This window comes from Psychrobacter sp. 1U2 (genome assembly GCF_051847575.1).
The window spans coordinates 1-52,749 of sequence record NZ_JBPYDC010000022.1 but is presented as its reverse complement, the minus strand read 5'-3'; the positions used below and the strand labels follow the sequence as shown (position 1 = coordinate 52,749).

43 protein-coding genes, 1 tRNA gene and 1 pseudogene are annotated in these 52,749 nt (G+C 44.8%); 26 read left to right on the top strand and 19 right to left on the bottom strand.

The genetic code is table 11. The features are described from left to right. Window positions 1-565 precede the first annotated feature (565 nt). Entirely contained in the window at window positions 566-1,276 is a 711-nt protein-coding gene (locus tag ACS8FD_RS10705) for a hypothetical protein (protein WP_439275832.1), read from the top strand. Window positions 1,277-2,649: 1,373 nt separating this feature from the next. Beyond that, entirely contained in the window at window positions 2,650-3,360 is a 711-nt protein-coding gene (locus tag ACS8FD_RS10700) for a hypothetical protein (protein WP_439275831.1), read from the top strand. A 50-nt stretch (window positions 3,361-3,410) separates the two neighbouring features. Here the strand turns inward: ACS8FD_RS10700 and ACS8FD_RS10695 are convergent. From ACS8FD_RS10695 to ACS8FD_RS10680, 4 genes and pseudogenes are all read right to left on the bottom strand, one after another. Continuing rightward, window positions 3,411-3,654, bottom strand: a pseudogene (locus tag ACS8FD_RS10695) (transposase); the annotation flags it as partial. A gap of 62 nt (window positions 3,655-3,716) precedes the next feature. After that, entirely contained in the window at window positions 3,717-3,842 is a 126-nt protein-coding gene (locus ACS8FD_RS10690; protein WP_439275830.1) for a hypothetical protein, read from the bottom strand. Window positions 3,843-3,995: 153 nt separating this feature from the next. Further along, a tRNA-Leu gene (locus tag ACS8FD_RS10685) sits at window positions 3,996-4,082 on the bottom strand. A gap of 120 nt (window positions 4,083-4,202) precedes the next feature. Then, complete coding sequence (locus tag ACS8FD_RS10680; protein WP_439275829.1) at window positions 4,203-4,976, bottom strand: ferredoxin--NADP reductase; 774 nt, start codon at window positions 4,974-4,976, stop codon at window positions 4,203-4,205. Between the two features lie 218 nt (window positions 4,977-5,194). Here ACS8FD_RS10680 and tsaA point away from each other — a divergent pair, with 218 nt between their 5' ends. Continuing rightward, window positions 5,195-6,019: a tRNA (N6-threonylcarbamoyladenosine(37)-N6)-methyltransferase TrmO gene (tsaA, locus tag ACS8FD_RS10675; protein WP_439275828.1), complete on the top strand. Its 825-nt coding sequence runs from the start codon at window positions 5,195-5,197 to the stop codon at window positions 6,017-6,019. 35 nt (window positions 6,020-6,054) lie between these two features. Next, window positions 6,055-7,833 (top strand): GspE/PulE family protein, encoded by a 1,779-nt coding sequence (locus ACS8FD_RS10670; RefSeq protein WP_439275827.1) that lies wholly within the window; start codon window positions 6,055-6,057, stop codon window positions 7,831-7,833. Window positions 7,834-7,977: 144 nt separating this feature from the next. Here the strand turns inward: ACS8FD_RS10670 and ACS8FD_RS10665 are convergent, their stop codons facing one another. Beyond that, the gene (locus tag ACS8FD_RS10665) at window positions 7,978-8,658 is read right to left on the bottom strand and encodes an acyltransferase (protein WP_439275826.1); all 681 of its coding nucleotides are present in this window, start codon (window positions 8,656-8,658) and stop codon (window positions 7,978-7,980) included. Window positions 8,659-8,899: 241 nt separating this feature from the next. Between ACS8FD_RS10665 and ACS8FD_RS10660 the strand changes: the two genes are divergently transcribed. The 6 genes from ACS8FD_RS10660 to gspK all read left to right on the top strand — a co-directional run bounded on the left by ACS8FD_RS10660 (window position 8,900) and on the right by gspK (window position 13,833). Next, the gene (locus tag ACS8FD_RS10660) at window positions 8,900-9,688 is read left to right on the top strand and encodes a TatD family hydrolase (RefSeq protein WP_439275825.1); all 789 of its coding nucleotides are present in this window, start codon (window positions 8,900-8,902) and stop codon (window positions 9,686-9,688) included. Window positions 9,689-9,999: 311 nt separating this feature from the next. Then, a complete protein-coding gene (locus ACS8FD_RS10655) occupies window positions 10,000-10,689 on the top strand; it encodes a TetR/AcrR family transcriptional regulator (protein ID WP_439275824.1) in 690 nt (229 codons plus the stop codon). Window positions 10,690-10,759: 70 nt separating this feature from the next. Next, window positions 10,760-11,419 (top strand): prepilin-type N-terminal cleavage/methylation domain-containing protein, encoded by a 660-nt coding sequence (locus ACS8FD_RS10650; protein WP_439275823.1) that lies wholly within the window; start codon window positions 10,760-10,762, stop codon window positions 11,417-11,419. A 66-nt stretch (window positions 11,420-11,485) separates the two neighbouring features. Next, window positions 11,486-11,980 (top strand): type II secretion system minor pseudopilin GspI, encoded by a 495-nt coding sequence (gspI, locus tag ACS8FD_RS10645; RefSeq protein WP_439275822.1) that lies wholly within the window; start codon window positions 11,486-11,488, stop codon window positions 11,978-11,980. Beyond that, the gene (gene gspJ / locus ACS8FD_RS10640; protein WP_439275821.1) at window positions 11,977-12,762 is read left to right on the top strand and encodes a type II secretion system minor pseudopilin GspJ; all 786 of its coding nucleotides are present in this window, start codon (window positions 11,977-11,979) and stop codon (window positions 12,760-12,762) included. Before gspI ends, gspJ begins: the two co-directional genes overlap by 4 nt. Window positions 12,763-12,765: 3 nt before the next feature. Further along, the gene (gspK, locus tag ACS8FD_RS10635) at window positions 12,766-13,833 is read left to right on the top strand and encodes a type II secretion system minor pseudopilin GspK (RefSeq protein ID WP_439275820.1); all 1,068 of its coding nucleotides are present in this window, start codon (window positions 12,766-12,768) and stop codon (window positions 13,831-13,833) included. Window positions 13,834-13,866: 33 nt separating this feature from the next. Here gspK and ACS8FD_RS10630 read toward each other — a convergent pair whose 3' ends face one another. The 3 genes from ACS8FD_RS10630 to ychF form a co-directional block, all read right to left on the bottom strand. Continuing rightward, window positions 13,867-14,547 carry a TetR family transcriptional regulator gene (locus ACS8FD_RS10630; protein WP_439275819.1) on the bottom strand — a complete coding sequence of 227 codons (681 nt, stop codon included), beginning with the start codon at window positions 14,545-14,547 and terminating at the stop codon, window positions 13,867-13,869. Between the two features lie 108 nt (window positions 14,548-14,655). Continuing rightward, complete coding sequence (locus ACS8FD_RS10625; protein WP_439275818.1) at window positions 14,656-16,071, bottom strand: deoxyguanosinetriphosphate triphosphohydrolase; 1,416 nt, start codon at window positions 16,069-16,071, stop codon at window positions 14,656-14,658. A gap of 209 nt (window positions 16,072-16,280) precedes the next feature. Further along, complete coding sequence (gene ychF / locus ACS8FD_RS10620; RefSeq protein ID WP_439275817.1) at window positions 16,281-17,372, bottom strand: redox-regulated ATPase YchF; 1,092 nt, start codon at window positions 17,370-17,372, stop codon at window positions 16,281-16,283. Between the two features lie 182 nt (window positions 17,373-17,554). Here ychF and ACS8FD_RS10615 point away from each other — a divergent pair, with 182 nt between their 5' ends. Then, window positions 17,555-17,926 carry a DUF7079 family protein gene (locus ACS8FD_RS10615; RefSeq protein WP_439275816.1) on the top strand — a complete coding sequence of 124 codons (372 nt, stop codon included), beginning with the start codon at window positions 17,555-17,557 and terminating at the stop codon, window positions 17,924-17,926. 82 nt (window positions 17,927-18,008) lie between these two features. Here the strand turns inward: ACS8FD_RS10615 and ACS8FD_RS10610 are convergent, their stop codons facing one another. The 3 genes from ACS8FD_RS10610 to ACS8FD_RS10600 form a co-directional block, all read right to left on the bottom strand. Then, on the bottom strand, window positions 18,009-18,839 hold the full coding sequence (locus ACS8FD_RS10610) for a phosphodiester glycosidase family protein (protein WP_439275815.1): 831 nt from the start codon (window positions 18,837-18,839) through the stop codon (window positions 18,009-18,011). Window positions 18,840-18,841: 2 nt separating this feature from the next. Beyond that, window positions 18,842-20,599, bottom strand: a complete 1,758-nt coding sequence (locus tag ACS8FD_RS10605; protein WP_439275814.1) for an FMN-binding glutamate synthase family protein — start codon at window positions 20,597-20,599, stop codon at window positions 18,842-18,844. A gap of 150 nt (window positions 20,600-20,749) precedes the next feature. Further along, entirely contained in the window at window positions 20,750-21,358 is a 609-nt protein-coding gene (locus ACS8FD_RS10600) for a hypothetical protein (protein WP_439275813.1), read from the bottom strand. A gap of 236 nt (window positions 21,359-21,594) precedes the next feature. On the opposite strand from ACS8FD_RS10600, the gene ACS8FD_RS10595 reads away from it, so the two are divergent. From ACS8FD_RS10595 to ACS8FD_RS10585, 3 genes are all read left to right on the top strand, one after another. Further along, window positions 21,595-22,797 (top strand): acyl-CoA dehydrogenase, encoded by a 1,203-nt coding sequence (locus tag ACS8FD_RS10595; RefSeq protein ID WP_439275812.1) that lies wholly within the window; start codon window positions 21,595-21,597, stop codon window positions 22,795-22,797. Window positions 22,798-22,944: 147 nt separating this feature from the next. Continuing rightward, on the top strand, window positions 22,945-24,153 hold the full coding sequence (locus ACS8FD_RS10590; RefSeq protein WP_439275811.1) for a CaiB/BaiF CoA transferase family protein: 1,209 nt from the start codon (window positions 22,945-22,947) through the stop codon (window positions 24,151-24,153). 246 nt (window positions 24,154-24,399) lie between these two features. Continuing rightward, entirely contained in the window at window positions 24,400-25,863 is a 1,464-nt protein-coding gene (locus ACS8FD_RS10585) for an NAD-dependent succinate-semialdehyde dehydrogenase (protein WP_439275810.1), read from the top strand. A 157-nt stretch (window positions 25,864-26,020) separates the two neighbouring features. Here ACS8FD_RS10585 and ACS8FD_RS10580 read toward each other — a convergent pair whose 3' ends face one another. The 7 genes from ACS8FD_RS10580 to carA form a co-directional block, all read right to left on the bottom strand. Beyond that, window positions 26,021-27,310 carry a glycosyltransferase gene (locus tag ACS8FD_RS10580; protein WP_439275809.1) on the bottom strand — a complete coding sequence of 430 codons (1,290 nt, stop codon included), beginning with the start codon at window positions 27,308-27,310 and terminating at the stop codon, window positions 26,021-26,023. A 148-nt stretch (window positions 27,311-27,458) separates the two neighbouring features. Next, window positions 27,459-28,331, bottom strand: a complete 873-nt coding sequence (locus ACS8FD_RS10575; RefSeq protein WP_439275808.1) for a TIGR03915 family putative DNA repair protein — start codon at window positions 28,329-28,331, stop codon at window positions 27,459-27,461. Window positions 28,332-28,382: 51 nt separating this feature from the next. Beyond that, complete coding sequence (locus tag ACS8FD_RS10570) at window positions 28,383-29,651, bottom strand: putative DNA modification/repair radical SAM protein (protein ID WP_439275807.1); 1,269 nt, start codon at window positions 29,649-29,651, stop codon at window positions 28,383-28,385. A gap of 179 nt (window positions 29,652-29,830) precedes the next feature. Further along, window positions 29,831-30,688, bottom strand: a complete 858-nt coding sequence (locus ACS8FD_RS10565) for a hypothetical protein (protein WP_439275806.1) — start codon at window positions 30,686-30,688, stop codon at window positions 29,831-29,833. Window positions 30,689-30,914: 226 nt separating this feature from the next. Beyond that, on the bottom strand, window positions 30,915-31,391 hold the full coding sequence (gene greA, locus ACS8FD_RS10560; protein WP_439243898.1) for a transcription elongation factor GreA: 477 nt from the start codon (window positions 31,389-31,391) through the stop codon (window positions 30,915-30,917). A gap of 292 nt (window positions 31,392-31,683) precedes the next feature. Continuing rightward, the gene (carB, locus tag ACS8FD_RS10555) at window positions 31,684-34,938 is read right to left on the bottom strand and encodes a carbamoyl-phosphate synthase large subunit (protein ID WP_439275805.1); all 3,255 of its coding nucleotides are present in this window, start codon (window positions 34,936-34,938) and stop codon (window positions 31,684-31,686) included. Between the two features lie 188 nt (window positions 34,939-35,126). Further along, window positions 35,127-36,362 carry a glutamine-hydrolyzing carbamoyl-phosphate synthase small subunit gene (gene carA / locus ACS8FD_RS10550; protein WP_439275835.1) on the bottom strand — a complete coding sequence of 412 codons (1,236 nt, stop codon included), beginning with the start codon at window positions 36,360-36,362 and terminating at the stop codon, window positions 35,127-35,129. Between the two features lie 668 nt (window positions 36,363-37,030). Here carA and ACS8FD_RS10545 point away from each other — a divergent pair. The 12 genes from ACS8FD_RS10545 (at window position 37,031) to ACS8FD_RS10490 (ending at window position 52,560) form a co-directional block, all read left to right on the top strand. Next, the gene (locus tag ACS8FD_RS10545; protein ID WP_439275804.1) at window positions 37,031-37,567 is read left to right on the top strand and encodes a gamma carbonic anhydrase family protein; all 537 of its coding nucleotides are present in this window, start codon (window positions 37,031-37,033) and stop codon (window positions 37,565-37,567) included. A gap of 99 nt (window positions 37,568-37,666) precedes the next feature. After that, the gene (locus ACS8FD_RS10540; RefSeq protein ID WP_439275803.1) at window positions 37,667-38,374 is read left to right on the top strand and encodes an HAD family hydrolase; all 708 of its coding nucleotides are present in this window, start codon (window positions 37,667-37,669) and stop codon (window positions 38,372-38,374) included. A 76-nt stretch (window positions 38,375-38,450) separates the two neighbouring features. Beyond that, window positions 38,451-39,546, top strand: a protein-coding gene (gene prfB / locus ACS8FD_RS10535) for a peptide chain release factor 2 (protein ID WP_439275802.1) whose coding sequence is annotated in 2 segments (ribosomal slippage) — window positions 38,451-38,522 and window positions 38,524-39,546 — 1,095 coding nt in all. Because the reading frame shifts where the segments join, the coding sequence is not laid out codon by codon here. A gap of 55 nt (window positions 39,547-39,601) precedes the next feature. Continuing rightward, entirely contained in the window at window positions 39,602-39,886 is a 285-nt protein-coding gene (gene ppnP, locus ACS8FD_RS10530) for a pyrimidine/purine nucleoside phosphorylase (protein WP_439275801.1), read from the top strand. A gap of 191 nt (window positions 39,887-40,077) precedes the next feature. Next, window positions 40,078-41,211 carry a DNA topoisomerase IB gene (locus tag ACS8FD_RS10525; RefSeq protein WP_439275800.1) on the top strand — a complete coding sequence of 378 codons (1,134 nt, stop codon included), beginning with the start codon at window positions 40,078-40,080 and terminating at the stop codon, window positions 41,209-41,211. Between the two features lie 139 nt (window positions 41,212-41,350). Then, window positions 41,351-43,024: an AMP-binding protein gene (locus ACS8FD_RS10520; RefSeq protein ID WP_439275799.1), complete on the top strand. Its 1,674-nt coding sequence runs from the start codon at window positions 41,351-41,353 to the stop codon at window positions 43,022-43,024. 57 nt (window positions 43,025-43,081) lie between these two features. Beyond that, on the top strand, window positions 43,082-43,867 hold the full coding sequence (locus tag ACS8FD_RS10515) for an SDR family NAD(P)-dependent oxidoreductase (RefSeq protein WP_439275798.1): 786 nt from the start codon (window positions 43,082-43,084) through the stop codon (window positions 43,865-43,867). Window positions 43,868-43,963: 96 nt separating this feature from the next. Then, the gene (locus ACS8FD_RS10510; protein WP_439275797.1) at window positions 43,964-44,533 is read left to right on the top strand and encodes a L,D-transpeptidase family protein; all 570 of its coding nucleotides are present in this window, start codon (window positions 43,964-43,966) and stop codon (window positions 44,531-44,533) included. 312 nt (window positions 44,534-44,845) lie between these two features. Next, the gene (gene clpB / locus ACS8FD_RS10505) at window positions 44,846-47,443 is read left to right on the top strand and encodes an ATP-dependent chaperone ClpB (RefSeq protein ID WP_439275796.1); all 2,598 of its coding nucleotides are present in this window, start codon (window positions 44,846-44,848) and stop codon (window positions 47,441-47,443) included. Window positions 47,444-47,625: 182 nt separating this feature from the next. Next, window positions 47,626-48,846, top strand: coding sequence for a PQQ-dependent sugar dehydrogenase (locus tag ACS8FD_RS10500; RefSeq protein WP_439275834.1), 1,221 nt, complete (start codon window positions 47,626-47,628; stop codon window positions 48,844-48,846). Window positions 48,847-48,994: 148 nt separating this feature from the next. Continuing rightward, complete coding sequence (locus ACS8FD_RS10495) at window positions 48,995-50,644, top strand: BCCT family transporter (RefSeq protein WP_439275795.1); 1,650 nt, start codon at window positions 48,995-48,997, stop codon at window positions 50,642-50,644. Window positions 50,645-50,898: 254 nt separating this feature from the next. Beyond that, window positions 50,899-52,560, top strand: a complete 1,662-nt coding sequence (locus tag ACS8FD_RS10490) for a BCCT family transporter (RefSeq protein ID WP_439275794.1) — start codon at window positions 50,899-50,901, stop codon at window positions 52,558-52,560. A 101-nt stretch (window positions 52,561-52,661) separates the two neighbouring features. On the opposite strand, the gene ACS8FD_RS10485 is transcribed toward ACS8FD_RS10490, so the two are convergent. After that, window positions 52,662-52,749: IS3 family transposase (locus ACS8FD_RS10485; RefSeq protein ID WP_439275833.1), on the bottom strand; the 88-nt coding region annotated here is incomplete at its 5' end.

Below are 52,749 nucleotides of genomic sequence, written 5' to 3'. Positions count from 1 at the left end.
GTGGTTTGATTATTATCGTCAGGCTGCGTAACTAAAATCTCCCAAGTTTAGTTCTACGGGATTGACAGCAAGGGTCAAGTCGCAGTTGAGCAAGCTCCCATGGAAGATGAGATTAGCTCGGTCAGTATGGCTATCTAGCTTGAGGTGAGATTATGATTTTGCCAAGGTCTTTAGATTGAATAATTGCTTGGTTGTGCCTCACTAACCGATATTAATAGTATGACTTAACTCTCTATAGCTATCTTCTAGGTAACATTTAGAAAATAGCTATAGAGGGTTTTTTGATGAATGAATACCTATCAATAGAGTCGGTTTGCGATATGTTGAACAAACGCATACATGATAATTTATAAGGTTTTTACTAGGTTAAATCTAAAGCATACGCGCCGAATTTCACTTGCTAATTCTACAGTTAGACTTCAACCAAAGTAGAGCATATATCAAAAAAAGCCTAAATAAGCGATAATGCCCGTCATAGATTCTGTGACGCCATAATCAGTGTTACGCGCTAGAATGATAGCCACAGACACCAATACCGCAAATCTCTAGTACAAGGCCACTCTGCATGACTAACAATAATCCCTTTAATCTTATTCCGCTGACACCCACTGGCAGGAACGACGTAGACAACGTCAATCTCTATGCTCCTGATGACATGATTACTATCTATGAGCAGCAGTTTTTAACCGAAGTACCTGACGACAAGCTCACTGAGTTTTTGCCCGCCCTAAAAGCGTTTTATGATATCGATGATAATACCTTAGATATTAGCGCCGTTATTTTTGACGCCATTGGCGATGCCGCTATCATTTATAATCATAAAATCAAAGTAGGCGACTATCAGCTATTAGGCGAGCTGGTCAAAGAGAGCATTCTAGAAGAAACTGAAGAGCAATCAAAAGATCAGGCTAATAATGACAGCGACGATGCTCAAGCCTTTACCATCGACTGTCTGCGCACCTTTTATATCAACGATGTGGAGATACCCTATCACTTTAATCTATTTATCCAAGGCGATGGCTATTCGACTTTGACCGAAAAAAATACCGTACTCGAAAAGCTCTATTGGTTCGTTCACGATGGCTTTGACGAGCACCTACTGGGCAACCCTGACGATGTCATAAGCCTAGAGTCTATCAATGCTGAGCTGGTCCAATTAGGCATTAGAGAGATGGATTTGACTACTATTCATGCTATCGTGAATTATATCGAAGATCATATTATCGATGATGAGATGGCAGACGTGCTCAATGAAAAGATAGATAGATCAGAGTAGGGTTTGGATTCAGAGAAAGTTAGCTTGTAATCATCGAGGGTACGCGGGGCGGCACCCAAAGAGGAGTCTCAACAGAACCATTGCCCATGTATGACGTAACGGGCATTAAGCAAGGGCTACAGCAAAGCATGACAGAGGTGAGCTAGTACAGCTGATACACGCGCACGGCATAGAAAAGAGTTGATCCAGTCAGCTCTTTTTTTATGTGCTAAATAAAAACAGTAGAGTATGAGGCATAGTAAAAAATACAGGACTCGGTAATTATATGAGAGGACGCGCTCTAATTCATTTATAAGGAGCACATTATGGAGAATTGAAATACAACACTACCAGTCATTGAGCAGGGGATGCCTCAATATAACCAAACTTGGGCGTTCTACTAGTGACCGTATTATTTATTCTGAGCGCTCTAAACCTATGGAAAGGATTCAGTCTAAAGAATAAGAGTGCAGAACTAGAAGAGACTACACAAAAAAGAAAATTGAGTAATCGCCTTTGGAAGCCAAAGCGCTAAGATAGGTAAAGCGATTGAAAGATGTCAGCCGTAGTTTTAACATTGAGTTATAAGTATATGAATTACACTCACCTTTAGTATAGCCTATTGCCTCTGCTGTGCTACAAGCTGAACAAGCATTGCTTGCAGTACTATAGCTAACTGTTGAACCAACTTGAGTTTTTACGCAAACCGGCTCATATTGAGCAGTACACATCGTATTTTCATCATCAAAAGAAGGACACTGTTCAAACACTGCATCGCTAGGTATTTGGCTATTGAGAGATGGTGTTTGATTGTCAAAAATGGGGACATCGACTAAGCTGCTACAGCCAGTAAAGGCGATTGTTATTGAAAGTCTGGTTAACATTAACCAAGAGGAAGATAAACCTTTATTAAATATATTAGCGCCTTGGTGATAAATTAGTTCTAATGTCCTATTGTAGCGCTAATCATAAAGTTAGTCTAAAATAAATACCACATTAATCAAATGGTACAAATTTTTCTAGTTTGCTCTGTACTTGCATCATTTTTAGAAATTTTGGTGAATTTGTACTTTCATAAGCTCTATTCAAAGCTTCTTGATACGTAGAGAAGTTAATAGGAAGCCTTAAATCGCTTAACACGTATACTGTGAAATACACTATCATAATATAAATAAATTAGACTTTAGCCCCACTAGTCCAGCCGGATAATCGCAGAAAGAATGGGACTTCGAGATGATTAACCGACTAAAGAAGAATGCTTTACAGTTTAAGAAAAATCCAATTAAAGATTATCTTGATTATTAATTTTTATACTGTGTGTTCTCTAGTGTTATTATCTGAGAACAAAGGTTATTCAGGATGGGAATTTTGCTATAACTTTTAGAGGGATTCTAATGAAAAAGTATATTGGTTTTACGCATAAAGTTTTTAGATTTGCGTTATATGTCTCAAAGCATTTAAAAGTTGATGTGATTAATATTTTGAAATATCAAAAAAACGCTCCTTTTTCATGTGAAAGACTGTTTGTAAAGCCTAGCAATATAAATTTTATGTTAGATCCATCTATAGATTTTGGTAATAATTTGCAGCGTTCAGACACAGGCACTGTAAGAGGGGGTGACTGGGATTTAAGTATAATCCCATTTACAGAGTTAGATAAATATAAGGTTTGTTATGCACATTTTTCTGAAAACAAGTCATGGAAAGATAGTAATGCTTATGACTTAATGTTATATCTTATGGAAAAAGAACCTGGTATCGACGGCTGCTATAATATTGATGATATCGTCATAAGATATAATAAGTTAGATGATATATTTTTATCTACAAAGGATAGTCGAAAGCTCCTAAGTGCTAGCGAAGTTAATAAAAAAGTATTTAGAGAGGAGGGGGGGATATATGTACACATCGGCAGAAATGGTAATCTTATATTCGGTTTAGGCGGTTGTCACCGGTTATCAATCGCTAAGATTCTTGAATTGGAAGAGGTGCCTGTTCAATTAGGTGTAGTACACGAGAGTGCAATATCTAACTGGGGTATAGAGCTTGAAAGAGCAAGAGAACCTTTTTCGTTAAAAGATTACTTTGTTAGACTCATCAATTAAATTTTATACATAGAATTTATTGTGTTGTTTAACTAAAACACCTTAGGAAACTCCCCAACTTTAAGCTGTCGTTTGAGGCGCTTGTTCTCTTCTAAAAACAGCTATAAGCTGTAAATCATACTGCTCAGTCCCTACAAGCTTGCCTTGATTAGCTTTGTTGTTCCAGTTCGATAAGGTTTGCATGAGGATACCAAGCTGTTTTGCAGTCGCTGAAATATTACCGTTGTTGTCTGCTATCTTTTTAACAGCTCCGGCTTTAAATTCGTCACTGTAGGTTCTTAATTTCTTGGTCATGGTAAACTCCTGTGTATACGCTTAGTTTACCAAGTTTAGTTGTACGGTTTTTTCAGCATAGCTCAGGTTGCAGTAGGACGTACCATCAGAAACAGTTTGGGATGGTTTTTGACAGCAACGAAGTATTGCTTATCTTCAGGCTTGTGACTGCTGATGCTTCGGTCTGAACTGATCGCTTTTCTATCCATAGCCTTAATCTCTATAAGTACATTCAAAAATCAGTATACTCAAAGTGCATGGATTAGGATAGATAAAGCAAGACAGTATAGTACAATAGATACAACAAAGCCCCTGATATCAGGGGCTTTGACGGTTCTAAAGATAAGTATAGAACTAGGTATTGGTACCGGTGGTCGGACTCGAACCGACACGCTTTTAAAGGCAACGGATTTTGAATCCGTCATGTCTACCAATTCCATCACACCGGCGTGTTAGGTATAAAGCAATGAGCTTTATTAAATTGGGCTACAGGTTGTACTGTATAGGCTGCGTATTATAACAGCCCAGCTGTCATCGTCAAGAATTATTTATCTTGATTGAGCAAATTTCTAACCTACAAACGCACGCTCAATAACATAATCAGCTTGTACGCCCATACGCGGCGATACGGTGAGACCAAAGCCATCTAATATTCTAGAGATATCGGCGTTGAATGGCATGCTACCGCAAATCAATACGCGGTCATCTTCTTTATTCATTTGTGGTAGTCCGACATCTTCAAACAGCTTGCCTGATTCCATCAAGTCGGTAATACGGCCCATATTTCTAAATTCTTCGCGCGTCGTCGTTGGGTAGTAAACGAACTTTTCTTTATACCAGTCGCCGAAGATCTCATCATTAGGTAGCTCGTTTTCAAACATCTCAAGATAAGCCAAATCTTCGACGTTACGCACACCATGGACCAAGATTATCTTTTCGTATTTTTCATAAACCTCAGGATCACGTGATAACGCTAGGAACGGCGCAAGGCCTGTACCTGTGGCGAGCATGTACAGGTTTTTACCTGGTAGTAAATCGTCTAAGACTAGCGTGCCAGTCGGTTTTTTGCTGACTAGTAGCTCATCGCCGACTTTGATATGCTGCAAGCGTGAGGTCAGTGGCCCATCAGGAACCTTAATCGAAAAGAACTCTAAATGGTCTTCATAATTAGGACTAGCAATCGAGTAAGCTCGCAGTAGCGGTCTGCCATCAACTAAGATACCAATCATCGCAAACTCACCGTTACGAAAACGTAAGCCATCGTCGCGAGTGGTCTTGATACTGAAGAGCGAATCGTTCCAGTGGTGAACGTCTGTGACCGTTTCTGTGCGGAGTTTTGACATAAAGCCCTCTGATTAATCGATAAACGCATCGAATGGCAAGCCGCCAGATGCAAGTTATTCTCAATATATAATGGGGCACATCATAACAAATTTCAAAATAAAAATCCGCCGTGATATGCGTACTTACCATGATAAAATGGAATATCGTTAGTGATTATTTTTGTATGATTTATAGAGTATCTCTGACTACAGTGCATTTTTTGGCTTTGGAATAATTGATGAGTAAGCAAATACAGACCCATGTGGCGCCTATCATTGGCTATCATCGAGCGCCATTATCTCAGAAGTTTGGTGCGCCAAGACAGCCTAATTTAGTCGAGCTGATTAGTGCTATTGAGATGATTGCGCCCTTTGATACGCCAGCGGCTTTTGTCGGCTTAGAAGAGTTTAGCCATCTTTGGCTCAGTTGGCAGTTTCATCATAATAAAGATCTCAATAATCAGCAGACTAGCATTCAGCAAGGCACACAGACCGATAGTGGCTTTCGCGCGCAAGTCAGACCACCACGACTAGGCGGTAATCAAAAGATAGGCGTATTTGCCAGTCGCAGTATGTATCGCCCCGCACAGCTTGGCCTTTCAGTGGTGAAGCTTGAGCGGATCGAAGTGATTGCAGGCCGAGTGATGTTGATTATCAGTGGCGCCGATTTGATCGAGGGTACGCCCATTATCGATATTAAGCCTTACGTCGCTTATAGTGATAGTATTGAGCATGCTGCGAGCGGATTTGCGCCAACAGCGCCGATCCCGTTAGCGGTTACAATGACTGCTAATGCTCAAGAGCAGTTCGCAGCCTTGTCTCATAATGACATAGAGAGCCGCACACCTATAGACAGCAAATCTGTGATTAATAATATACAGCAGCGTTTAGTGGCGGCAGATTTGCCGTTAATAACAGCTTTAATTGCGCAAGATCCTAGGCCAGCTTACCGCCGTGATGAAATAAATACGAGCTTTATCATGCGCTATAAGTCGGTCGATGTCAGCTTTTGCCAAGCGGAGCGGGGCGAATTGCAGATTATGTCAGTAGTCGAAGTGGTTTAATAGTATTAAATTATGAATAATAAAAGAAGATAACTATGTCGGTTCCGGATTATTCTTTAATGGTAGATTTGCGCTGGTGTCTTGATGAGTTGCTAGCAGATAGGGTGATCGATCAGCGCGGTTATAATCTAGTAATGACCAGTCGCCGTGATAAAACTCAGCATCCCCTGATTACGGTTAGCGAGTTTGGCTTGATCAATGGTCACGATAAAGAGGGTGAGAATAAGCTGACACTGACTTGGCTCAATCAGTGGTTAGCTGCTAAAGCCCATATTCCTTTAGTCCGTATCGACCCGCTTAAAACGGACGTACCAGCAGTGACGCAGCTGATGTCGTTTGAGTATGCGCGCTCGCAGCATATTTTGCCCATTGAGGTAGCAACTGATGAGATCGTCATCGGTACCGATCAGCCTTTTTATAGCGACTGGCATAGCAATATCGAAAAAATCATCGGCAATAAGAGCTATCGTACTGTTTATATCAGCCCCGATCAGATCAATCGCTATCGCCAAGAGTTCTATCAAGTCACCCAAGCGATCGCAGGCGCTAATAGTGTGCACAAACGCGCTGCTGCCGACGTCACTAACGTCGAGGCCTTGCTACAGTTAGGCGATAATGCCAACCCCGATGCTAATGATCAGCATATCGTCAAGGTCGTCGATTGGCTACTGCTGTATGCTTTTGAGCAGCGCGCTAGTGATATCCATTTAGAGCCGCGCCGCGAGACCGGCAAGGTGCGCTTTCGTATTGATGGCGTCCTGCATACCGTCTATGAGATGCCGATTGCGATTTTGATGGCAGTCACTGCACGGATTAAAATCTTGGGCCGTCTCAATGTCGCCGAGAAGCGCAAACCGCAAGATGGCCGGCTCAAGACCCGCACTCATAAGGGCTTAGAGACTGAGCTGCGTCTGTCAACTTTGCCAACGGCTTTTGGCGAAAAGCTAGTCATGCGCGTCTTTGACCCAGAAGTACTTGTGCGCTCGTTTGCGCAGCTCGGTCTCTCAGGTAAGCAGCTTGAGATGTGGCACGAGCTAACTAGCCATCCAAACGGTATTATCTTAGTCACTGGGCCGACAGGTTCTGGTAAGACCACTACCTTATATAGTACGCTCAAACAGCTTGCCACTGAGCAAGTCAATGTCTGCACTATCGAAGATCCTATCGAGATGATCGAGCCGGCTTTTAATCAGATGCAGGTCAATCCGGCGATAGATTTGCATTTTGCCGATGGTATTCGCTCGTTGATGCGTCAAGATCCTGATATCGTTATGGTCGGAGAGATACGCGATTCTGAGACCGCTAACATGGCGGTACAAGCCTCGCTTACTGGGCATTTAGTGCTCTCGACCTTGCACACTAATGATGCACCAAGCTCGTTGCCGCGCTTGCATGATTTAGGCGTACAGCCATTTTTAACCTCAGCGACGATACTAGGCGTTATGGCGCAGCGACTGATTAGAACGCTGTGCCCGCATTGCAAACAGGCACAGAAACTTAACGCCGATAGTGAGATGGCGCTGCAGTGGCAAGAGCTAGTACAGCCGTGGCGAGCTTCATTACCAACACAAATCTATATGGCCAAAGGCTGTGAACACTGCCGCCATACTGGCTATCAAGGACGTATTGGTCTTTATGAGATTATGCCGCTATCTAATGAGCTCAAAAAGCTAGTCGCGGCTGATGCCAATCTAGAGACGCTTAAGCAGCAAGCGTACCGCGAAGGCGTGCAGCCGCTAAGGCTATCTGGTGCTAAGCGTATTTCTGAAGGAGTGACCACGATAGAAGAGGTGATGCGGGTGGTACCTTTATAGTTTGTAGAGTAGAGACACTGTAGAGTAGAGACTAAGCTTTTTAGCAAGCCGATGGTTGATTTTGCAACACGTCAGCAGTTAGGAAATATTCTAGATTTCAACGATTTATGTTTCATGCTAGCTTGAATGGTAGGCATGCTTAGCTTAGCGCTCCCAACGTACACCTTGACGGATGACTTTGGCTGGCACGCCAGCCACTAGGCAGTTAGGCGTATTGATAGGTTTATTAACAAAAGCGCCGGCGGCGATAATACAACCATCGGCAATAGAGACGTTTTTGGAGATAGTTACATTAGCAGCAATCCAGATATGATCACCAATAACCACATCACGATGCGCGTTATTTAAACGGCAGTTAGAGGCTATGTCATAGACCTTGTGCACGTCTGTCGCCCGAATCTCAATACCGCGCGATATCATGCAAGCGTTGCCAATAATGACGCTTTTATCTCTAGCTAAGATATAACAGCCCACCGCTGTAGTCTGCCCACCAATATGAATACGCAAGTGCTGTCCCACGATCAGTAATTGTCCTGAAAACTTCACGCCATCTTCTATGATGACTTGATTGTTGCTACCATTGATATCGATTTTTAGATTATTGAATTTAGTATTGTTGCCGATAGAGATTTGATTATTATCACCTTTACGGATGTTGATCTTAGAATCGCCAACGATGCGAGCGTTTTTGGCAATATCAAATTGATTGTTATCCCCGTTATCCTGCAATAAAAAACGCTGCCGATATAAGTATTTTGGCACTAAGCGAGTCAGCGCTCTTTTATTGAGCGCTTTTGGCAGTGCAAAGGTTTTGTGATCAGTCATAGGGCAGGGGCTTATCAAATTAGCTAAAAGGAGTTGAAGACTATCGATTCTAGCATTATTAATGACTGAGTTTCATCTGGCTGATAATGGATCGAATATAGTACTTGCCTTGAAAACAGCGTTTATTGCAGCAATATCTAGGACTTAAGGCTTTTATTTATAAGAGAAAGGCGACAAAGCTAGTCACGATAAAATTTAATCAAAAACGATAAAGATAACGATAAAGATAGAGAGAGTATTTATGTTTACTGACACTCATTGCCACCTCAACCGTCTCGATCTCACTAAATACGGTGGCGAGCTCTCAGGTGCCATTGCCGCTATGAAAGAGGCCAATGTCACCCGAGCGATGGCGATTATGTGCGATTTTGCTGAATATGATGAGATTGCCGATATCGTGAGCCGCTACAGCGATGATGATCTGCGTTTAGGTATGAGCGTGGGGATTCATCCTTGCGAAGACATCGGCGTCTTGCAATCGGCGAGCGTAGAGCGTTTACTTGAAACGGCTAAAGAAGACCATGTTTGGGCCATAGGGGAGACGGGACTGGACTACTATTGGTCGACCGAAAATAAACTTGAACAGCAGGACAGTTTGGCGCGCCATATTCATGCCAGTCAACAGCTAAAAAAACCGTTAGTGGTGCATATGCGCGACGCAAAAGACGATACTATCGATATCTTAAAGTCTGAGGGTGCAGAGCACGGTATTATCCACTGTTTCACTGAAGATTGGGATACTGCTAAGCGCGCGCTAGATCTAGGGTTTTACATTTCTTTTTCGGGAATTGTCAGCTTTAAGAGCGCTAAAAGTATTCAAGAGGCGGCTAAAAATATGCCGCGAGATAGAATACTTATCGAAACCGATAGCCCTTATTTGGCGCCCGTACCCAAACGTGGACGCCCTAATGAGCCAGCTTATGTACCTTATGTCGCTAGTTTTATCGCTGATATGTATGAGTGCAGTAGTGAAGAGGTAGGTAAGTTAACTGCAAAAAACTTTGAAAATTTACTAGCACAATATCATTAAAGTCGTTATGCTATGACCAGTCAGTCATTTATAAATAAGGCGTATTGCTCAACTTTGAGCATCCAAATCCTGTTTTTTATAGCATTAGCGTTCTCTTATCTCTATTAATAAAAGTGTTTGCCAGTCGTACTTGGCAGTAAACAGCCTTGCCCGGCAGCTACTATGAGACGAAGATAACCAATGACTGACTACTAAGCATAGCTACTTGTTATAGTTGCCTCTTACTAGTGACTCTTAATAGCTGAGTTGTTAATTGGCTGATTCGTCGAACTATAACCGTATGCTTAATTTCACCAAGTTTAGGAGAAGTTATGAGTCGTCAGCACCAGTTCAAAGTAAGAGAAGAGAATATCTTAGCGATGGCTGAGCAATTGCTACTTGAGTCAGGCGATGGTGATATTACTTTAGATAGCCTAGCCGATCAGCTTGATTTAGCCAAGGGTACCCTATACAAGCATTTTTCTAGTAAAGATGAGCTTTATTTGCGTATTATTATTCGCTACGAAGAGCAGCTATTTGAGATTAACCGCGTTGATGACTGTGCTTCTGCTGGGGTGGCACGGATGATCCTCCAGCAGCTGCTCAATCCACAAAAAGCGATGCTCCTGAACCAAATTGAAGAGCGTCTGGCCGCTTCAGTGACCGGTCTTAATCGCTTATTTGCCGAGCTTTATGATATCCGTCGTCAGCGTATGAAGCGTCTGATCGATATCGTCAGTGCTTATCTCAAAGAGCAGCACAGCGGCATGACCACTCGTGACTATCTGTGTACTATTTGGGCGATGGGGCAAGGCGGTGCCGGACTGCTTAATTCTAGCTTTTATCAGCGCTATCTGGGTCGCCGTGATACGCTACGCTACGCGCTCGTTCAGCAGATGCTGGATCTTCCTGGACACTATCCGGCGCATACCGCTGATGAGAGCCTCAATGATGAAGATATGCAAGATCTGGTTGAGCAAATCGAGACAGAATCAGCAGAACACCGTAATACTCAGTATTAATGGCTAATGTTTTATCAATGGCTAATAGTGGTCATTGCTAATAATCAATGATCAAGGTTTGCCTCCTATCATGAAACACGCGCAGACTGGTTTTACTTTAGTGGAGATCATAGTGGTGGTGGTTATTTTATCCATCTTTGCCGGTATGATCAGCTTGTCTGTTGGTAGCAGTGAATCGCGTAAACACTTAGCTTTTTATGAGCATTTAACAGATTCACTCAGCTACGTTCGACTATTATCCGCAGAACGTATGCAGCCGATGGGGCTAAGCCTACAAGCGGATAAACAGGGTCAGATCACCCCTATAATCGTCAGTCTCTCTAACCCCTATATAGCCTATCAAGCCGCCGATAAACTTGGCACTACTGGCGCTATCGATAGTACCCCCAAAAACGCTATGGAGCTCTCCGCCATGTCCGCGGATCCAAAAGACAACGTAGCAAATCCGAGCTGGGAGCTAGAACCAGAAATCACTTTACCGCAGATGCCTGCAGGCGTCAGCTTAGCGATTCAAAGTCTGGATTCTAGTAATATGAGCGCGAGCAATGGCGGCATAAAAGCGCAGGCGCTACAGCCGTGGTTCACCGAGCAAGCCGTGCCACAAGTCCTCTGGTTCGGAACCGGGCAGGCCAGTCCTGTCACTATAGAAGTGCGCCATCAGTCGCGGTTAGTGGGTGAGGTAATTACCATTATGCCGGATGGTAGTATGACAATAGGGCAAGGGTTATAGCGCATGAATCTTACCGAAAAACCTACGGCGCTAAGATCAAAAATAGACAAGCCGCCTCCTACAAATGTGTCTTATACATCGTCAGGTAAGTCCTACCAGTTCTTTAAGCTGAATTCATCTATAAACACGCGCCGATCAGAGCGCGGTTTTACCTTGATTGAGGTGATGGTGGCGCTCGCTATCTTAGCCGTCGTCGCTGTCGCTGCTAGCCGTGCTAGTAGTGCTTATCTGTCTTCAGTCGATGTTTTAAAAACGCGAACCTTAGCGCATTTCGTCGCTCAAAACGCTGCGGCCGACTTACGTATTCAGCAGATTTGGCTGACTGCCAATCGCAGCCAAACGGTCAATGAGCAAGGGCGTGATTGGCAAGTAAAGATGAGCGTAGCCAACACTTTGAGCCCCGCATTAAAAAAGGTGACTATCGAGGTCGCGCCGATTCTCGATGGTCAACCGCGTTCGGTGGTAACGGACATTACGGTGATAGTTAGTAATCCTGAGACGGCTAGTGGTAGTGCCGCCTCCTTTGGTTTGGGTAGTGGCGACGATGGAGGACCGCCATGAGCGCGCAGCGCGGCTTTACTTTACTGGAGCTGATGGTTGCTATGGCGATATTTGCGATGCTTGCCGTGGCAGGCTGGCAGGTATTCGATAGTGTCAATCGCGCGCGCGATAGAGCGCAGCTGCAGGCGGATCATTTGGCGGCGTTGCAGTACGCTTATTTGCAGCTGCAGCAAGATATGGGGCAGATTATTGCTTATCAAGTGCCTAGCGCTCAAGCTGCTAATGAGATTAATAATAATGATACTAGCAATAATACTGGTGATGCTGCGCCACTAGCGCCTGAGCCCTTTATGCGCTTAGATGGCGAGCAGGTAAGCTTTGTACGTTTCGCTGATCCGGATCCCCGTTATCAAAGCAGCCCAAGTTTGCAGCATATCGAATATATCTTTGCCGATCAGCGTTTAATTCGCCGTCAGTATACTCATATTGAAAATACTAGCGGTAGTAATAGCCAAAATGTGAGCTTAGATAGCGTATTACTCGAAGGGGTAACGGCTGCAAGCTGGCAAGCGTTATTGCCTGAGCCTGCTAATACTTTTCCTAATGACAGCAGTAATAGCAATAGTAGTAATTTGGCTAATACAGCTAATGGGACGGCGCAGTCAAGCCAAGTTAACTCAGTGAATTTATTACCACAAGGCGTCGCCGTCAGCTTTACTTATCAAGATATGCCGATTCATTGGCAATGGGCGCTAGCGCCGCAGCCTCTACCTGTAACTAATAATACGCTGGGCAGTAGCAATAATGATAATAACAATAACAACACTGGCAATAATAACTGACTTATGACGATAGCAATCAGATCTCAACGCGGCGTGGCTTTATTGACTATCCTCTTATTGGTAGTCAGTATCACTGTGGTGGCAGGAGCTATGCTCGCCAGTCAGAAGATTGTCATTCGCCGCAGCGGTTTATTATTCAATCAGAATCAATTACTACAAGACATTGACGCTGCGCAGCAATTGGCTGTCACTTTGGTTCGAGCTGATAGTATGCTCAATGATACCGATAGTCTCCAAGATATTTGGGCGCAGCCGCTCCCGCCTTATCCTTTAGCATCGCATACGGTGACTATGGAGCTGCGCGATGAGGCAGCGCGCTTTAATATCAATAACCTTTATCACGATGGGAAAGTAGACGCTGCTGCTTTAGGTGTTTTTCAGCGCCTATTAACTCAGCTCAATCTAGATCCAAAGATAGCTATCGCCGCTCTGGATTGGCAAGATAGGGATAGGGAAGTCTACAAGGATGGCGGAGAGGAGGGCGTAGTCTATGCTCAGCAAGGCACTGGCTTGAGCGCCGCTTTACCCAATCAGCCGTTTGTCAGTGTCGATCAGCTGCAAGATCTACCCAATATGAGCGCCGAAGGATTAGCGGTTTTGCGACCTTATCTGACCGCTGTGCCTTATTATTTACCTATCAATGTCAATACCGCTAGCCCTGAGATGCTGGCGGCTTTGGTAGACGGTATCAGCGCGCAGCAGATACAAGGATTAGAGAGTTTACAAAAGCAGCAAGTCATTGAGTCAGTTGATAATATTTGGCAACAGCCGCCTCTAAATGCGGTCAGCACTGAGCAGCGCCAGCTCTTGACTCCATTATTAGCTGTCGATAGCCAAGCTTTTTTAGCGCTAATTACCGCCACCGATAGCGCTAACTTAGGCGCAGCGCGACAAAAATTTGCCACAGTGCTGATCAGTAAAATCGAAGATTCTAATGGTGATAATACTGAGACTAATAACGATGGTAATAATGACAACAATGCTAATAACAATGAGGATTCTAATAAGAAACCTGCAAAAACAATTAAGGTAGTGTCTCAGCGGCTATGGGCGTTTGAGCCCACTTTTTAATGAGCTAGCTTTGTCTTTTAGGAGATACAGACACTACTCATCGAGCAAGGTTTCTTCAGTAGATTTCCAATTATAAGCGCCGTAAAAAAGCATCTGTGCTTGACGAGTACAGTTGTGCAGCATCTGCTGTTTTCTACGCTCAATCTCATCCAAATCGGCTTCATCATCATGATCCTCAGAATAAGTCAGCTCTAACCAATCAATAATCCAAGAAAAGAACATATTGATGCCAGCATCCGCCAGCAAAAGACGGTCATAGTCATTGATGTGGCTAAAGGCTGGCTGTAGCGCTAAATCTTCTGATAAGCTCTGTATATGTAGCTTTAATAATTTACTGATCGTATTGCGCACCGCCTCCGAGCCGCCAAAGCGCTCACTGACTAAGAACTGCCAATAGTAAGGCTGCTCGCTCACCATCTGCAAAAACAGCTGAATACTCTTGGCAATCTGCCGCTCAAAGCTACGGGTCTTGCCGATATGTAGACCCTCACTTAAAGTAGCCATCGTACCGCCAAGCTCTTCAATCACTAAAGCTTGACCGAGCGACTCCATATCATCAAAATGCCGATAGAATGCCGTGGGCACTACGCCCACTTCACGGGTGATTTGGCGCAGACTGATAGAGCTAAAAGATTGCCCTGTCATGCAAAGATCTAAAACGGCATTAAAAAAAGCTCGTCTGGTTTGAAGTTTTTTTTGTTCGCGGCTGCTCATAAGATATCTATTGTGGCTGAGTTGTTGTTTATCATACCGATTTAACGATGAAAATACGAATAAAATCAGAACACTTGTACTAGGTTTTTACTATAGCGTATAAATACCTCAAACCATCGTGCCCCAGTGACCTTGCAACTCTTGCGCCAGCCGATAAGCTTCATGGTCATTCATACCGGTGATAAAGTCTAGAACAATCAGGATATTATGATAAATATTGCCGGACAACTGGCGCTTCTGCTCACTCAGATGTGGCTGTAGTAGGCTAAGCAGACGCTGCTGCTCAAATGGTTTAGGACTAGAATTGAGCGTTGTCCAAGCGAGCGGCATAAAAGCGTCGAGCAATCGCTGCAGGCATTGATTGGCCATCAGCTCCATCCGCACCTTGCTAGGATGATTGAAAATCCGCTCACGCGCCAATAGTTTAGCTTGGGTAATGCCACTTTGTACATCAGCGTCACAATGAGTGAATAGACTACCGGTTAGCTCTCCGGCTAGCATCGCAGCGCGATTAGCCACGAAGGCATCAGTCACCGTATTGACGAGACGCATCATAGCGCGCGCACGAAGAGAGGCTAGCTGCTGGCTGACCGATAATTGTGCCGGTAAAGTGATAGCAGTAGGGCGCTCGCCAATGAGCTGATAAAATATTTCGGCTACTTCATTGAAATTTAGCATATTAAGCTGAATACCATCTTCTAAGTCTATCAAGGCATAGCAGATATCATCAGCGGCCTCCAGCAAGTAAGCGAGCGGATGACGCGCAAAGCCATCGTGCAGCTGTGAGCGTGGCAGCTGTAAACAAGCGGTGAGCTCTTCTAGCTGCTGCGCTTCACTGACAAAACTGCCGAATTTTTGTACTTTATCAATAGGATAATTATTATTACTATCTATGGTATTGCTATGACTGGCTTGCCAAGGATATTTCATAAATGCGCCAAGCGTGGCACAAGTCAAGCGCATACCGCCTTGATCAGGATGGTGCTCATTACGCACGAGTAGCCGAAACCCTTGTGCGTTACCTTCATAAGCTAAGACATCCAAACGCTCTTTAGCGCTTAAGTGCTCTAGTACCGAGCGGCGCTCAGCGTGCATAAACCAATCACGTATGGCGTATTCTCCAGCATGACCAAAAGGCGGATTGCCAATATCATGAGCCAGACAAGCGGCTTGTACTATTACCCCAACATCGGCTGGTGTCACCCCGAGAGGCAGGCCAGCAGCGAGCTTATCATGGAGCTTCTCGGCGGACATCATGCCAAGAGAGCGCCCAATACAAGAGACCTCTAGTGAATGCGTCAAGCGCGTGTGGATACCTAATTGATTGGTGAGTGGATGCACTTGCGTTTTTTGATTGAGCTGACGAAAAGAGTGCGAAAACACCAAGCGGTCATAGTCTTTATGAAAAGAAGTGCGCGCGCTGTCCTGCACTGGGGCTTGTTTATCGCTGCCTAGCCGCTGTGCGTTAAATAGTCTTGCCCAGTGCTCGGTAGCGTTTTTTGGTTGTTTAGCATGATTGCTCATTATTTATCGTCCGTTATTGTTTTTTTATCTTAAGATTTGACGTCATTTGATATCCCTATTATCCAGAGATTGCCCACAAATAGTCTAACCAAAAATATCAGTAAGATGAGTAAACATTTGCTAGTCTAGAGGTGAAATCGAGCCCATAAAAAAGCCAGCGCTAAGGCTGACTTTTAATTCTAAGCTATAAAGGAGGTTTAAAGATAAGCTTAGACGTTAAATCTAAAGTGCATCACGTCGCCATCTTGGACGATATAAGTCTTGCCTTCTAGGCGAGATTTACCGGCAGCGGCTGCACCTTTTTCACCGTTATACTCGATAAAATCGTCATAAGCGATGACCTCAGCACGGATAAAGCCGCGCTCGAAGTCAGTATGAATTACCCCAGCGGCTTGCGGCGCTGTCGCCCCAATAGCAACGGTCCACGCGCGAACTTCTTTGACCCCAGCAGTGAAGTAAGTTTGCATATCAAGTAAGTCATAGCCGCCGCGAATCACTTGATCGAGACCCGCCTCTTCCATATCCATCTCTTCTAGGAAGTCTTTTTTATCGGCTTCATCAAGCTGAGCAATTTCAGCTTCGATCTGATTGCAAAGGGCGATAACGATAGAGTCCTCACCCGTAGCATAATTGCGCACAGCATCGAGATAAGGATTATTCTCAAAACCATCCTCAGACACGTTAGCAATATACATGGTAGGCTTAAGCGTAATCAAACCATAGCTTCTGATCAGCTTTTTCTCGTCTGTATCTAGGTTCGCCGCACGTGCCGCTTTACCTTCGGCAAGTAGTGGCTCAATTTTTTTGAACACCTCTAACATAGCTTGCGCGTCTTTGTCGCCGCCTTTCGCTTTTTTAGAGAGGTTCATTATTGCGCGCTCAACGGCTTCCAAATCGGCTAGAGCAAGTTCAGTATTGATGGTTTCGATATCGTCGATTGGACTGACGCGGCCGTCGACATGCACGACGTTATCATCGTCGAAGCAGCGAACCACGTGGGCGATAGCGTCGGTCTCGCGAATATTGGCTAGAAACTGGTTGCCCATGCCTTCGCCTTTTGAGGCACCTGCGACTAAGCCTGCGATATCAACAAACTCCATAGTCGTCGGCAATACGCGCTCAGGATTGACGATATCGGCGAGCTTTTTGAGGCGTGGGTCAGGTACCGGCACGATACCCGTGTTGGGATCTTTGGTACAAAAAGGGAAGTTCTCAGCGGCGATTCCCGCTTTGGTCAAAGCATTAAATAAAGTGGATTTGCCTACGTTTGGTAGGCCGACGATACCGCAGTTAAAACCCATAATGGTCTCTCAATACGTTAATAAAATCAGTAATTTGCTAGTTGCTGCTATTAATTAGCATAAAAATTGGATTTAGCATAAAAATTGGCGCTATTGTAGCAAAATTTAGCTACTAAGGGGCGGATAGATGTGCTAATTTTAAGCTAAGGCATTGACGAATCATGCGATAGTAAAGGAGTCCTATGAGCGAGGTTAGCGATAAAAAAGTGGCATGGATGGCATTATCCGATTTATTTATCGATAATGAAATAAGCTATGAGTATATCGCCAAACGAGTAGCCCATCTGCCTATAAACGAGGTGAAGCGCATTTTGTTTTATGAAGTCGCGCCTGTGTGTATGAGCAACTTATTAGTCTTGAGTCCGAGCAATCACAAAGGCTTTAGCGAAGAGTATATCGTTTCTAATATCGAACAACATCTGCTTAAATGGCAAAACAGCCGCTTATACCGCAAAAAAACTGCGCTGAAAATTAAATTTTATAAATTCTGCTTAAAGCAAGATTGGCAAAAGCTAATCGCAGAGTTGTGCCGCGTACAACAAAGCCAGTCATAGATTTCAAACAGACCTAGGTCGCTTAAATCTATAAATAGACTAGGACGCGCTCTAGCCAAATTTGATAGTGGCTATGGTGTTTCTACGACGGCGTTTCTACGATACCAATCATCACGCCCATCTGTTTTTTATCATGCTTGTCTATGCTAGGGGCGTAAAGCGCTGAGGCAATACCACCATCCAAAAACAAGGCATTGGGGCAACGCAGATCTTTTTTGAATAGCTCAGCAAACTGATAAAAACTCACTGGCTCCTCACTATTGACCATCTGTACTGTGCCGTCGCTACAGACACCCACGCCATTACGAAACTTCAAAGACTGGCTATCAGGGTCGAATTTAGGATGAATCTCATTATCGATCACGAGCATCGGGCCTGATTGTGTGGCATACCAAGGCTGAGCTTTGTCATTTTTTATTAAGGCATCTAAAGCCTGACTCTCAGTGATTTGTAGCTTACCGGTTTTATCCCACCACAGCACACCATTGGGGAGTAGATGAAAATTACCGCCGCCTTCTTTTAGATTCAGCGCCCGTCTTTCTTCGCCTTCGATTACTGTATAGCCAATAGGCGCATAGTCCTCGTTATACATCCCTGCATTCATCGCATAGCTCAAAGACTGCGTGTTGGGTAAGGTGTCGATGAGTTCATCAAAGGTCAGTAGCGTCTGCTGATTCTCGTCTTGCCAAAATAATTTCAGCTGATACTGATCGCTAGTTAGTGCTTGGCTGTCGATGCGGCAAGCACTATAACTAAAAGGAGTCTGCTGAGTCGTACACGTCCAAAATTGCGCCGTTTTATCAGACTTATCTGCCTCAAAAGGCTGACAAGCGCTCAACGCTGCCACTGATAATAGCGTAGCGCCATGCAAGAATATTCGGCTATTAAGAGTCGTCGATAGGTTAAGAGACATCACTATTCTTTCAGATTGGTATTAATATTTTCAGTCACATCTTCGAGCGTTCTTTCAGGCTTTAGCTTTGTATTTTTACCCTTATCACGCGAGTCTTTATTGTAAGCGATGAGCGCATCATTGTCTGGTAAGAAATTATCGGCATCAGCCATTACCCACATTTGATTGAAAACATCAGCGCGGGCACTATGATCGAGTAGCGCGCCTTCATCCGCGAAGTAAAAGAACTTCGATAACAGCTTGATTTGTCCGTCATCAAGGCGGCGAGCGATATGATAAGGCTGCAATTGGCTTGGATGCTCAAGCCCTACAGCGCCAACGATACTCGACAAGGATTTCAGAGTGTTTTTGTGGAAGCTGGCAACGCGCTCCGCTTTGCTAGGCACATCTAAGGCTTTTTGGCGATAAGGGTCTTGAGTCGCAACGCCTGTGGGGCAAGTATTGGTGTGGCAAGAGCGCGACTGGATACAGCCAACAGCGAACATAAAACCGCGCGCGGAGTTACACCAATCTGCACCTAGCGCTAGCATACGAGCAATATCGAAACCAGAGACAATCTTACCACTGACGCCAAGCTTGATTTTATCGCGAATACCGGCGCCAACTAAGGTGTTATGTACGAGTAAGAAGCCATCGATAAGCGGCATACCGACATTATCCATAAACTCAACGGGAGCCGCTCCTGTACCGCCTTCGGCGCCATCGATAACGATAAAATCAGGATAGTTATCGGTTTCCATCATCGCTTTGACAATGGCCATAAACTGCCATGGCTGCCCGATGCAGAGCTTAAAGCCGACAGGTTTTCCACCTGATAATTCACGCAGCTGTTGCCAAAACGCTACCAACTCACGCGGCGTACTAAAAGCAGTATGCGAAGAGGGTGAGACACAGTCTTGACCTCTAAGTACTTGCCGGGTATCGGCAATCTCTTGAGTGATTTTCTCGCTTGGCAGTACGCCGCCTTTGCCAGGTTTTGCGCCTTGAGATAGCTTGATTTCAATCATTTTAACTTGGCTGTCAACTGCCTTTTCAGCAAAAGACTTAGCATCAAAATTACCCTCAGCAGTACGGCAACCAAAGTAACCGGTACCAAGCTCCCATATCAAATCACCACCGAATTTGCGATGATAAGGGCTGATTGCTCCTTCACCGGTATCGTGAGTAAAGCCGCCCATCTTTGCGCCTTGATTAAGCGCCATAATGGCGTTGGCAGAGAGACTACCAAAGCTCATCGCTGAGATATTAAATACCGACATATCATGCGGCTGTTGACAACGCTCGCCGCCGACCGTAATGCGAAAGTCTTGTTTTTCTAGCGGATGACTGAGGGCAGATTGCAAAAACCACTCTTTACCTTGAGCGTATAAATTATCTAAAGTACCAAAAGCATTGGTATCGCTAACATTTTTAGCGCGTTGATACACGAGCGCTCGCTGCTGGCGCGAAAAAGGCACTTGCTCCTTATCATCTTCTAATAAATACTGACGGATCTCAGGCCGAAAATCCTCTAAGACGTAGCGGACGTGACCGGCGACAGGGTAGTTGGTTAAGATAGAATGCTTGGATTGCATGACATCATAGATACCCAAGGCGACTAGTAGACCACCGATGATAATCAACCACCAATTAGTCAGCAGTATCCCTGCCAAAAATAATAAGGTAGCAGCAGCAAAAGTACTATAGCGTAGCAATAGGCCAATGAGGTAGGGAAAGCTCCCTTTAGGTTCAGCGTTTAGGTTGGTACGAGATTGGGGCATGGGGCAACTCAACAGTATGACAATAAATAACCGCTCAAAAGCAGGTGTGAAAATATTATACGTCTATATTAACACGGCTAAATGAATGTTAAGTAACGGTGTGCTAATGCTGAGCATGAAGACTTTGAGATGAGTCGGCAGGTAACATGACTACGCACAACCTTCCCCTCGCCTTAAAGCTGATTCAAAACCAATACTAATACTCGTGATCACATCATTATCGACTTGATACTTAGTACCTAATCTTTCATTGTTAGTGCTTTGATCATACCAATAATAAAGGATGATATTCTCATTCGGGCTACCGTAAGGGCTGTCAGTGACTTCAGGAGATTGGCCGTCATGCTTAGCGTATAACAGATCAAGACTATCGCCAACTTTGACACCATACGCCGATGAAATGTCTTCATCCACTGTGCCTATTTCAACTACCTTATTATCTATAATTATGTAGTCAGCAATAGGATGCTCAGAGCTTTGTGCACTAAAACAGTCATCTAATGTTTCAGTGTTTTGAGTGAATAATTTCGGGTCAAAGGTGTCACCAATCTTTATATTGTCAAGGCTATTGGTAGTAAAAGAGCCTGATGGTGTGATGTCAGTTGCCATACGCTCATCGATTTTGACTTTAGTGTCGCTAGCATCATTGATATCGTCAGCACTGGTCGTGTCTGGCGCTGGAGTACAAGCGTTTAAACTCAACAATAGTACCGTAAACAGAGCGCTCAACCGATAGTTTTTTTGGTTTAACATTTTCATAGCTTAATGCTCGCAATTTAAGGTCGTGCTCTTTTAATATAAGCTTGTCGTGCTTAAAGTCAATTTTATATGGGATAAAATTATATCTCTTCCTATTAAAGGTTTACAGTAGCGCTGCGTTCTGTTCAAATAGTTTTATCATTCAAAACCTGATTTTGCATAGCGCAACAGGTTTTTAAAAGATTGACATGCTTTTAATATTAAACAAATTGTTCAATCAAGCCAAGGAAAGCAACATGCCAGCACCGACCAGTTTACCCAGCAAGTCAAGCCCCAGTTTTGATTGGGAAGATCCGTTTTTATTGCGTAATCAATTGACCGATGAAGAGCGCATGGTCAGCGATAGTGCGCGTCAGTTTTTTCAAAAAGAGCTCATGCCTGGTATCGTGCAGGCCAATCGTAATGAGACGTTTGATCGTAATATTATGCGGCAAATGGGTGAGATGGGTTTACTTGGCGTGACTATCGAAGGCTATGGCTGTGCTGGTTTATCTAGTGTTGCTTACGGGCTGCTGGCGCGTGAGATCGAAGCGGTAGACTCAGGTTACCGCTCAGCGATGAGTGTGCAGTCCAGTCTGGTCATGCATCCTATCCACGAGTATGGTACTGAAGAGCAAAGAGAGAAATATCTGCCTAAGCTTGCTTCTGGTGAGTATGTTGGCTGCTTTGGTCTAACCGAGCCAGACTCTGGATCTGATCCTGCTTCTATGTCGACCCGTGCGCGTACTGTCGATGGCGGTTATGAGCTAACAGGTAGCAAGATGTGGATTACCAATAGTCCTATTGCTGATGTGTTCGTCGTTTGGGCCAAAGACGACGAAGAAAAGATTCGCGGTTTTATTCTAGATAAAGGTATGAAAGGGCTATCTGCACCGAAGATAGAAGGTAAGTTCTCACTACGTGCTTCTATCACCGGCGAGATTGTCATGGATAAAGTATTTGTCCCAAAAGCTAACGCCTTTCCTGATATCAGAGGCTTAAAAGGCCCATTTGGCTGCTTAAATAAAGCGCGTTATGGTATCGCTTGGGGGGCTATGGGCGCAGCAGAGTTTTGCTGGAAAGCGGCCCGTCAGTACACCCTTGATCGTAAACAGTTCGGTCGTCCGCTAGCGGCAACGCAATTGGTGCAGCTCAAGCTTGCCAATATGCAGACAGAGATTGCTCTTGGTCTGCAAGCGGCGTTGCGCGTTGGCCGTCTAATGGATGAGCATAATGCAGCGCCTGAGATGATATCGCTAATTAAGCGTAACAACTGCGGTAAAGCGCTCGATATCGCCCGCATCGCTCGTGATATGCATGGCGGTAACGGTATCTCGGACGAGTATCACATCATTCGTCATGTCATGAATTTAGAAGCGGTCAATACCTATGAAGGCACACACGATATTCATGCGCTGATTTTGGGTCGTGCACAAACGGGTATTCAGGCTTTCTTCTAATTTGCTATCCCGTTTAAATAGAAAGCTTAGAGTAAATTTTGATTAACGTACGTTAGGGTTTGGCTGTAATAGGCTTGATACTAGCGTACGTTTTTTAATTTTAAAATTTAGAAATTAGAAGAAGTGAAAATAAATACTGAGAATGCTATGAAAAATATAGATACTAATTCGTTAGGCGCTCTGCAAGGAATAAAGGTGCTCGATTTATCTAGAGTATTAGCAGGGCCGTCTTGTACGCAAGTGCTTGCCGACTTAGGCGCAGAAGTGATCAAAGTTGAACGCCCAAGTATCGGCGATGAAACTCGGCATTGGGCGCCGCCAGCTTTCAGCGATGAGACTTCCGCTTATTATGCGACTATTAATCGCAATAAAAAATCTCTAACTGTCGATATCACTACCTCAGATGGCCAAGCGATCATTAAGCAGCTAGTTGCCGATAGCGATATTATAGTGGAGAATTTCAAAGTCGGCGGTCTAAAAAAATACGGCCTAGATTATGCCAGTCTTAAGTCAGATAATCCGCGTCTAATTTATGCCTCTTTGACTGGCTTTGGCCAGACAGGCCCCGATGCTGCTTTGCCAGGTTATGATTATATTATTCAGGGTCTCTCAGGCTTGATGAGTATCACCGGCCCTAGCGATGGTCAGCCGCATAAGGTTGGGGTAGCAGTGGTTGATCTATTTGCAGGCTTGCAGCTCACCATCGGTATCCAAGCGGCATTGATCGCTCGCGCGCAGACAGGTCGCGGACAGCTGGTAGATGTGGCGCTATTAGATAGCGCTATTGCTATGCTAGCGAACGTTGGTATGAATCATCTCGCATCGGGCAAGATACCACCTAGACTGGGTAACCAGCACCCCAATATTGTGCCTTATCAGGTTTTTGCCGGCAAAGAGGCGCAGCACTTTATTTTAGCTTGCGGTAACGATAGTCAGTTTGCCAAATTATCTGAGCTGCTAGAGAAAGACTGGCAGCAAGACGAGCGTTTTATGAGCAACCCTGCACGAGTCAGAAACCGTCAAGCCTTATGTGAGCATCTGGCAGCAGAGTTTGTTCAGCAGCCGCGCGATTATTGGCTAAATGCTTTAAACCAAGCAGGTATACCTTGTGGTCCGATTCATAATATCAGTGAGGCTCTAGCCATGCCGCAGGTTAAGGCGCGGGAGATGATCGTTGATTTCAGCGAACAAGGTAGCCCAGTTCGCGCTTTGGGTAATCCAATTAAGCTCTCAAGGTCTCCCGTCAGCTACCGCTCGCCGCCGCCGCGTTTAAGCGAGCATACCGATGAGACACTGAGCGCTCTTGGTTATGATAGTAAGACGATTGCCAAGCTTCGAGCCGATGGCATTGTATGAGTTTTATGGCTGACAGTAGTATTGGTAATAGAAGTGTTAGCGGTAGTTGTAAACGTTATCTTCATCTTCTTATAATAAGTAAGCGCATTCACAATAGCTAAGTTATACCCTCCAAAATGGTAGCGATGCCAATACAATCGACTATACCGGCACATAAAATAGCTATCCATAAAAAAACATTGGCGTGCGGCTATCGATGTATTAACTATAAGTAAGAAACTATAAGTATAAATAAGGAAAATCATAATGTCTGATAATTTAACCCTTTCCAATCCAAAGCTGCTCAAACAACAATGCTTAATCAAAGATAGCTGGCAAGATTCAAGCGATGGCGCGACCATCGAGGTCACTAACCCTTTCAATGGACAGGCTATAGGAACCATCCCCAGTCTCACCAAGCAAGACGTCATCGACACAGTGGCTTATGCCGATGAAGTGCAAGCGTCGTGGGCCGCAAAAACCGCGCAAGAGCGCGGTGAGCTGCTACAAAAGTGGGCGGATTTGATTGACGAAAACCAAGAAGACCTTGCTGAGCTTATGACCGCTGAACAAGGTAAACCGCTGACAGAATCGCGCGGCGAAATGGCTTATGCCAACAGCTTTATCCGCTGGTTTGCCGAGGAAGGCAAACGCGTATATGGTGACGTTATACCTGCGACCAAAGCCTCATTGCGTCATGTGATTATTAAGCAGCCGGTAGGTGTGTGCGCTATTATTACGCCTTGGAACTTCCCAGCGGCGATGATTACGCGCAAAGTGGGTCCGGCTCTCGCTGCTGGCTGTACTGTGGTTATTAAGCCTGCTACGCAAACGCCTTTTTCCGCATTAGCGCTTGGGGTGTTAGCCGAGCAAGCTGGCATTCCCACCGGGGTTATTCAGATAGTCACGGGCAAATCCTCAATGATTGGCGAGGTTTTGACTAGCGACAAGCGCGTGAAAAAGCTCTCCTTTACGGGTTCTACTGAGGTTGGTCGAAAGCTTATGGCGCAGTGCGCGCCGACCATCAAAAAACTCTCACTAGAGCTTGGCGGCAACGCGCCATTTATCGTCTTTGATGATGCTGATTTAGAAGCCGCTGCTGAAGGCCTAATCGCCTCAAAATTCCGTAACGCCGGTCAAACTTGTGTCTGTGCCAACCGAATCTATGTACAAGAGAGCATTAAGGATAAGTTTTTGGATATCTTTATCAAAAAAGTAGAAGCGCTCAAAGTCGGTAATGGTATGAATGAAGGCGTCGATATCGGCCCGCTCATCAATGAAGATGGTTTAGAAAAGGTGCAAAATTTACTACAAGATGCGCTCGATAAAGGTGCTAAGCTCGTGACGGGCGGCGATAAAAACGATGCTTCGAAATTAAGCTTTAACCCAACCGTAGTGACGAATGTCACGTCCGAGATGGATATCGCCTCTGAGGAGATATTTGGACCTATTGCGACGATATTTACTTTTAAAGAGGAAGCTGAAGCCATCCAAAAAGCCAATGACACCATCTTTGGTCTAGCGGCTTACTTTTATAGTAGCGATTATGCGCGCTCATGGCGCGTCACCGAAGCGCTAGAATACGGTATCGTTGGCCACAATACTGGCATTATATCTACTGAAGTTGCGCCTTTTGGCGGGATCAAGCAATCGGGCTTTGGGCGTGAAGGTTCAAAATACGGCATCGAAGAATATGTCTCGATTAAATACTGGTGCAGCGCTGTGAGCTAGTACTATTTAAACCAGTGAATAACTTACACTTACTGTGCTTTTACAAGACGATGAGCGTATTCAGGACTGATACGTTTGAAATAAAAAGAGCTTAACCTTTTAGGGTTAAGCTCTTTTTATAATTATGACATGAAGGATCTGATATCTTAGATTGATTTCAACTTTTCTTTGTTAACGATATGGAGTCTTTTTCGGCGCGCTTTTTCACCGGTTGTTGCTCAGTCAGATGGTCGGAAGGTTTATTAAGAGACTGCGCTGCCGATTTAAGCGTTTTGGTTAGTTTTTTATCAGATTGCTTATTCAGTCTTGTCTGCTCTTCTATTAACGAATCTTCATGCAACATCTGATAAATACCAAGAGTCTCTGTAATCATCTCGCGCATGGTAAATTTGTTGGTCATTTCAGGACGGGTAACGCTTTCAAGTTGGCTTCGCACCACTTTACAAAGCGCTTTAGCGTTATATTTTTTGACTAAGCCTTGCGGATAGAGCGGCTGTAAAATCTCACTAAAAGCGGCTTGATCCCAACCGATAACGGGCGTGCCCAAATGAATCGCTTGTAGGGCATTAATCCCGATAGATTCAGGCTGATTGGCGAGCGCCATGACGATATTTGCTGCTGATAGCCACTCACGCATATCATTTCGCTTATTGCCCACATAAGTAATACGTTCAGACAGCCCTAAAGTATTGCTGCGCTGACGGAAGTCTTCATGCGCCACATCGCCTTCTCGGTAATCGTCATCCATAATGATGGCATGAATATTAGGGAATTGCTCTTGTAAGTTACCTAATATATCGATAAGCCATTCTTGCCCATATTCGTTACCGATAACTGTCGGAAACACTAGCCATTTTTTGTGCTCAAGCTCGGGATATTCGGCGAAGGTGCGACGTAGCCAGTAAACAGAAGGGTTATGCCGATAAGGGTAACGGCGCGTATCTATCCCGCGATAAATACGTTTGATGTGCTTAGGTCCGAGCTCCTCGCGGCGGATACCTTTGATCAAATAGTTAGTCACACTGTCAGAAACGGTAATGATAGTGTCAACATCTAGCAGCGCTTGCGAGTACTTGTTGATAGGGTAAAACCCATACATCGTAGACACAAGCTTTGGCCGGCGGTCTACTTTGGCGCGTTTAAGTGCCAAATGCAGTATCCAAGCCGGCGTTCTAGAGTGCACATGGATGATATCTGGATTGTACTTTTCGATCAGATGACGTAGCGGCGCGACTTGCAACAAGGACAACCAAGATTTTTTATTCATGTGCAGCTGATGGTATAAGTTACCATCGCGCTCTAGGCGCTTGACCAGCTCGTTATCTTCATCAGCGCTAGAAACAATGATAGAGGTGTGGTCGTTTTTGACCAAAGCGCGTCCAAGATGAAAAATCCCACGTTCGGATTCATCGTGTTTTAAAGAAGATAATAAGCGCATAACTATCATAATAGCGGCAAGAACTCTTTAAGTTAAAAGGTTGAAAATATCAAAAAGATAAGCTGCTATTGTCAGTTAAAAAAGAGTAAAACTCAACCTTATAGCAAGATTGCTTAGTATAAAAGCTACTGATGTCTTTTAAAGGCGCTAATGATGACTAGCGCTTTTTTTGCAAGTAATCGGCATTGGGCAGTATTTGTTTCTCGCTCAGATATTTCCAGTAGCGCTGCGGCATATGCTGTCTATGAAGACGCGTGTTTTTACGCTCTTTAATATTGACGTTAGTAAAGTAGCCTTGCCAAAAACGCTGATAACGCTGCTCACTAGGGCTATGGATGCTAGCAGGATTACGCAGTACCGCCTCATCTAGATCGGTGATGGTTTGCAACTCGGCAGGACGCGAAGGAGCGCTTTGGCTTTTATCATAATAAATGCCGTAGCCACGCGCTAAGTCGTATATCGCCCAATGCTGATCTTGATAGCGCTGACGAAAATGCTCACCGATAATAGGCAGCACATTAAAATCAGGCTCAACGCGTGCAAAATAAATATCATCGGTCGTATGCTCAAAGCGCACAAAAGCTTCCATACGGTGCTTTTCTCGGTGCACTGATTTCACCGTTTGCGCAAGCTCCAATACCTCCAAACGCCCTAAATCCTCCAAAACGTTACGCTTAGGATGATCGATAGCATATTTAATGACATGGAATAGGGTAGTGCCGATGTTAGGCTTTTCCGATAAAAATCCCCAAAGAATTTGGCGCATTCCTGAACGCCCGAGCAGTTTATTTAGTTTAGTTAACACACGCTGAGCCTGCTCGTCATCAGTGATAATGCTAGTCGCGGTGCTAATTAAGGAAGGTATATATTGATGCGCAGCGATCAGCTGCAAGGACTCATCATGTTGCATTTTGCGCTCGTAAACCTGATAAACTGCGCTAAGCCAACCCTCAAAGCTTGGCTCATAGAGCAGAATACTCGGCGTTAAATGACCGACGGCAAAGCTATCTTTTAAAGCAAGCTGCGACATAAGTTATCCTATAGAGTGGTGTTTGGAGGCAGTCAGTACATGCTTCAGACTTTAGAATAACGCCATTTGACCGCTACGCTGATCTTTATACTTGGTTTGCGTCTGCGCGAGCACGTATTGACGAAAGTTGTCGCGAGTCAAATGCGCTAAGTGTTCGTTCTTACCGGTAGTCGCGATAAAGTATTTGGCACGATTGACCGCCGCGCCCATCTTTTTGAGATGATGCAAGGTCAGCTGATTAAACTTACGCGCTTTAATAATCTTTTTCGCGGTTCTAGTACCAATACCAGGGATGCGCACAATCATCTCGTAAGGTGCGGTTTGGATATTTACGGGAAAGTGCTCGCGATGACGAATGGCCCAAGCAAGCTTTGGATCGCAGTCTAAGTCCAAAAACGGTGACTCCGGCTCAACAATTTCATGCGCGCCAAAACCGTAAAAGCGCATTAACCAGTCCGCTTGATAGAGACGATTTTCGCGCACCATAGGCACAGGCGTACCGATAGCGGGCAGGCGACTATCTGTAAGCATCGGTACATACCCTGAATAGTAGACACGTTTGAGATCATACTGTTTATAGAAGTGGCTCGATAACTGAATCACTTGCAAGTCAGTCTCATTGCTAGCGCCCACAATCATTTGGCTGGTTTGACCCGCTGGCGTGAACTTTGGCGCTTTTTTATGGGTTTTACGGCTCTCACGGATAGTGATGATCTCTTCTTTAACTGTCTCCATCGGTGCTTTTAATTGATCATGCGACTTCTCAGGCGCCAGCAGTGCAAGCCCTGACTTAGTCGGAATTTCGATATTGACGCTCAAGCGATCAGCATACAGCCCTGCTTCTAATAGTAGCTCTTTGGACGCACCGGGAATGGTCTTTAGATGGATATAACCATTAAAGCGCTCACGAGTGCGCAAGATTTTTGCCACTTCCACTAAGCGCTCCATAGTGTAGTCGCCACTTTTAAAAATTCCAGAGCTCAAAAATAGCCCTTCGATATAGTTACGACGATAAAATTGCATGGTTAAATCAACCACTTCTTCGACACTAAAAGCAGCGCGCGGCGTGTCATTACTCTTACGTGAGGTGCAGTATGCACAGTCATAAATACAGTGATTGGTTAATAGGATTTTGAGCAAACTGACACAGCGACCATCTTCGGTATAGCTGTGACAGATACCAGTTGCTGAGGCGTCACCGAGGCCGCCGCCTTGGTTTTTGCGGGTGCCAGCGGACGAAGAGCAAGACACATCATACTTAGCGGCGTCCGCTAAAATATTGAGCTTGCCTTGCAGTCGTTCATAATTAATGCTTGCCATAAGTGCATATTACCCATTCATTAATAGAGTACTATTTTAGCAAAATTGTAGTTAAGTCACTGTAATTATTAAAGAAACAGTAAAGGTAAACGACAACTGTTGTCGTATAATAAACCATAAAAAAAGGCCTTAAAGATTAGGCCCTTTTAATTTGCAATTTAAATGGTACAAGCTAAATTTTACTGCACCTTAGCGCGTATCACGACCGTTTGCGGCGTGTTAGCAGGTAGGTTGGCCAAGTTCCACTTGAGACCTGAATAATTCTCTTGTACCACTACCGTATTACCGACTTGCTGAATAGTCTGATAGCTATCGCCGCCAGTAGTTGCCAAAGTCGGCAGTGGACTGTTCAACGACACCACTCTGACGCCATTAGGCAAAGCAACCATAGCGTTAATATCATTGATAGGCTGCGCGCTACTATTCACGTAAGTGGTGTGATATTCGATAACATCACCCGGCTTAATGCTATTGGCAGGGACAGCGACATCTCGGCCGCTACTATCTTTTAGGATTTTCATCACTTTAGTATTAGCATTAACGACACCAGGAGTACTAAAAGTGGGGTTCAGTTGGAGCGTCTCTAAAGTGGTCACCGTCTGACTGGTAACGACTGGCTCTGTGACGATTTGATTATTAACGACAGAAGCTGTGGTAACCGGAGTCATGACTTGAGTGACGGTATTGGTGGGGGTAGACACTGTCGTCACTGGCGTATTGCCGTTCTGCTGGGTGACTTGGCTAGTAATAGGTCCTTTGGTAATGACAGTCGATGAGCCTTGACTGACGGTATAACGTGGCACGTTAGTCACTTTCGTTACTGAGTAAGGCATGCCATTTTGCATAGAGATGCCATTTGGGGTTGCGGTGATAGTAGCGGTATTGCCGTCAGAATACTGCTCAACGACAGTGGTGCTGCCCGTAACAGGTTGATTGATGGTGATTTCAGAAGCGGCGTTGGCACTAAAGGGTAACAGCATCAAGCTAGCTATCGCAGCCGCGAAAACCTTTTTATTAATGATATTGTCTGTGGTCATAATAAAATCCTTAAAATAAAGTAAACAATCCGTTATTGACTCAAAAGTTAACTGATTATCTGCTAAATATAAGGGAATTAAATAGTAGCATTGTGTAATTTGCCAAAAGTGAATAAATCTACATTTACTGCTAGTAATAAATTAACAACGCGCATAAAAATACCTCAAAAGATTAAGTAAAATTTAATCAGTTGAGGTGTTTTAAGGAAGCTAAGGCCGAGCTGAATTAGCTATAAATGACTTTCATCACTTCATATTCAACCACGCCCTTTGGCGTTTCGATACGGGCTTCGTCGCCTTCAAACTTACCGATAAGGCCACGTGCGATAGGCGAGTTGACCGAGATTTTACCTGCTTTAAAGTCCGCTTCGTCATCGCCGACGATCTGGTACTGCTTTTCTTCTTCGGTATCGACGTTTTCGATAACTACGGTAACACCAAACACCACTCGGCCTTCTTTATTTAAGGTTGCCGGATCGATGACTTGAGCGCCGCCAAGCTTAGCTTCGATATCACGGATACGCGCTTCACAAAACCCTTGTTGCTCACGGGCAGCATGATATTCAGCGTTTTCTTTTAGATCACCGTGTTCACGGGCGTCAGCGATAGCGGCGGTGATGCGCGGACGATCGATGGTTTTTAATTGTTTGAGCTCGCTTTCTAGAGCGGCGTGACCTTGCGGAGTCATAGGGTAACGTTGCATGTTTTTTCCTTAAACCAATAATAGCACACCATCTCCTACTCCTAGTGAATAGTGAGATGGTGCTATGTTGTTGCAATGAGTGTGAAATATAATATGGGGATAAAGCAAAGTAATAAAAGTTTAATATATCCTGATCTAACTCGATCAAAGCATAATAAAAAGCATAGTAACAGTGATGCCACTATGCTTTTTTAAAACGGTTAAACTTTTAAAATATGCTTTACGATAGTGTCTAATCTACTGAATTTAAGTTGCCAAGTCAATAGAATATAAATACAGGTCGCAAGCGCTACTAAGCAACAGGCTTAGCTTGCGCATGCAAGTCTTGCAGCTTATAAACATCGAAAGGCAAGTCGATAGCGTAAGATTTGCAAACGGCTTCGGCGGCGCCTAAGGTGGTGACATAGAAGACCTTACCTAGTAGCGCACTACGGCGAATAGAGAAGGAGTCCTCTTGTGCTTGCTTGCCTTCAGTGGTATTGATGATCAAATCAATCTTGCCGTTTTTGACCGCATCAACGATATGCGGGCGACCTTCGGTTACTTTGTTAATTTGCTTACAGTCAATGCCGTTGTCAGCCAATACCGCTTGTGTGCCAGTGGTCGCCACTATCTCAAAGCCATAGTTTTGTAGCTGACGAGCGACTGGGACGATTTGTTCTTTATCGCTGTCTCGTACTGAAATAAAGACAGTTTTAGTCTCATCTTCAGTAGGTAGACCCGGCAGACGCTCGTTACTACCGATAACCGCTTTATAAAAAGCTTCACCAAAGGTTTTGCCTATGCCCATCACTTCACCTGTCGACTTCATCTCAGGGCTTAAGATAGGATCGACGCCCGGGAACTTAGCAAACGGGAAAACCGACTCTTTTACTGCATAAAAATTAGGTTTGATCTCGGTCATAAAGCCTTGATCTTTCAATGATGTACCTGCCATGCAACGAGCGGCTACTTGCGCAAGCGAGGTACCGATACATTTTGAGACAAAAGGTACGGTACGCGCGGCGCGTGGATTGACCTCGAGAATATAAACGGTCTCGCCTTTGACCGCAAACTGCACGTTCATTAGGCCAATAACGCCGAGCTCTTTTGCCATGGCAATGGTCTGCTCGCGCATCACATCACACAGCTCATCGGACAATGAATAAGGCGGTAATGAGCAGGCCGAGTCACCAGAGTGTACGCCCGCTTGTTCGATATGCTGCATGATACCGCCGATCACCACATCTGTGCCATCACAGACGCAATCGACATCGACTTCGACCGCGTCATCTAAGAAGCGATCGAGAAGTACCGGCGCTTCATTGGACGCTTGTACCGCGGTGCGCAGGTAATGCTTGAGCTCGTCTTCGTTATAGACGATCTCCATGGCGCGTCCACCGAGCACGTAAGACGGGCGTACCACTAGCGGATAGCCGACGTCTTTTGCTTTGATTAGGCCATCCTCAAGACTAGTGGCTAGCGCGTTGGACGGCTGGGTTAGATCGAGCTGCTGAATCATGTGCTGGAAGCGCTCACGATCTTCAGCGCGGTCGATAGCGTCAGGGCTAGTACCGATGATTTTGACGCCAGCTTCTTCTAGAGCGCGGGCGAGTTTCAGCGGTGTTTGCCCACCGAACTGCACGATAACACCATCAGGCTGCTCGATCCGCACAATTTCTAATACGTCCTCTAGCGTAATAGACTCAAAATAGAGACGGTCTGAGGTGTCATAGTCAGTGGAAACGGTCTCAGGGTTACAGTTGACCATAATGGTCTCGTAACCATCTTCACGCATGGCAAGCGCTGCATGGACACAGCAATAATCAAACTCGATACCTTGACCGATACGGTTAGGACCGCCGCCGATGACCATGATTTTCTTGTTGTCAGTGGGTTCAGCTTCACACTCGCTATCGTAGCTTGAGTACATATAGGCGGTGCTAGTAGCAAACTCTGCTGCTGCGGTATCAACGCGTTTATAAACCGGATGGATATTTAAATCCCAGCGCTTAGCGCGTAATTGCTTTTGTGAGATGCCTAGTAGTTTAGCTAAGCGCAGATCTGATAAGCCTTTACGCTTAAAACTACGTAAATTCTGCTCATTTAAATCGCCAAAGCCAAGCGCTTTTACGTTTTCTTCAGTTTTGATAATATCTTCGATTTGTACCAAGAACCAAGGATCGACGTTAGTGAATTTAAATACTTCTTCCACGCTCATACCGATACGAAAGGCATCGCCGATATAGAAGATGCGATCGGGAGTTGGTACAGTCAAACGATTAATAATCTCGCTACGCGCTTTTTCTGGTTTCACTACCGCTAAGTCGATTTGCTCATCGAAGCCGTCTGCGCCAGTCTCGAGGCCGCGTAGTGCTTTTTGCATAGACTCTTGGAAGTTACGGCCGATAGCCATCACTTCACCAACCGATTTCATCTGCGTCGATAGGATATTGTCCGCTTGCGGGAACTTCTCAAAGTTAAAGCGCGGTATCTTGGTAACAACATAATCCAGCGTCGGCTCGAAGCTGGCAGGAGTGGCACCGCCGGTGATGTCATTTTGCAGCTCGTCAAGAGTATAACCTACGGCTAGTTTGGCAGCGATTTTGGCAATCGGGAAGCCCGTGGCTTTTGACGCTAGCGCTGAGGAACGCGAGACGCGCGGGTTCATCTCAATGACGACCATGCGACCATTTTTTGGATTAATACCGAACTGCACGTTAGAGCCGCCAGTCTCAACACCAATCTCACGTAGTACTGCCAATGAGGCATTACGCATGATTTGATATTCTTTATCAGTCAAGGTTTGCGCCGGCGCGACCGTGATAGAGTCGCCGGTATGCACACCCATCGGATCAAAGTTCTCAATGGTACAGATAATGATGCAGTTGTCGTTTTTATCACGCACGACTTCGGTTTCGTACTCTTTCCAGCCAATTAGCGATTCATCGATAAGCAGCTGATGAGTAGGGGATAAGTCAAAGCCGCGTTCACATATCTCGATGAACTCTTCGCGGTTATAAGCGATACCGCCGCCGGAGCCGCCCATGGTATAAGAAGGACGAATGATACACGGATAGCCCATTTTCTCTTGGGTGGCAAAAGCCTCTTCCATCGTTTCAGCAATCTCAGCGCGTGGACATTCTAGGCCAATACGTTTCATAGCCTTGTCAAATAAGTCGCGGTCTTCTGCCATTTCAATTGCATCTTTGGTTGCGCCAATCAGCTCACAGCCGTATTTTTCTAACACACCGTTACGATCTAGCTCTAGTGCACAATTGAGCGCCGTTTGACCGCCCATCGTTGGCAAAATCGCATCAGGGCGCTCTTTATCAATAATTTGCTCAACGGTTTGCCAAGTGATGGGCTCTATGTAAGTGGCGTCCGCCATGACTGGATCGGTCATGATAGTGGCAGGGTTTGAGTTGACTAAGATAACGCGGTAACCTTCTTCGCGTAAGGCCTTACACGCTTGTGCGCCTGAGTAGTCAAACTCGCATGCTTGACCGATAACGATAGGGCCTGCGCCAATGATAAGAATGCTTTTTATGTCGGTACGTTTTGGCATAATGTTTTTAAGTCCTATTTTGGCGGATTAGAATTTTCAGGTGCTTACTACAATTTACAATTGGTTTTAAGAATTATTAGCTGCTGCCATTTTAGGCGCTATGATGAGTCTTAGCGCCTAGATCGTTTATTCTTAAGGTTAACTATCTATGCTTACTCTTATGCTTACACTAAGGGTGGGGCGGCCTATTAAGCCTTAGCCTTTTCCATCATAGCTGCAAACTTGTCAAACAGCTCAGCCGCGTCATGAGGGCCAGGACTCGCTTCAGGATGTCCTTGGAAACTAAAGACCGGCTTGTTGGTCAGCTCAATGCCTTGGTTAGTACCATCAAACAAAGAGCGATGCGTTGATTTTACATTATCAGGCAAAGTGTCTTCATCGATTGCGAAACCATGATTCTGGCTGGTAATCATTACAGCGCTTGTCTCAAGGTCTTGTACGGGATGATTTGCGCCGTGATGGCCGGTTTTCATCTTAATCGTATTCGCGCCGCTAGCCAGCCCAACCAGCTGATGCCCTAAGCAAATACCGAAGGTTGGAATATCCGTCTCTTCAATGATGTGACGCACGCTATCGATAGCGTAGCCACAGGCGGCAGGATCTCCTGGGCCATTTGATAAAAAGATACCGTCTGGATTCATTGCAAGGACGTCTGCGATCGGCGTTTGTGCAGGAACCACTGTTACTTTACAGCCGCGATCCACCAGCATACGTAAGATATTAGTCTTCGTGCCAAAGTCGTAAGCGACGACGTCATATTTGTGCTCGATATGCGTGCCTAGTTGTTTGAAAAATCCACCCGTACCGCTGTCATGACTACCGGGTGCATCACGATTGAGCAAGGTATCTGATAACTCCCAAGTGCCCGCTGTCCATTCAAAGCCTTCAGGATGACTGGCTTCTTTTGCTAAGTCCATGCCTTTTAGGCCGGCGAATGCTTTAGCCAGCTGTATGGCTTGTTGCTCATCATCTTGACTGACCTCAATGCCGTTCGACGCGGTCATAATACAGCCGTTCTGCGCGCCCTTTTCACGCAAAATACGCGTCAGCTGACGAGTATCGATCTCAGCAATAGCGACGGTATCATTGCGTTTTAGATAATCGGTTAGTGATTCAGAGTTGCGAAAGTTTGAAGTGGTTAAAGTCGCATCACGAATGATAAGACCTTCCGCCCAGACTTTATTATTGGTATTGCTAGATTCGCTGTCCTCAGAGTTGGTGCCAGTATTGCCAATATGAGGATAGGTGAGGGTGACTAATTGACGCGCATAGCTTGGATCGGTTAGGATTTCTTGGTAGCCTGTCATCGCGGTATTGAAGACCACTTCACCGACCCTGTGACCAGAACTACCAATACTGACACCTCGAAAAATCGTCCCATCTGCTAATGCCAAAATTGCTTGTGTTGTCGTCGATGAATTCAAGGATTTGCCTCCGCTATTGATGATGAATGCTCTACTATTTGTGGTCATTATTTCAGCGAATAATCGATAATTTATGCTGATTCAAAGCGTTATAAAACCATATACAGCCAAAATTTTTCCACAAAAAAGCGAGAAGACAAATAGATGAAAAGATACTTAATTCACATGTTGGTGAAGAGTAACTTACATCATGTCCACTCGCTTAGGCACAGATTTTGAGCATTATATAAAAAAACCAGGCAGATAGCTAGACTCATTTACAATTAACGATAGGTAATCATAAGGATTCTTTAAATTATAGTTTCAGTAGTGATGCTACGGCTAAATTAGCGGTACAAAGTGTAGATAAAAAGTGCAGATGAATAGAAGTTTAAACTGTAAAATAGCCTAAGCAGAAATAAAAATATTATGGATTTACAAGCTTAGTATGCAAAAGGGCAAATAATATACTTATAAAACGGCTGGATTTTCAGCGATAGCTTTGCCACAATGGATTGCCTTTGCAGTAGGTGTTTTTACTACCTACTGCTCCAAATGATTTCGCGTTTCAAAAGCCGCTCTACAAAAAAGTCAATGCTAATAGGCCAAAGGTTTGCTGCTTATAATCAGCCTATGAAAACTGTCTCTTATGGACGATAACACAACTATAATATAAACAAGGATAAGTTATGATTTATCAGTATTTAGAAAAAAAACCTGAGTTTGCCGCCCCTTTTAATGGCTGGGTTGCCGATACGGCGCGAGTCATTGGTGATGTTTATTTAGGTCATCAAGCCAGCGTTTGGTTCGGTGCGGTGATTCGCGGTGATAACGAGCGTATTCATATCGGTGACTATAGTAATGTGCAAGAAAACAGTGTGATTCACACTGATGCGGGTATCGAAGTCAAAATCGGCGATTATGTCACTATTGGGCATTTAGCGATGTTGCACGGCTGTGAGATCGGCGATAACAGCCTGATTGGTATCGGTGCGGTGGTATTAAATAAAGCCAAGATTGGCAAAAACTGTATTATCGGCGCTAAGGCTTTGGTCACCGAAGGTAAAGAAATTCCAGATAATTCATTAGTGATGGGCGCGCCGGCCAAAGTAGTTAAGACTTTGACTAATGAGCAAGCCGCTATGCTTAAGCTATCCGCTATGCACTACGCAGATCGCTGCCAAAAGTTCAAAACGGGCCTGACTGAAATGCAAGCGCCTGAATAAGCTTTACATCCATTTAAAACAAGAAGCTTAAATAGCCTTAATAGTAAGCAAGCGCTCTTATGTTAGGGCGTAACCCTTTATCCTCAGCGAGTATGTATTATGAATAAACCTTCTACCCCAATCTCTTCGACCAATCGGACATTAGCTTTGTTTGATTTAGATCATACTTTGCTCGATGTCGATAGCGACTATTTATGGGGAGAGTATATCGTTAAACATGGTTTGGTGGATGAGGCCGAGTATCGTACCGCCAATCAGAAGTTTTATAATGACTATATAGAAGGTACCTTAGATGCGACGGAGTATAATGAGTTTGTCGCACAGTTTTTGAGCAGCTTACCGATGGACAGGCTTGATAAATTACGTGAAGACTATATAAAAACAGAAATTGAGCCGCACATTCGCCCAAAAGCAATGGAGGTGTTGTGTGAGCACGTGGAGCTTGGTCATGAAGTAGTGATTATTTCAGCGACCAATAATTTTGTGGTATCGGCTATCGCTCAGCGTTTTGGTATCGAGTCTGCCAATGTATTATCGACGCCGCTTGAGATTAAAGATGAGCGCTATACCGGAAAACTCACCGATAAGCCGAATTTCAAAGAAGGTAAGATTTATCATCTTGATAAATGGCTCGATAAAAAGCAGCGAGACGGTATCAGCTTTGACAAAACGTATGCTTATTCTGATTCTAAGAATGACATTCCGCTATTAGAATGGGCAGATATTGCCGTTTGTGTGTCGCCTGATAAGGCTTTACACGCGCACGCGTTGGCGCATCGCTGGGCGGTTGAAGATTGGTCGATTTAGCGCTATTAAAGTGTTTTGACGCTATTCAATTGTTAAACTCCAAAATTATATACCTTTCAAAAACACAGGAAAACTAATGGAAATTAATCCGTACCAAGAGCAAATTAAAGACTTATCCGAGCGTGGACAGGACCTGCGGAGGTATCTTTGACTTCGATGGTAAGCAAGAGCGTCTTGAGGAAGTCAATTTAGAGATGGAGAGTCCGGAACTATGGAACGATCCGGAACGCGCCACCAAAATCAGTAAAGAAAAAAGTCAGCTCGATAGTGTCATTGAGGTGGTAGTGTCACTTGAAACGACGTTAGCAGATGCGGCAGCGATGTTAGAGCTTGCGGTGGAAGCGGATGATGAATCCTTGCTTAAAGATGTACAAAGCGAGCTTGATAGTGCCGAAAAACGCGTCGCTGATTTGGAGTTCCGCCGGATGTTTAGCGGTGAGATGGACCCGAACAATTGCTATCTAGATATCCAGTCGGGTAGCGGCGGTACAGAGGCGCAAGATTGGGCGGAGATGCTATTACGTATGTACACGCGCTGGGCGGAGGCGCACGGCTTTAAGGTTGAGGTGATTGAGGTGTCCTCTGGCAGCGTGGCTGGTATTAAGTCTGCCACTATCGAGATCAAAGGCGATTATGCCTTTGGTTGGCTGCGTACCGAGATTGGCGTGCATCGCTTAGTACGCAAGTCACCCTTTGATAGTAATAACGGCCGTCATACTTCTTTTGCTGCGGTTTTTGTCTCGCCTGAGATTGACGACGATATCGACATCGATATCAATCCTGCCGATTTGCGTATCGATACTTATCGCTCATCCGGTGCCGGTGGTCAGCATGTCAACACCACAGACTCTGCGGTGCGTATCACCCATGAGCCAAGCGGTGTGGTGGTCACTTGTCAGAACGAGCGTAGCCAACATGGTAATAAAGCCACGGCGATGAAAATGCTACGCGCTAAGCTCTATGAGCTTGAGATGCAAAAGCGCATGGAGAGCCAGCAAGCGGTGGAAGACAATAAATCTGATGTTGGCTGGGGCAGTCAAATTCGCTCTTATGTGCTCGATGACTCGCGGATTAAAGACTTGCGTACTGGGGTGGAGACTTTCAATACAGGTGCGGTGCTGGACGGCGATCTTGATCAGTTTATTGAAGCGAGTCTCAAAGCAGGATTGTAAATTCAGTTTATAGGTTGAACTATATTAAAATTAAATGCTTACTTAAGGAAAAACAATGCCAAGCGTAAATAGTTATTTCGATGATAAAGTCACCTCCATTGCTTTTCAAACGGCCACACTTCCTGCCACCGTTGGTGTTATGGAGATAGGCGAGTACGAGTTTGGTACTAGCGAATTTGAAACGATGAGTGTAGTGAGTGGGGCACTCACCGTAAAGCTGCCAGATAGCGATGACTGGCAGACTTTTAAGGCGGGCGAGCAGTTCACCGTTGAAGCTAACCAAAAATTCAATGTGAAAGTCGAAGTCGAGACCGCTTATCTTTGCATGTATGGCAAATAGAGCATTCTAAGCAAGACTCTTATTATCATTATAAAAAACGCTAAGTTTATGCTTGGCGTTTTTTTATGGCTAGCTTTTACACAGCGTCATACATTATCGGCGTCAATTTAACAGTAAAAACACCTTTAATTAATTATGCTTAAGCCTTAGTAATTGACTTAAGTAATGATAAATATTAAGGATTTTAACTTATGGCCAAAACAGCCAAAGATGCCACGCTTGAAGATCTTCGTCATGATTATGAGCGCTTAGCCAAGCAAGCAAAACTGCGCTATGTCAGCGATGAGGAGCCAGGATTTGAGCGTCGCCGTCACGGACGCGGCTTTACTTATCGTGATGAGGCAGGCAAGACTGTCAAAGACAAAGCTTTGCGCCAACGTTTTGAGGCTTTGGTGATTCCACCAATGTGGTCTGAGGTGTGGATATGCCAACATGAAAACGGTCATCTACAATCAACAGGGCGTGATGATAAGGCGCGTAAGCAGTATCTGTATCATGAGCTGTGGGATAGCGTCCGCGATCAAGCCAAATTTGAGGCGATGAGAGGCTTTGCCACCGCCTTGCCTAATTTGCGCGCGCAAGTCGAAAAGGATTTAGAAGCTGAGACTTTATCACATGATAATGTGCTCGCTGCGGTAGTCAAATTGCTAGAAACGACTTTGATCCGCATTGGCAATAGTCGCTATGCTAAGCTTAATAAAAGCTATGGCCTTAGCACACTGCGCAGTAAGCATGTGAGTGAAACAGAGAATGGCTTGGCCTTCGATTTCGTCGGCAAAAGTGCCAAAGCGCATCATATTGAATTGCAAGACGAGCGCCTCATTAATATTGTGCAGGCTTGCTCTGAGCTGCCTGGCTACCAGATTTTTAAGTACTTAGATGATAATGGCGACAAATGCGTGGTTGATAGCGCCGATATTAATGAATATCTACGCCTGCATCTATGTGAGGATGGCAAGGCTGCCTCGGACTGCGTGAGCAGGCTCTATAGCGCTAAAGACTTTCGCACTTGGATGGCCAGTGTGCTGGCAGCTAGTTATTTATATGATGAGCTACAAAACGGTAACGGCGAAGAGATTCTAGCGAGCGCGCCTGATAGTCAGCTGCGGCAAACATTAGTCACCGAAATGGTCAAAGATGTCGCTGAAGAGTTAGGCAATACGCCAAGCGTCTGTCGCTCCTCTTATATCAACCCTGTCATTATCGAGAAATTCTTGGCAGGAGAGTTTTTTGATGCCTACAAAAAAGCTCGGCAGGGGCGCACTAGGCAATATCAAAGCGTAGAAGAAAAAGCGCTGCTGAGTTTTTTGCATGGCTTAGAGTAGGGCTTGTTGAAATAAAACTAGAAATGCGTTACTAATAGAGCAAGTTATCAAAGTATGCCAAAGTACTTCGTAGCTTATAACTTTTAATAATGATCGCTCAAGCCTACGCGCTTGTCGGCTACTGCTAAAGGATTAGCTTATGACCTCAATCACTTCTTCCTCAAAAGACTATTACGAGTATTATAATACCTTCAATATGTCGTCACTGCTGACAGAAATATTTGGCGGTTATCCGGAGGATCGTCTCAATGCCTACATGGCTTGTTGTGGTCGTCATATTCGAGCAGGACAAGGCAACAAGATAGCACTAGTACACGAAGATACTGCTAATAACATTACTCGTATCAGCTTCGATGAGCTCGATAAAGCCAGTGCGCAAGTGGCCAATCTATTACAGTCTTATGGCGTAAAAGTAGGTGATCAAGTCGCTACTATGTTGCCTCGCACCCCCGAACTACTGATTATTGTGCTTGCTACTTGGCGCATTGGGGCAGTCTATCAGCCGTTATTTACCGCCTTTGGCTATGATTCGATTAAGTATCGAATGAATAAAGCCAAAACCAAAGTCGTATTTACCAACAGTGACAACCGTAGTAAGTTTGCCGACTTAGCGCAGCAGGCAAAGATGGTGCTAGTTAGGAAGAGGGATGAAGCCCAAAAGTGGCCTGAAGATGATTATAATGAGAGTGTCGCCCAGCAAGCGCAAAGCTTTGAGCCAGTAGTCTTAGATACTGACGCGCCCTTTCTGCAAATGTTTACCTCCGGTACAGTAGGTAAGTCTAAAGGCGTCAGCGTACCGTTAGCCGCGCTGCCAGCATTTTATCTTTATATGCGTTATGCGATTGACTTACAAGAGTCTGATAATTATTGGAACATGGCTGATCCGGGCTGGGCTTATGGTCTTTATTATGCGATTACTGGGCCCTTATTATTGGGTATGACCACTCATTTTAATGAGGCAGGCTTCGATGCTACTGATACCCGCGACTTTATGCTGCGTCACAACATTACGAATTTAGCCTCATCACCAACTGCTTTTCGCATGATGAAGTCGAGTGGTGTTTTTAAAAGAACGTCTGATGATGATAACGATGAGCAACCTTCATTACGCGTCGCCAACTCTGCAGGCGAGACTTTGAATACCGAGGTAGTTGGTTGGGTTGAGAGCCATCTAGGCTGCAAAGTTTGTGATCAGTACGGACAGACGGAGACTGGCATGACTTGCTGCGAGCATCATGCCCTACATCATAAGTGTCCAGTAGGTTCGATGGGAATGGCGCTGCCTGGTCACCGCTTAGTCGTATTAGATGAGGATATGCAAGTGCTCCCTGATGGCGAGCAAGGACAACTGGCCGTAGTAGTCAGTCAGTCGCCGGCCTTTTATTTTCGGGGTTATAGTTGGAATGAGAAGCAAGCTTTCGTTGATGATTACTATCTGACTGGCGATGTGGTTGAACGCCATAGTGATGGTACTTATTGGTTCTCTGGCCGTGACGATGATATTATCACCACTGCCGGTTATCGCGTAGGACCAACGGATGTAGAAAACACGGTACTAGAACACGAAGCCGTTGCTGAGTCAGCGGCAGTCGGCATTGCTGATGAGGCACGAGGTCATATTATAAAATCTTATGTGGTACTAAAAGAAGGTGTCGAAGGTAATGATGAGCTTTCAGAACAAATTAAAGCCTTGGTAAGAGAGCGCCTATCCGCTCATGCTTATCCTCGTCAGGTCGAATTTGTGGATTCCTTGCCTAAAACGCCGAGTGGCAAAATACAGCGTTTTTTATTACGTAGCTTAGCCGACAGCTGAACGATCGACTAGGTAAACTCACTGAGAATAAAATTCAAAAATAATTAAGGAAGATCTATGCAAATACAAGGTAATAGTTTTTTAGTCACCGGCGGCGCTTCAGGGCTAGGCGAGGCAGTAGTTCGCGCTATCACTGCGCAAGGCGGCAAAGTTGTTATCGCCGATCTCAATGAAGAGACGGGAACAGCTTTAGCCCGTGAGCTTGGCGACAATGTGCGCTTTGTGCGCTGTGATGTTACCAGCGGCGATGACGTACAAGCGGCAGTGGATATCGCTGAGACGGACTTTGGTAGTCTGCAAGGCTCTATCAACTGCGCAGGTATCGCCGTAGTACAAAAGCTACTCGACCGCGAGAATAACCCAGCAGATCTAGAAGCGTTCACACGCGGCGTGACTATCAATCAAGTCGGCTCGTTCAATGTTGCGCGTTTGGTGGCGGCCAGTATTGCTAAGCGTGTCGCCGCTAATACCAACGCTGATAGTGCGCAAAACACTGATAACGGTATTATTATTAATACAGCGTCTATTGCAGCTTTTGATGGGCAAGTAGGGCAGGCCAGTTACGCGTCATCCAAGGCAGGCGTTGTCGGTATGATGTTACCTCTGGCGCGTGAGTTGACTCGTCATGGCATTCGCGTGATGACGATAGCGCCGGGGGTGTTTGCGACGCCAATGATGCATAGTATCCCAGAAAAAGCTCGCGAACAACTGGAAGCAGCAGTGCCTTATCCTAAGCGTTTGGGCGCGCCAGAGGAGTTTGCTAAACTAGCGATGCATATAATCGATAATGGCTATCTCAACGGTGAAGTGATACGTTTAGATGGGGCAATTCGTATGGTCTAATACCTTTAGCTCTTCTTCTATTCATAATTTCTGCACAATATTGACATAGAGATCTGTTATCTTGTGACTAAGTTCACTTAATAAGAAGCAGTTTCTATGTCGTTTTCCCGCTTAAACTCCCGAAAACACAAACTCTCCGTTTTAGCTATGCTGGCGCTTATACTCACTGGCCTGATCAGTGTGAATGCACTGGCCTTGGCAAAAAGTGGTGTTAAGCATAATCAAGCTATACCTGCAGATGTCACTATCGATAAAGTTTATGTCGATAAGTCCGAGCGGGTATTAAAGCTATTGAGCGCAGATAAAGTGATCAAAACGTATCATATTGCTTTAGGGGATAGTCCAGTAGGACATAAGCGCCAAGAAGGCGACGAGCGCACGCCGACAGGGAGCTATATTCTCGATTATAAAAATGAAAACTCTAGCTACTATCGCTCCATCCACGTCAGTTATCCCAATGCTGCTGATAAAGCTCAAGCAAAGAAGCGTGGGGTTAGTGCGGGTGGTGATATTATGATTCATGGACAAAAAAATGGTCTTGGTCATTTGGCTCCTATTACGCAGCAGCGCGATTGGACGGATGGCTGCATTGCCGTGACTGATGATGAGATGGATGAGATTATGAGTATTTATAAAGCAGGGATGCCGATTGAAATTGTAGAGTAGCTTAGCTTTTTTATCGTCTCATTAGCTAGTTATAGCGTTTGTTCTTGATAGAGCAAGCGCTTTTTTATGTGCGCTAAACATTTATTTATAGAATGACTTTTTCCGAAATTTCTCAAAAAAGCTTCTTGAAATAGCACTAATAAATACTTATTAATAAACAAGTCTTTATATCATTGCTATTAGTAAGGTTTTTATTTTTTTCGCTTGAAATGACTGTCACTATACCTTATATAGATAGCAACCAAAGGCAAACGGGCTACCCTAATACTTATAAAAGCTCGTTGCTATGATAAATTATCAAAGGATAAAAATATGAGATTTGAGAAATTCACTCAAAAGCTGCAGTCGGCTATTCAAGAGGCACAAAGTCTGGCATTGGGCCGTGATAATACCGGTATCGATCCGGTGCATTTATTAGCGGTGTTATTGCAAGATGAGTCAAATATATCGATTTGCCAGCAGGCGGGCGCATCTATTCCAGCGCTCAAGAACGGTGTAGCTAAAGCGCTTGATAATCAGGCTACTATCAGCGATCCAACAGGCGACGTCAATCTAAACCCAAACTCGGTAAAGATTTTGAACTTAGCCGATCGCCAAGCACAAAAAGAAGGCGATGATTTTATCGCGACCGAATGGGTGCTATTGGCACTGGCAGAACAAGGCGAGACCAAAAAGATATTTGAGAGTGCTGGGGTTACCGCAGATAAGCTCAAGACAGTAATTGAGCAGCTACGCGGTGATGAAACTGTCAATAATCAAAACGCTGAAGATCAACGCGACGCGCTCAATAAATATACTATCAATCTAACTGAACAAGCCGAGATGGGTAAGCTCGATCCGGTCATCGGCCGTGATGAAGAAATACGCCGTACCATTCAAGTGCTCTCGCGCCGGACCAAAAACAACCCCGTGCTCATCGGTGAGCCAGGCGTCGGTAAAACCGCTATTGTTGAGGGTCTTGCGCAAAAAATTATCAACGGCGATGTGCCGGAAGGTCTACGTCATAAAGAAGTGCTATCGCTAGATTTGGGCGCGCTAATTGCCGGTGCTAAGTTCCGCGGTGAGTTTGAAGAGCGACTCAAAGGCGTACTTAGTGATTTGGCCAAGCAAGAAGGTAACGTCATCTTATTTATCGATGAGCTGCATACGATGGTCGGTGCGGGTAAAGCCGATGGCGCAATGGACGCGGGTAATATGCTAAAGCCTGCGCTTGCTCGCGGTGAGCTGCACTGCGTTGGCGCGACAACTCTAGATGAGTACCGCAAGTATATCGAAAAAGACGCGGCTCTTGAGCGCCGTTTCCAAAAAGTGCTCGTTGATGAGCCGAGCGTTGAAGACACTATTGCTATCCTACGTGGTCTCAAAGAGCGTTATGAGCTGCATCACGGGGTCGATATTCAAGACAGTGCTATTATTGCCGCGGCGCGCATGAGTCATCGTTATATTACCGATCGCAAACTGCCAGATAAAGCTATTGACTTAGTTGACGAGGCGGCAAGCCGTCTGCGCATGGAGATGGATAGTAAGCCTGAAGCTTTAGGCAAGCTTGATAGCCGTCTGATCCAGCTCAAGATGCAGCGCGAAGTGCTCAAAAACGAAGAAGACGCTGGCGCGCAAGCGGAGCGTAAGGTGCTCAATCAGCAGATTGAAGCGCTTGAGAAAGAATACGCTGATTTGAATGAAATCTGGCAAGCGGAGAAGGCGCTCGTCAAAGGTTCTCAACAGCTTAAAGACGAGCTCGACAAAGCACGTATCGCCTATGATAAAGCAAGCCGAGAAGGCGATTACGAGACCATGAGCCGCTTGCAATATGAGACCATTCCGCAGCTTGAGCGCCGTATCACCGAGTCAGATTTGGCGGAACAAGAAGAGCAAGCAGATGATGCGATAGGCGGTAAGCTGCTGCGCACAAAAGTTACCGATAATGAGATTGCCGAAGTCGTCAGCGCGGCGACCGGTATTCCGGTCAGTAAAATGATGCAAGGCGAGCGCGATAAGCTACTAGCAATGGAAGATAAGCTGCATGAGCGTGTCATCGGACAGGATGAAGCGGTCGAGTCAGTAGCCAATGCGGTACGTCGTAGCCGAGCTGGGCTGTCTGATCCGAACCGTCCTTCAGGCTCGTTTTTATTCCTTGGGCCAACGGGTGTGGGTAAGACTGAGCTGACTAAGTCACTAGCGAATTTCTTATTTGATAGTGAAGATGCTCTGGTTCGTATTGATATGAGTGAGTATATGGAGAAGCATAGCGTTAGCCGTCTGGTTGGTGCGCCTCCAGGCTACGTAGGTTATGAAGAAGGCGGTACTCTGACCGAAGCGGTACGGCGTAAGCCTTATAGCGTCGTGCTCTTCGATGAGGTCGAAAAAGCCCATCCTGATGTGTTTAATATTCTGTTGCAAGTGCTCGATGATGGCCGCTTGACCGACTCGCAAGGTCGCGTGGTAGACTTCAAAAATACTGTGATTATCATGACTAGTAACTTGGGCTCGCATAAGATTCAAGAGATGGTTGGCGAGAGCTATGACGATATTAAGTCGGAGGTTATGGATTCAGTCGGCGAGCATTTCCGTCCAGAGTTCGTCAACCGTATCGATGAGATCGTGGTATTCCATGCGCTAGGACAGTCGCAAATGGCGGGTATCGCTGATATTCAAATGGAGCGTCTACGCGATCGCTTGCAAGAGCGTGAGCTGAGTATTACGTTATCCGACGAAGCGATGAGCCAGTTAGTAGCGGTAGGTTACGATCCTGTGTATGGCGCACGCCCGCTGAAACGTGCTATCCAGCAAGAGATCGAAAACCCACTATCACTAAAACTACTAGCAGGTGATTTTGTCGCTGGCGATATCATCAAGGTCGATGTTGGTCCAGATGATAGATTGACTTTTGATAAGCTTAGAATGAGCTAATGAACATTTTGAATTGAGAGGTAATTTCTAAGCAAAACTAACCCTTTATCTGCCATAGTAGATAAAGGGTTTTTTATTGCATAATTTCTGTTCGGAGCGACCTGAAGCTTGCTATATTAGCAGACAGACATTAGCCATAAATCAAAATTAGACTAAAAATTCAAAGGATTAAGACTATGTTAATGGATAGCCTAAGAAATAAATACGGCCTAATTAGCTTACCGCTGACTATAACCGTATTACTATTTAGCACTGCCGCTTGTTCAGAACCAACGACTGCGACAGCAAATACAAAAAAAGCCAGTACTAGCGAGCAAGCAGAAGATAGCAAGCCCAGCTTTACCACGCAAGCGATAGCGACTTTTGATGAGCCTTGGGCGATGACAGCGTTACCTAAAAACTCAAATAGCGCTGAGCCGAAATTATTAGTCACGCAAAAAACAGGCGAGCTATTTATCGTCGATACTGCGACAGGCGAGAAAGCGCAAGTCACAGGCCTACCAAAAGTCGGTTATGGCGGCCAGGGTGGACTTGGCGACATTATTCTAGCGCCAGATTTTGCCACCACTAATAATGTATATATCAGCTATGTCGAAGCGGGTACAGGTGGTGAGAGCGGTACCTACGGCGCAAAAGTTATCAAGGCTAAGCTAACCGGGTTGGATACCGCTAAGCCAAGCTTACAAGCGATCACATCGATCTGGCAGCAAGTGCCAAAAGTTGAAGGTCAAGGTCATTATAGTCATCGTTTATTGTTCTCTCCCGATGGACGTTATCTATATGTTAGCTCAGGGGATCGGCAAAAAAAGGATCCAGCGCAAGATATGAGTGTGAATTTAGGCAAGATTATCCGCTTACATCTTGATGGTTCAGTGCCGACTGATAATCCTTACGCTGATAACACGGGCATCAGTCAACAGTTTTGGACTACCGGTCATCGCAATGTGCTTGGCATGGCCTTTGATGATAAAGGCAGGCTTTGGCAGCATGAAATGGGGCCAAGAGGCGGTGATGAGTTTAACTTAATCAAAAAGGGGGATAACTACGGCTGGCCGCTTGTCTCTAATGGCCGTAATTACTCAGGTACAGATATTCCAGATCACGACACCCGTCCTGAGTTTGCCACTCCTAAAGTGAGCTGGACGCCGGTCATCTCGCCTTCATCAATGAGTATTTATTCTGTCGGCAGTCACAATGATTTCCCAGCTTGGGAGAGTAACGCTTTAATCAGTGGCTTGTCTTCAAAAGCTCTAATAGTAGTAGCGATGGATGATGAGCGAGCGGCGGAGCGCTATCGCTATGACATGGGCGCGCGCATTCGTAGCGTATTGAGCATCGATGGCGAAGTGTATTTATTAGAGGACGGCACCAGTAGTAAGCTGTTAAAGCTGATACCTGATTGAGGTTTAAGTCAAATCTAAAGCACTTATTAATAAGGCTAACTGGCAATGATTCTAGCGTCTTACAATTCGAACGTATTGCGTAATTTATTGATAACAAAGAGTTGTTTTGTTAAAGTAATGCTTCTAAAAAACTAAGGTTATGAAAACAATGGATCATGTTAAGGTTGAAAGGTTAGGCCCTTTTCCGAGGGTCAATAAGCCTGTCTTCATCACGTCAGGTATTTTAATTGTCGGTTTTATCATTTTTGGGGCATTTTTTACTGAGACTGCAGGGGCGCTCTTTACCTTCTTACAAAGCTTTATTACCAGTAATTTTGGCTGGTTGTTTATTATACTGGTCAATGTGGCTTTAATATTTTGTATATATTTAGCAGCCAGTCGTTATGGCGACATTCGGTTAGGCAATCAAACCGAACGACCGCAGTATACTCTGTTCTCGTGGATAGGCATGCTGTTTTCGGCAGGGATTGGTATAGGACTGGTCTATTGGGGAACCGCAGAACCCTTGTATCACTATATGGCGCCACCACTTGGTGAAGCTGAAACCTTAGAGACTGCCAAACAAGCGATGAATATCTCGTTTTTGCATTGGGGCTTACATGCTTGGGCTATCTATACTATCGTCGCGTTAGCGTTGGCGTATTTTCATTTTAGACGCGGTCTGCCACTCTCTATTCGCTCGACTTTATATCCTATTCTTGGTCAAAAAATTTATGGACGTTGGGGCCATACCGTTGATATCTTAGCGGTTTTTGGTACTATGTTTGGCGTTGTGACCTCCTTAGGTCTTGGCGTGATGCAGATTAACTCCGGTCTTGAGAATCTATTTGGCATACCAAACAATATAACCGTACAGTTCATTACTATTGCTTTTGTGACAGCGCTAGCTTGCGGTTCACTGATGCTAGGACTGGATAAAGGTATCAAGCGCTTAAGCGATATCAATATGGGCTTCACCGGTGTGCTACTCGCCTTTATGGTGATTTTAGGCCCAACCCTATTTATTTTTGATAGTTTTATCGAAAACATCGGTAACTACCTCACCGCGCTTGTGCCTTTATCTACCTGGGGCGAAGCTTATAGCGGTACCGATTGGCAGGGTGCTTGGACTATATTTTATTGGGCATGGTGGGTAAGCTGGTCGCCGTTTGTAGGGGTGTTTATTGCTCGTATTAGCCGTGGTCGTACCATACGTGAATTCGTGCTAGGGGTGTTACTGATCCCTATGACAATTTTATTCTTCTGGTTTACTACCTTTGGCGGTGTGGGAATACACATGGAGCTATTGGCAGGTTTAGATCCAGCCATAGCTAGTCCAGGATTGGTGGAAGCCGTGCAAGCGGATGTCGGTAGCGCTATCTTTAAGCTGGTTGAGTACTATCCATTAACTCAGCCGATTACTTTTTTAATCGTGATTATGATTGTTTTATGGTTTGTGACCTCATCGGACTCAGCAAATTTTGTCATTGACATGTTGACGGCGGGCGGCGAAACCAATCCACCGAAGATTCAGCGTCTGTTTTGGGCAATTATGCAAGGTCTTATCGCCGCGATATTACTTGCAGCAGGTGGCTTGGGTGCATTGCAAGCTGCGGCTATCGTCGCAGGACTACCGTTTGCCTTTGTTATATTTGTGATGATGTATGCGTTACTGCGAGGTTTGGGCCGAGATCGTTTAATACTGTATCGCGCTCAGCAGCGCTTTATTACCGACGAGTCAGCCGATCATAACTCAGCTAGTGAGTTTACCGATGAGCACTTACTCAAAGGACCGCCAAAGATTGTCAAAGGCGATTAGCCTCTAGTTAAGCATGAAAAAATTCGTTGTCAGTCTCAATCTTTAGGTAGGTTGAGACTTTTTTTATGCCAACTATAAATGCAAATATAGACTATTCATCAAATTTTAGCGCTCGAAATATCATTACCTATAACAAAATACCCTTGATTATTTCTAGATTATTTTCGTATATTAATAACTGTGTTTTTAGTATTGCATTTGATAATTACCCTATATCTTGGTAAGGTGACGCAATTTTAAACTTTGGAAACTCTATGGATCATGTAAAAGTTGGCCGCTTAGGCCCTTTTCCACGGGTAAGTAAACCTGTGTTCTTGACCTCGGCTATTTTGATTTTAGTGTTTATTATTTTTGGCGCTTTGTTTAATGAACAGGCTGAAGTAGTCTTTAACGATGCAAAAGCTTTTGTCTCGTTGCGCTTTGGCTGGTTTTTTATCGTCGTGGTGAATTTGGCCTTAGTTATGAGTATTTATATGATATTTAGCCGTTATGGCGATATCAGACTAGGTCACCAAACTGAGAGGCCCGAGTATAATATAGTCTCATGGATTGGTATGCTATTTTCAGCGGGTATCGGTATTGGCTTGCTATATTGGGGTACTGCTGAGCCGCTATATCACTTTATGGCACCGCCATTAGGAACGCCTGAGAGTGTTGAGGCCGCTAAACTTGCAATGAATATCTCATTTTTGCATTATGGGTTTCATGTTTGGGCCATCTACGGTATCGTCGCTTTAGCTTTGGCTTATTTCCATTATCGGGTCGGTCTACCTTTAGCTATTCGCTCAACGCTTTATCCTTTGCTCGGCAAAAAAATCTATGGACCTATGGGTCATACGGTAGATACGCTAGCAGTATTTGGAACGATGTTTGGGGTTGTGACTACGCTTGGCCTAGGGGTGTTACAGATTAACTCAGGTCTGGATACGCTATTTGGTATTCCCAATAATATCACCGTACAAATCATTCTGATTGCTGTGATTACCGTATTGGCAGGCATGTCGCTGTTTTTGGGCTTAGATAAAGGTATTAAGCGCTTAAGTGACATTAATATCTTATTTACGGTCATCTTGCTCAGCTTCGTGATTATCTTAGGTCCGACGCAGTTTATTTTTAACAGTTTCGTTGAAAACGTTGGTAATTACTTGCATCAAGTGATTCCTTTAGGTCTTTGGACGGAGTCTTATGAAGGCCAAGAAAACTGGCAGTCATCTTGGACTATCTTCTACTGGGCATGGTGGATCAGTTGGTCACCTTTCGTTGGCGTATTTGTCGCTCGTATCTCACGTGGCCGTACCATACGCGAGTTTATTTTGGGCGTGTTATTAATTCCCATTACTATTCTTTTCTTATGGTTCACCGCTTTTGGTGGCTCAGCAGTACATATGGAATTGATGGCAGCCGCTGATCCAAATATGGCAAGCCCTGGCCTAATTGAAGCGGTAAAAGCTGATACCGGTAGCGCTATCTTTAAGCTAATGGAGTCGTATCCATTAACTGCAGCGGTTAATCTACTTATTGTGATCATGATTGTTCTGTGGTTTGTGACCTCATCAGATTCTGCTAGTTTCGTCATCGATATGTTGACCTCTGGTGGTGATACCAATCCGCCAAAGATCCAGCGTTTATTCTGGGCAGGTACTGAAGGTGTTATCGCAGCGGTACTCTTAGCAGCTGGTGGTTTAGGCGCTTTGCAAGCGGCATCGATTGTTTCAGGCTTTCCGTTTGCTATCGTGATTATGATTATGATGTATTCATTGCTGCGTGGTTTGAGCCGAGATCATTTGATTCTGTACCGTAATCAGCAATGGTTTACGACTGAGGAGTCAGCGGATCATAACTCAGCCAATGAGTTCCGTGATGAAGATCTGTTAACCGGTCCACCTGATCTGATCGTCGAGCCTAAAGATAAGTAGAGTATATTTAATCTGCTGTTGTAGATACATTAAAAATAAGTAAGAAAAGCCCTAGCTTATTCATTAAGCTGAACTGACCCCCAAATGTTGGACGGTTTATTTTATAACAAGTACTGAGTTCTGTATTGCACAGGACTCAGTCCTTTTAGTTTAAGTTGAATACGCTCATGATTGTAATAATGCATATAC

Coding starts and splice junctions, on each gene's coding strand:
- ACS8FD_RS10705 (WP_439275832.1), top strand. CDS start 566: ATGACTAACAATAATCCCTTTAATCTTATTCCGCTGACACCCACTGGC.
- ACS8FD_RS10700 (WP_439275831.1), top strand. CDS start 2,650: ATGAAAAAGTATATTGGTTTTACGCATAAAGTTTTTAGATTTGCGTTA.
- ACS8FD_RS10690 (WP_439275830.1), bottom strand. CDS start 3,842: ATGGATAGAAAAGCGATCAGTTCAGACCGAAGCATCAGCAGTCACAAG.
- ACS8FD_RS10680 (WP_439275829.1), bottom strand. CDS start 4,976: ATGTCAAAACTCCGCACAGAAACGGTCACAGACGTTCACCACTGGAAC.
- tsaA (WP_439275828.1), top strand. CDS start 5,195: ATGAGTAAGCAAATACAGACCCATGTGGCGCCTATCATTGGCTATCAT.
- ACS8FD_RS10670 (WP_439275827.1), top strand. CDS start 6,055: ATGTCGGTTCCGGATTATTCTTTAATGGTAGATTTGCGCTGGTGTCTT.
- ACS8FD_RS10665 (WP_439275826.1), bottom strand. CDS start 8,658: ATGACTGATCACAAAACCTTTGCACTGCCAAAAGCGCTCAATAAAAGA.
- ACS8FD_RS10660 (WP_439275825.1), top strand. CDS start 8,900: ATGTTTACTGACACTCATTGCCACCTCAACCGTCTCGATCTCACTAAA.
- ACS8FD_RS10655 (WP_439275824.1), top strand. CDS start 10,000: ATGAGTCGTCAGCACCAGTTCAAAGTAAGAGAAGAGAATATCTTAGCG.
- ACS8FD_RS10650 (WP_439275823.1), top strand. CDS start 10,760: ATGAAACACGCGCAGACTGGTTTTACTTTAGTGGAGATCATAGTGGTG.
- gspJ (WP_439275821.1), top strand. CDS start 11,977: ATGAGCGCGCAGCGCGGCTTTACTTTACTGGAGCTGATGGTTGCTATG.
- gspK (WP_439275820.1), top strand. CDS start 12,766: ATGACGATAGCAATCAGATCTCAACGCGGCGTGGCTTTATTGACTATC.
- ACS8FD_RS10630 (WP_439275819.1), bottom strand. CDS start 14,547: ATGAGCAGCCGCGAACAAAAAAAACTTCAAACCAGACGAGCTTTTTTT.
- ACS8FD_RS10625 (WP_439275818.1), bottom strand. CDS start 16,071: ATGAGCAATCATGCTAAACAACCAAAAAACGCTACCGAGCACTGGGCA.
- ychF (WP_439275817.1), bottom strand. CDS start 17,372: ATGGGTTTTAACTGCGGTATCGTCGGCCTACCAAACGTAGGCAAATCC.
- ACS8FD_RS10615 (WP_439275816.1), top strand. CDS start 17,555: ATGAGCGAGGTTAGCGATAAAAAAGTGGCATGGATGGCATTATCCGAT.
- ACS8FD_RS10610 (WP_439275815.1), bottom strand. CDS start 18,839: ATGTCTCTTAACCTATCGACGACTCTTAATAGCCGAATATTCTTGCAT.
- ACS8FD_RS10605 (WP_439275814.1), bottom strand. CDS start 20,599: ATGCCCCAATCTCGTACCAACCTAAACGCTGAACCTAAAGGGAGCTTT.
- ACS8FD_RS10600 (WP_439275813.1), bottom strand. CDS start 21,358: ATGAAAATGTTAAACCAAAAAAACTATCGGTTGAGCGCTCTGTTTACG.
- ACS8FD_RS10595 (WP_439275812.1), top strand. CDS start 21,595: ATGCCAGCACCGACCAGTTTACCCAGCAAGTCAAGCCCCAGTTTTGAT.
- ACS8FD_RS10590 (WP_439275811.1), top strand. CDS start 22,945: ATGAAAAATATAGATACTAATTCGTTAGGCGCTCTGCAAGGAATAAAG.
- ACS8FD_RS10585 (WP_439275810.1), top strand. CDS start 24,400: ATGTCTGATAATTTAACCCTTTCCAATCCAAAGCTGCTCAAACAACAA.
- ACS8FD_RS10580 (WP_439275809.1), bottom strand. CDS start 27,310: ATGATAGTTATGCGCTTATTATCTTCTTTAAAACACGATGAATCCGAA.
- ACS8FD_RS10575 (WP_439275808.1), bottom strand. CDS start 28,331: ATGTCGCAGCTTGCTTTAAAAGATAGCTTTGCCGTCGGTCATTTAACG.
- ACS8FD_RS10570 (WP_439275807.1), bottom strand. CDS start 29,651: ATGGCAAGCATTAATTATGAACGACTGCAAGGCAAGCTCAATATTTTA.
- ACS8FD_RS10565 (WP_439275806.1), bottom strand. CDS start 30,688: ATGACCACAGACAATATCATTAATAAAAAGGTTTTCGCGGCTGCGATA.
- greA (WP_439243898.1), bottom strand. CDS start 31,391: ATGCAACGTTACCCTATGACTCCGCAAGGTCACGCCGCTCTAGAAAGC.
- carB (WP_439275805.1), bottom strand. CDS start 34,938: ATGCCAAAACGTACCGACATAAAAAGCATTCTTATCATTGGCGCAGGC.
- ACS8FD_RS10545 (WP_439275804.1), top strand. CDS start 37,031: ATGATTTATCAGTATTTAGAAAAAAAACCTGAGTTTGCCGCCCCTTTT.
- ACS8FD_RS10540 (WP_439275803.1), top strand. CDS start 37,667: ATGAATAAACCTTCTACCCCAATCTCTTCGACCAATCGGACATTAGCT.
- ppnP (WP_439275801.1), top strand. CDS start 39,602: ATGCCAAGCGTAAATAGTTATTTCGATGATAAAGTCACCTCCATTGCT.
- ACS8FD_RS10525 (WP_439275800.1), top strand. CDS start 40,078: ATGGCCAAAACAGCCAAAGATGCCACGCTTGAAGATCTTCGTCATGAT.
- ACS8FD_RS10520 (WP_439275799.1), top strand. CDS start 41,351: ATGACCTCAATCACTTCTTCCTCAAAAGACTATTACGAGTATTATAAT.
- ACS8FD_RS10515 (WP_439275798.1), top strand. CDS start 43,082: ATGCAAATACAAGGTAATAGTTTTTTAGTCACCGGCGGCGCTTCAGGG.
- ACS8FD_RS10510 (WP_439275797.1), top strand. CDS start 43,964: ATGTCGTTTTCCCGCTTAAACTCCCGAAAACACAAACTCTCCGTTTTA.
- clpB (WP_439275796.1), top strand. CDS start 44,846: ATGAGATTTGAGAAATTCACTCAAAAGCTGCAGTCGGCTATTCAAGAG.
- ACS8FD_RS10500 (WP_439275834.1), top strand. CDS start 47,626: ATGGATAGCCTAAGAAATAAATACGGCCTAATTAGCTTACCGCTGACT.
- ACS8FD_RS10495 (WP_439275795.1), top strand. CDS start 48,995: ATGGATCATGTTAAGGTTGAAAGGTTAGGCCCTTTTCCGAGGGTCAAT.
- ACS8FD_RS10490 (WP_439275794.1), top strand. CDS start 50,899: ATGGATCATGTAAAAGTTGGCCGCTTAGGCCCTTTTCCACGGGTAAGT.